We start from the raw sequence: 57,671 nt of genomic DNA on the forward strand, positions 1-57,671 counted from the left end.
GACCCGCACCCGGCGAGCCCAACAGCGTCACGGTGCGGATGTCGTTGGCCAGTCGGCCGTTCCGACCGGCGTAGCTCGCGGTGGTGGAACCGTACGAATGCGCGAAGATGTGGTTGCCGCGGAAATGGCTGCCGTCACCGGCCACGGTGTCGCGCGCCGCGTTGAACGCCCGTATGTCGCTGTACAGAATCTCGGCGCCCTGGCGTGCGAGCGTCGGCCTGGCGACCCGGGGGGTGGCCGAATCGTTCGGCGCGTCATAGCCGATCCAGGCGATCGACGTCGCCGCCAGCGTCGGATTCTCCTGGAGCGTCGACTGCAGGTGGTTCAGCGCATTGCGCATGTTCCCTTCGAGCTTGTCGATCGTCGTCGCGAACCCCGGCACCAGCCACGACACCGAATCCGCCTGATACGGGTCCGCGCCGAAGCTCACGACGGCCCGGCCGTCGCCGCCGAACGCAGGCGGATCGAATGCCAGCACCAGCGGAGCATCGAGGCCGGCCTCGGCTGCTTCGCGCCCCATCTGTTGCAACGCGGCATCCAGGCGGTTCATGCGCAGCAGGTGGTTCTTCTCCGGCTTGGTCAGCTTTTCGCCGCGATCGAGCTTCTGCTGCACGTGATCCCGGGCCATCTGCAGGGCGGTGCGGTTCGCCAGGTCGCGGGCGGCCGGCGGAATGCCCTCGGAATTGCCGATCCGCGTCGGGTATGTCTCGATCAACGCCTGTCGCTGTTCGTCGGTCAGGCCAGCCCACCACCGCACGTTGGCCTCGGCCCGGGTTCGGGCGTCCTCGGCCACCCCGAGTGGATTGACCACATCGCCGGCACTCACGGGGGGATCCCTCTGCGCCAGCGCATCATCCGCGATCTCGCGCGTGCTCTGGACAGCGGGCGCGACCGGCTCAAGAGCAGGAGTATCGGTCTCGGACGACGGTTCGAGTTGTGTGTGGGTTCCGCGATTGGCCCCGAAGGCTTCCGCCCACGGGTCGACCCCGAGGCTGAGTTCGGCGATCGGCGTTCGTCCGGCCAGCGCGGCCGGAACATCGCGCGACGTCGATGCCACGTAGACGTTGTCGGCCCCGATCCCGAACTCGGCGGCGCGGCGTACCGGTCCGGCTCCCGGCGAGTCTGTGAGGGTGACCGTGCGAATATCGTTGGCCAGCCGACCATCTCGGCCCGCATAGCTGACGGCGGTCGAACCGTAGCCGTGGGCGAAGATGTGGTTGTCGGTGAAGTGGCTGCCGTCGGCCGCCACGGTGTCGCGGCCCGCGTTGAACGCCCGGATATCGCTGTAGAGAACCGCGCCGCCCTCGCGCGCGGACCCGTGCCCCGCCACCCGCCACCCACTCCAACCGCTGGGTGCGTCGTAGCCGAGCCACGCGATCGAGGCCGCTGACTGCCCAGGGTTGGCCTGGAGGGTGGCCTGCAGGTGGCTGAGAGCGCCGTCCATGCAGGCGCCGATCCGGTCGATCGTGGTGCCCTGCCCCGGCACGTGCCACGACACCGAATCCGCTCGATACGGATCGGCACCGAAACTGACGACTGCTCGGCCGTGGCCGCCGAATTCCGACGCATCGAAGGCCAACAGCATCGGCGCGTCGACCCCGGCCTCCTGAGCGCGGGCTTGCGCGTCGGCGAACGAGCTCTGGATCCGGTCCAGCCGAGCCAGCATTCGGCTCTGACTGCGGGTCAACCGCTGGCCGCTGTCCCGCCAATCCTGCAATTGCCGGCGTTGTGCCTCCAGCAGTTGGGTGTTGGCCGCATGGCGGGCCGCCGGCGGGATGCCCTCCGCATTCCCGATGTGCTGCGGGTGCATGTCGATCAGGGCGCGCTGCTCGGCGCCCGTCAGCCCGGTCCACCAGGTCGCGTTGGCGCGGGCCCGGGCGTCCGCTGATTCCATCAGCCCCAGCGGGTTTCGCAGGTCACCGGCATCGACCGGGGGCACGCGTTTCGCGAGTGCCTGGTCGGCGATCTGGCTCTGGGGTATGACATGTCGCCACTGCTCACCCGGCGCTTGGTCCTGCGTGCCCTGTACGTCGCCCACCGCGATCGCCGCGGCGAGATCATCGGGTCGGGACCCGAGCTCGTTCACCGGATTACCCTGTGCGTCAAGGTAACCGACGGCGGTCACCGACACCGCACTCTCACCCCACGATGGCGGCCAGCCCTGCCGCTCCCCGCGGTGCAGCAGATATACGTCCCTACCGTCGAAGACCGCGACGTAGGCATGCCCGCCCTGGCGCTGCCCGTTGCCCGCCCATGCCGACGTGATGACCGCGGCCGAGCCGGGTTCCATGCCCCGCAGCGTGGCCTCGATCTCGCCGTAGGTGGCGAAGTCCGCTCCCGAGTCGGTGGCTTCGTACAACGCCCGCGCGGGCATTCCGGTGGACGACGGCTCCCCGGCAACCGGGTAGTCCCGGCCGAAGTGCGCCGACAGATCATCGGCAGCGTCGAGCACACAATTCTGGTCGCCACGCGTCGGAACCGAGACCTGCTCGCCGGTGTTCGGCGCGTTGTTCTGGTTCGTGTCCCGCGCGGTCTCCTGGATCCGCGCGGCCGGGACTCCCGCGGCCTGCGATTCCGGCCCAGCGGGCTGAGCTGTCGGAGGAGTCTGCTTCGGCTCGACGGGCTTCGAATCAGATTTCGTCGCAGCCGGTTTGGTCGCTTGCTCGGGTGTGTTGGTTGTGGTCGTGGGTGTGGTGGTCGTGGGTGTGGTGGTCGTGGTCGTCGGCGTTGAGGTGACCGGTGCCGGCGAGGTGGCGGGCGATACCGTGCTCGGCGACGACGGAGCTTCGGCAGGTGCCTGTGCGATGTCTGCGACCTCGGGAGCAGCTTGTGCGCCTTCGACGTGCTGCGCACCCTGGACGTCGGAAGTCGCATCGACCTGTCCCGCATCGACCGACACTGGTTCGGCAGCTACTGCGGCGTGTGGCACGTCCGTCGTCGAGACATTCGCCGCCGGGTCGGCGGCATCCTGGTCCGGGCTGAGCATGGCCGTGTGTGCGGGCTGATCCGCGGCGATGTCGGCCGAATCGCTGTTGTCGTGCTCCGACTTTGACGGCTCGTGCTGCTCATCCCGGTCGGCGGGCACATGTTGGCTTTCGGTGTCGGTATCGGCGTTGGTATCGGTATCGGCGTCGGCTTTGTCGGGTGCCTCGTCGGAGTCCTGATCCGTGGACTCGTCGAGCGCACCGTGACGTTCCCCGTTCTTGGAAGTCGCCTTCGAATCGGACTGCGGTGTCGTGTTGTTCGTCTGGCCACTGCTTCCGCGCCCGGTTCCCGCCTTGGCCGGTGCGGCCGACTGTCCGGTGGAATCGTTCTGCGGAGTTCGGTTGGCTGTGGTCTCACCGTCGTCGTCGGTGTCCTGCTGGCCGGTGTCCAGCCTCCCGTCCGGATTCTCACCACGCAGACCGACATTCGGAGCATCGGGCCGTGCCGGACCCGCCGGATTCGTCTGGTTGCCCTGCTGAGGTGCATGGCCTCCGCCGATGCCTTTCAGACCGCCGATGCTCGTGCTGGTGGAACTGGCGAGGATCGAGATCGTGTCGAACTCGCCACCGACCGACAACGTGCCGGCTACGTTGCCCGACACGCCGGCGGTGAACATGGTGGTCGCGCCCTTGGTCGCCGCCATGAACCGGTTGCGGGCAGGTCCGAGCCCGTGCGCGACCGGGACAGCGGTGGCTCCACCGGCTCCACCACCGACCGTCGAAGCGATCGCGGTCTGTTTGAACCGGTCCCACCGGTAGTCGGCGTGTCCGTTGTTGGCCTGGATGCCCTGGACGATCCCCTCTTGAAGCAGGCCCTGCCCGAGCTCCTCGAAGGATTCCTGGATGGTTTCGTGCAGGAGCCGTTTCATCATCGTCTTGGTCAGCAGTTCGGCCATCTTCTCGCCGATACGCCGGATCGCCCACGCGACGAGCGCACGTATCCACGCCATCGTGGTTGTCTCGATGACGGGAATCGCCGCTGTCGACGCTCCGAGCGTCGTGCTGGACATGGCCAGGCTGTAGGAGATTTCGGCGGCGGCGAGAGCCAGTCCGACGATGATCGACAGCTTGCTGTATTCGATCTCGGAGCTGAAGTTGGTGGCGCCCTCACCCATCCCCGAAATGCCTTGGGCGAGTTTCTCCACTGTGTAATCGCCGTCGAACAGCATGGCGAACTGCTTCTCCGCGGCATCGGCGGTGTCGCCGAACAGAACCGACATCGTCTCACCGCGGACCCTGCTCAGGTCCGGGATGAGGTCCTGAAGTGCCTCGGCCGCGGCTTGATAGTGCTCGCCGATGCGGCGGGTGCGGGTTTCACTGCCTTGCGGCCACTCACCGCCCGCGAGATATGACACCCATTGGAGCTCGGGTGGGATCTGGATGTCCACGCGGTGTGGTGACCGCTACGGCTGGTCTTGCTGTTCGAAGGAGTCCGCGGAGCCCTTCAAGCCGTCCGAGTAGTAATCGAGCAGGTCGGTCTTGACCGCCACGGACCCGTCGACCCAATCCTTTTGCGCCAGATACCCTCCGCCGCCTTTCGCGAACCCGTCACCCATCTTGTCGTCACCCCATGCGGCACCTTCGGCCGCCAGATTGGATTGCAGGGACGACAGCACGTTCTTCATCCTGACGCTGACGTCATTGAGGTCCTTCGAGGTGGCCCGCAGGTCAGAAGGTCCGACACCGAGTTCGTCAGCCATCGATTCAGCTCCTCACGGTGGGGAAGGCGGATTCGTCCCGGTCGTCGTCCTCTGGCTCGCCCGCTCGGACGACCGCGTCATCGTTGCCGTATACAGCTCTGGTCAGATCGCGCAGATCGGGCGCACTGTCGACGACGTCGGACAGCGACGGCATCATCCGCCGCCGTTCCTCGATCGGCATCATCAGGGCAGCCGACCGCTGCGCCACGAGTTGCGCGGCGGACTGCGCGGCCTCTGTCACGTGACCACCGAGTTCTTCGAGCTCGTACTCATCGAGATAGGTCTCGTCGATCACGGTTTCGACGACATGACCCCGGGCGTCGACGGTCACCTCGACCAGGCCATCGGCTGCCTGGGCGCTGGCGGTGAGCTGCGCCTGCTCGCGCTGCACCGCCGCAATATCGGCCATCTGCTCTTGGACCAAGGCAAGCACCTCGGTCATCTGATGCCGGAGGGCATCGTTACTCATTCCGATCAGTGTTCCAGATTCCCAAACCCGCCGCCACGTTCTTTGCCGAATTCGATTACGGCCGACCGTATTTGAGTGCACGAACAATTACGTCTGCGAAATTGCCATCGTCGCAATGCCACTCACGCCACAATTTGCCACCCGCGCGTAGATAACCGAGGTTTACTCGGCAGTCCGCGTCCCTCACCGATAGCTCTCACACCCTTGACTGATGGGCGCGTTCTTTGCCCCCCCACCGTGGGGGCGAGGCCGTCACCCGTACTGGGGTGCGGCGCGCAGCCTGGGAAACTTCTCCGCAACGGCCGCAGCCAATTCCAGATACGCCTGGAGCGTGGCCGGATCCAGCAGGTCGAAGTCGACGTCGGCACCCTCCGCCAGATGCGGATCGAACGGGATCATGTGCACCGAACGGCATCGGGCTTGGAAGTGCTCGTAGACCTTGTCCAGTTTGAGTTTCGCCGATCCTGGCCGCGAGGCACTGAGCACCACGTGCGCTTCGCGGACCAGCGCGGAGTGACCGTGCTGCATCAGCCAGTCCAGCGTCGCCGATGCGCTGCGGGCCGCATCGATCGCGGGTGAGCTGACCAGCACGATCGCGTGCGCCAGATCGAGCACGCCCGCCATCGCGGAATGCATGATGCCGGTGCCGCAATCGGTGAGGATGATGTTGTAGTAGCGACGCAGGATGCTGACGGTGCGGCGGTAGTCCGATTCGCCGAACACTTCCGAAACCGCTGGTTCCTGCTCGCTGGCCAGGACTTCCAGTCGGCTGCCCGCCATGCGGGTGTGGCTGCGGACATCGGCGTAGCGCTCGATGTCGGGATCCGACAGCAGGTCCCGCACGGTGGACTGGCTCGACGCATCCCGAACCCGTTCGGCCAGCGTCCCGCGATCCGGGTTGGCGTCGACCGCGATCACCCGGTCCTGCCTCATCATCGACAGCGCCGAGCCCAACCCCAGCGTTGTCGTGGTCTTGCCGACACCGCCCTTGATCGACAGCACCGCGATCCGGAAGTCGCCTGCGATCGGCTGACGGATCTGGGCCAGCAGGTCCTCCCGCTCACGCTCCCTGCGTGATTCACCGGGATTGACGTGACCCGCACTCGCCAGATGCACAGCCCGGCGCCATCCGGAGTGAGGTGCGTTGCGGGCGCGGTTGATGATTCCGGCGTCGTCGAGTGAAGGCGGCACCGGCGAGTACTGCGGTGGCGCAGCCGCGCCCGGCGGCGGCAGGAGCGGCGGCAACGGGGGCATGAACCCCGGCGGCGGCAACGGCGGCGGAGGCGGCGGCAACGGCGGTAGTGGTGGTGGCGGTGGCGCCGCCTCCGGCGGCAGCGATGGTCTAGCCGCCTCCGGCGGCAGGGCACGCCTTGCCGTCTCAGGCAACGGCGGAATCGGGATCAAACCGGTCGGCGGGTCCTGCTCCGGTTCCGGTTCAGGCTCGCGAGCGGGCTCGTCGACGTCGAATCGTTCGGCGAACTCGCGCGACCCGATCGAGCTGTGCATCTGCCACGGCGGCGGGGCAAGCCTGCGGGCAGGAGCCGGCGCAGGCGCCGCAGGAGGAGGAGACACCACAAAGGCGTCGGTCGTGTCGTCGGCAGGTGACGTGGCGGTATGGGCCTGCCGGGCCGACCGTTGCGCCGCAATCTGTTCCAGCAACGCAGCCGCCCGGGCCTCCACCGCGTCCAATTCGCCAGGCGCCAAGTCGTCGAGCGATGTGGGCTCGCCGATCGGCCGATTCTCGTCCGGCATCTTTCCCCTAACTCACCTGGTCCGCCGCCGGGCAGCAGCCACCGCCACCGCCGCCACCATCAACGCAACACACGCCGCGGTGACGGTGAAGACGATCCTGCGCGCCCGCACATTACCCGGGTCGGGTTGCGGCGGCCCGCTGATCGGTGAAGCGGCAGTGACATCGCGGCCGTCGGCCCCCGGCGGGAGCTGGTAGGTCAATGCCGCGACTGGGTCCACGACTCCATAACCCGTGGCCTGGTTGGGTCCATTCCCCGGGGTGCGGGCCGTCCGTTCGACCAGATCCTTGACCTCACCTGCGGTAAGGCCCGGGTAACGCGACCGGATCAGCGCCACCACACCCGAGACGAACGGCGCCGCGAAGCTGGTGCCGTTCAGCGGGGCCAGCCCCTGCTGGCCTAGTTGTGCGTTGCTCAGACCGGGACCGCCGGCGTCCAACGAGGTGACCCGCTCGCCCGGGGCGGCCACCGCCACCCATGGCCCGTGCAGGCTGAAGTCGGCCGGGGTGGCCGATGTGGTCACGGCACCGACGGTCAGCACGTAGTCGGAGAACCAGGCCGGGCTGGCGATGGTGCTGACGCTTTCCCAGCCGGTGTGCAGCGGCTGGTTCGGATCGTTCATGTTGTTCTGTGCCTTACACATGCTCTGGGAGTTGAAGTTGCCCGCCGCAGCCACCACCACGACATTGCGTTCGTAGGCGTAGCGCACCGCGAGACCGAGTTCCCGGTCGTCCATTCCGGCCGAAACAGGCGCGCAGGCCACCTCCGACAGGTTGATCACCGTGGCACCGAGGTCCACCGCCCGAGCTATCGCGAGCGCCAAAGTACGCGTATTGCCGTAACCGATCGATGTCGCGTTGGGATCGTCGTTCTGGCTGCTGCTCGTGCCCGCGACGCCGAAGGCGCCGCTGTTCTGCCGGATCGACAGGATCGAGGCCTCGGGGGCCACACCGGCGAAGCTGTCACCGTCGGCCGGGGACGCACCGATGATCCCGGCGACCAGGGTGCCGTGTGCGTCGCAGTCGACCAACCCGTCGCTGTTCGACACGTAGTCGCCGCCCGGCTCGAGCGCGGACAGTCGCGGATGACGATTGACGCCGGTGTCGATCACCGCCACCTTCTGCCCCGCGCCGCGCGAAAAGCGCCAGGCCTTGCGGTATTCGAGCATGGCCTCGGCACTGGTCTGCTTGGTGAAGTCGGTACCGGGCAGCACGCCGGTGGGGACGCCGCAGATCGACTTCTGCTCGGTCGGCTGCGTCGGTGCGACGGGGCCGATCGGCGGCGGACCGGGTTCGACGACGGGCGGCGTCACCGCACCGGCAGGCGGCACGCCGAAGCCGGCCAGCGCCACCGTCAGGACGACGGTCGCCACCGCCGAGTACCGCCGGGCGATCATCAGCCGCCCAGCCGTTCGTAGAGTCCGAGCGGCCACAACGCGAGCGGGATCACCGCGGCCACGGCCAGATACTCGAGATACACCGCGATGGTCCGGATCCGATGAAGGTACGAGGCGGCGACCCCGCCCACCACCAGCACCGCGAGTACGACGACCCCGGCAAGTTGCAACGGCCAGGCCCCGGTCTGGGCTTGTACACAGGCCACCAGCACCAGCGTCACGGCAGGCACGGCGAGCGCGGCGCGTTCCGGCCAGGTCGTCGCCCGGCGGCTGCGCAATGCCGGGACCGCAGCACAGACGAGGGCGAAAGCGAATGCCGCCCAACCCGTATCGACCCGCATCAACGCGGTGGCGCTGATCAACGCGGTAGTTGCCGCCCCCGCCAGCACGCCGGAGCGGGTCAGCACCGCTGACTGCACCCGGTCCCACACCTGTTCCGCGCTCGGCATCGGCGTACCGGGTTCGGCCGCGGCCGCGGCGGCGGACGCGGTGAAGGGATCGTCCCCGCGCGATTCGCCTGCGGAGGGCACCGGGTACTGGTCCAGGCGTGCCGTAAGCACCGGCACCGCCAGACACCCGAACACCGCCACCACGGCGGTGACCGCAGCCACCACCGTGACCGGCACGCCCAGCGTCCTGGCCGCGAACGCCGCAGCGCCGAAGCCCAACAGCACCGCCGCGGCGACATAGGTCCAGTGGCCGGCACCGATCACGCGGTGACATATCCCCGTGAGCACCAACAACACTGCGCACCCGACCGCCAGGCCGACCGCACCGTGCGGGGCCGCGAGCACCCAGCCGGCGGCGGCGCCCACGGCGATCACCGGCGGGCCGACCGCTGCGGCGATGTCGGCCCTGCCGAGCACTCGGCGCACGAGTGCGGCGGCGCCGACCAGCACCACCGTCATCAGGCCCGCGGAGACCAGAATCATCGGCCGGTGCGCCGACAGCCCGGGGGCGAGCAGGAGAACGACCCACACGGCCGCGCACAGCCACAACCCGGCGAAGGCCATCATCCGCGCCGCGGTGGCACTCCACGCCGCATAGGACGCGCGGTTCAGCCGGGCCGCCGCGTCCACCACGTCGTCGTACAACGTGGGCGGCGACAACGCCTGACGAGCCGAGAGGCGCAACAGCTCACCGTTTTTCACCCCGGCATCGCGCAGGGTCCGGTCGGGTTCCAGCACACCGGCGCCGGCCCGGCCCGCGCGGCTGAGCACCCAGAACGTCCGTCGCTCGTCGCGATCGGCCATGTCGTCACTGCGCTCGTCGTCCCGGGACTTGATCAACCGGGCCAGCTCCGGAAGGAACGCGGCCACCGGGACGTCGGCCGGCAGCGCGACATCGAGTTGGGTGCGCCCGCCGACCACGGACACCCGCATCGCCTCGGGTGCCGCGGACACCACGTGCACGGCGCGAAGCTCCTCGACGCCGGTCACAGGTCGGGCATCCGGGACAGTTGGACCACGCCGCTACGAGTGGTCCGCGAGACCAGCATGCCGCGGCCTGGAGGCATGGCGCTGGCCTTGTATCCGCCGAACAGCCCGCCCTCGTCTCTGCTTCCGCTCATCACCAAGCCGTTGCAGGACAGGTCTTTCAGACGTCCGACGATCGGGTCCATCATCGCCCGCCCGGCCCCCCCGCTGCGGCGGGTGACCACGACGCGCAGCCCGATGTCGCGGGCCTGCGGCAGGTATTCGACCAGCGGTCCGAGCGGATGGCTCAGCGAACCACCGGGGATCAGGTCGTAGTCGTCGATCATCACGAACAGGTCCGGGCCCGACCACCAGGACCGTTCCTTGAGTTGTTGCTGGGTGATGTCGTTGGGCGGCAGGCGATCTTTCAGGGCACCGGCCAGTGCCGTCATCAGATCCGTGCACGACTGCGGGGCCGTGGCGTACCCGCCGAGGTATTCGTCGGGCACGACACCCAGCATCGAGCGACGGAAGTCGACCAGGATGATCTTGGCTTCCAGCGGAGTGGCGTTCTCCATCACGCCCGCGGCGATGTTGCGCAGCAGACCGGTTTTTCCGCATTCGGTGTCGGCGAAGGCCACCAGGTGTGGTTGCGAATCGAAATCCAGGATGACGGGCGCGAGCTCTTCTTCGTTGATGCCGATCGCGATCCGGGCCTTGCTGAGTTGGCCGGCATCGCGGGCGACGCGGACGACGTCGTCGCGGTTCACGTCGTGCGGCAGCATCCGCACCTTCGGCGCCTCCCGATCCTGGTAGTGGGCGCGCACCGCCTCGACGGCGCCTGCCACCCCGGCCGGCAGATCCTCGACCCCGGAACTGGAGTCCAGCCGCGGCAATGCGATCAGGATGTGCAGGCGCTCGGAGTTGATGCCACGACCGGGCCGCCCGATCGGGACCAGTTCGGCAGAGCGGCGTGCCACCTCGCTGTCGATCGGGTCACCGAGGCGCAGCTCGACACGAGTGCCGAGCATGTCCTTGACCGCCGGCCGGATCTCCATCCACCGCGATGCGGTGATCGCCACGTGAACGCCGTAGGACAGGCCCTGGATGGCCAGCGACTGGATCACCGGGTCGAGCTGCTCGAAGTCGCTCTTGATCGATGCCCAGCCGTCGACGACCAGCACCACGTCGCCGAATTTGTCCTGGCTCACCTCGCCTTTGGCCTTGCGCTGGCGGAAGTCGCGCATGGATTCGATGCCGAGTTCACGGAACAGCTGCTCGCGGCTCCGTAGCACCCCGGCCACCTCGGCCACTGTGCGCCGGATGGCGTCGGCGTCCATCCGGCCCGCCACCCCGCCGACGTGCGGCAGCTTGGCCAGGCTGGTCAGGGTGCCGCCGCCGAAGTCCAGGCAGTAGAACTGCAACTGCTCAGGGGTGTGGGTAGCGGCCGCGGCCATGATCAGGGTGCGCAGCGTAGTGGACTTGCCCGACTGCGGCCCACCGACCACGGCCACGTTGCCCTGGGCGCCGGACAGGTCGACCATGAGCACATCGCGACGCTGATCGTAAGGCCGGTCCACCACACCCATCGGCATCCACAGGCGGCCGTTGAGATTCTGTGGTGCCGACCAATCCGATTCGGGCAGAAGCTCGTTCACCGCGGGACTGTCGTCGAGCGGCGGCAGCCACACCTCGTGGGCGGGCCTGCCGTGGCCGCGCAGCCGGCTGACCACCATGTCGAGCAGCGTGGTCTTGGTGGGACCAACCGGAGCGGAATCCGCCTCGACCGGCGGCAGCGCCGAAGGCGCCGGGCCGCGGTCGGGCACCACGTCCTTCTTGACCGGTGTGGCGGTGAACAGCTTGGGCGCCAGCGCGCCCAACTGGGCCACCCGACCGGTGCGGGCCGATATCCGTGGCTTGACGTATTCCCCCGAGACGTAGCACGCGTTGAACCGGATCGGTTCGGAGGCATCGCATTTCAGGAATGCCGACCCGGGAACGCTGGGCAGGTGGTAGGCGTCGGGCACACCGAGCACGCTGCGCGACTCGCCTGCCGAGAACGTCTTGAGGCCGATCCGGTAGGACAGGTGCGAGTCCAGGCCGCGCAGCTTGCCCTCCTCCAGACGCTGCGAGGCCAGCAGCAGGTGCATGTGCAGCGAGCGTCCCAGCCGGCCGATCATCACGAACAGCTCGGCGAAATCAGGCTTCTGGGACAGCAGTTCGGAGAATTCGTCGACCACGATGAACAGTGCGGGAAGCGGTTCGAGGTCGGTGCCCGCCGCGCGGGCCCGCTCGTATTCGGTGACGTTGGGGAAATTTCCGGCGGCGCGCAGCAGCTCCTGGCGGCGGTTCATCTCACCGGCCAGTGCGTCCCGCATGCGGTCCACCATGGTCAGCTCGTCTTCGAGGTTGGTGATGATCGCCGCGATGTGGGCGATCCCGTCCAGACCGAGGAACGTCGCGCCGCCCTTGAAGTCAACAAGCACCAGGTTGAGCTGCTCGGGTGAGTGCGACGTGATCATCGACAGCACCAGCGTGCGCAGGAATTCCGACTTGCCCGACCCGGTGGCACCGATGCACAGCCCGTGCGGGCCCATGCCGCCCTCGGCGGCCTCCTTGATGTCGAGTTCGATGGGCTGCCCGTTGGGGGTGATACCGATCGGCACCCGCAGCCGCTCCCGCGGAGACCGCTGCCGCCAGATCTGTTCTGGCACGATGCCTGCGGCGTCGGGAATCTTCAGCAGTGCCATCAGGCCTGGGTCGACGGCCCTCGAATCGGCCTCCAGGCTGACGATGTGCGCGGCGTTCGCCGGCCGGTAGCGACCGATCCGCCGTGCCGTGGTCTCGGCCTCGGGAATGGTGATGGTGTCCGGGGTGGCGAACCGTTCGACACCGACGGCGGTCCGCGCGGCCACGTCGTCACCCTCGACGACCAGTTGGAGGCTGCGCCGCGCAGACGCCCCGGCCCGCAGGCCGTTCAGGTCGAGCAGCGTCACGCTGTCCAGCCCGGCATCGGTGATCAACTGCTCGTCGCCGGTGACGAAACCGTCGTCCAGCACGACGACCAGCTGCTTGAGCCCCTGCGTCGGCTGCGAGTTACGCGTGAACCGGCCGCGTTCCGCCAACTCCGAAGACAGTGCCGTCTCCATCAGCTCGAGCGTGGGGAACAGCAACCGCATCGAACCCATGCCGTCGCGGGTCACCGCGTGCTGCGCATGCGGCAGCCATTTGACCCAGCTCCAGTTCTCACCGTCCGGGTTGGCGGTGACGATCGCCACCTGCACGTGGTCGGGCCCGTGAAAGGTGCACAGTTCCAACACCATCGACCGCACGAGCTGCTGCGCGAGCTTGCGCTCGCCTTCGAAGGTGATGGTGGGGAACGCGCGCAGCGACACCGCGGTCGGCAGCGCATGCACCACCGAATGGGTCTTGACGAACCGGCGCAGCGCCACCGTCGACACCGGTTCCAGGTCCTCGGGCGGACCGGTCTCGGGAGCCATCAACCGCGTCGCCAGCCGGTGGGTCCCGATACCGACCCGGATGTGGCAGTAATCCGCATCGCTGGGCCGCCGCTCCCACATGCGCCGGGTACCGACCACATCGGCCAGCGCCCGCGGATCGGGATGGCTCCATTCCAGCGCGGTGCGTTGTTCGGCTCCGGTGGTGTCGGCTTCCTCGCGAAGATTGGCGAGATAACTGAAGTAGTCCTTGCGTTCCTCGTTGAGCTCGGCGGCGGCTTTGCCATTGCGGTTCCCGCCGCCCATGAACATGCCGACCATCGACATGATCATCATCATCGGGAAGAGCAGGAACATCGGGCTTCTGGCCATGTCGCGGCCACCGACCGTGATCATCAGCGCGATCATGCCGATCACCGCGACCAGCATCACGAACGGCATCAGCCGCATCATCAGGTTGCCCGGGATTGCCCGCGGCACCTCGGGCGGTGGCGCCAGGTTGACCTCGCCGCCGGGCATCCGCGGCGGTGCCACCCGAAGGCGGCGGACGAACCCCTGCGTACTCAACCTTCCCTCCCCGGAAGCTGCTGGAGCCGGATGCTGGGTATTGTTCGTGTCGAGCAATCCCATTGCGCAGGAGGCCGACTGGATTGTGACCCTACTTGAGCCAGACCTCGAAGCCGAACCGGAACTGAGCCGACTGACCCTGGTGGTCGGCGAACTGAACATCGACGTCGGGCTGCCTGCACACGTCAGCATCGCCCAATACATCCCCGATGTCATCGATATCGCGAATGAACAGATCACCGCGAATGACGCGATCGTCGAGTTCGCCGCTGCTGACGGGCAGTGGACATTGGCCCCGCTCGGCGGCGAACCGATCGCCCCGCACCTGTCGCTCGGCGAAGCAGGGGTCTACGACGGCGACCTGTTGATGATCTGCGCGGCGGGCCAGCCGGTCAGCCCGTTGCTGTTCGACGACGTCGACGACACCCAAAGCCCAGAGGCCGGGGCCGGCACCGTGCGGAGCTGGTTCACGGACAACGCCAACGTGTTGGCCGGCTTCGGTGTCACCGCGGCCGCCGCCGTCACGCTGGCGGGCGTGCTGGCACATTGGGCCGCCCAACCCGCGGTGTCCGCGGCGGTGCTGGCCCTCGGCGCGATGGGGGTGCTGCTGGCCTGCCTGGTGGCGCACCGGCCGCCCGCCACCGGCACGTCGGCCTGGATCGCCGCGGTGTCGATGCCGCTGGTCTTCGCCGGCTCGCTGTATTTGGTGCCCGACGGATCCGGCGCCACCTCCCTGCCGATGTCGTTCGCCCTGACCGCGTTCGGCGCACTGCTCGTGCTCCTGGTCTCGGGAAGCGGATCCGCCGTGTACACCGCGATCATCGCGGCGTGCACTTTCGGTGGCGTCAGTTCCACGGCAATGTTGCTGTGGCAGCCGCCCATCCGAACGGTGGGGGCTTTGCTCGCGACCGCGGCCGTTATCGTCGTCTACCTCGCTCCGCGGGTGACGATCGGACTCTCGAAACTGCCGATCCCCCGGGTGCCGACGGCAGGCGAACCGCTCGATGACATCGAGACCCAGGGCGGCACAACTGTCGAAGGCGTCAATGCCATCGGCAAACAGATCATCCCGACCGAGGAAGATCTGATCAGCCGCGTCCGGCGGGCCAATCAGCACCTGACCGGCATTCTCGTCGCGGCCGCTCTCGCGGCGTTGGTCGGCTGCTATCTGGCGGTGGACGTCAGCAACGGGTTCTACTGGCAGGGCACCGTTTTCGCCATCATGGTGGCGACCGTGCTGTGCCTGCGCGGTCGTGGCCACCATGATCTGGTGCAATCCGCGACACTGATCGGCAGCGGGCTGACCATCGCCGTCGCCGTGATCCTCAAGACCGCGGTGAACGTCGAGGGCTGGCAGGCCCGCGCCGTGGTCGTACTGCTTGCCCTGATGGTGCTGATCCTGGCGTGCGGGCTGGTCGCACCGCTGCGCGAGTTCTCCCCGGTGATGCGGCGTCAGGTCGAGATACTCGAATACATCGCCGTGGGATCGCTTTTCCCGCTGTGCTTCTGGATCATCCGCGTCTACGCGTTCTTCCGCGAGATGAGCCTCTAGCGCTGGATCAGCGGCTCGCCGCTAGCCCGTCGACACCTTGCTGCTGTCCGGGTCGGCGGCCATGCCGTCATGGGCGACCAGGGCCGCCTCCTGGGACAGCTCCGGCCCGGCCGGCAACAACGACAACACCGGCCACGGCGCCCACTGCGGCGCGTTGGCCGGCCCGTCGGGAATCTTGACGCCGCTGACCCCGAGCACCTCGGCGGTCGGCAAATCCTTGATGTGGTACCGCACTCCGGTATCCGAGACGTAGAACAGCTGTCCCGTCGAGCGGCTGTCCGGATCGCTGCCGGTGGCCTGCACATATTCACCGGCACCCGGGGTCAGGTACACCGAGTCCGCCCCGGGCCCGCTGCCGTCGGCACTGGCCAGCCGAACCATCTGCGCGCCCTCGGCGGTGGGCAGCCGGTGACCGACCAGCAGCCTCACATTCGCACCGGCGTCGGTGTTGGACCGCTGCCAGCCCATACACACCACCCGGTCCGGATTCGGCGGCACGATCCGGGGTGACACCAGTGGGTAGTGGTCGATCGCCAACCGGTGCACGGTGGGCACCTCGGCCAGCGTCGCGGGCGCGATGTCGGCGATCTGTCCGGTGGCCACCTCGCCGGACGCGCTGTAGCGGATGATGTCGGCGGTGGCCTGCGAGACGGGTTGCAGACCTTCGCGCAACACGACGTAGAGCTGTTCACCACGGGAGTCGACGGATTTGACGATGGCGCCGACCGGGTGGTCCGGCCCCAACGGACCGGGCTCCCCCGACCCCTGGATCTGCACCGGAGTGATCGGGTCGACCAACGGGAAGGTGTTGAGCAGGGCCAACGACATCGGCCGGGTGGCCGCACCCTGCAGGTGAAGTCCGTTGACCAGAACCGGATCTGACACATCGATCGGGGCGCGTACGCCCCGGTAAACCAGGTACGTCGTCCCGCCGGTCTCGGTGAGGACAGCCTCGGCGGAATCGACCGGGCGGATACCGCCGTCGAGCACCGGATCGTTGGCCAGCACCGTGGTCTGCAGGCTGGGCGTGCCGGTGGTTTCGGTGACGGCCGGCATCAGCAGGTTGTCGCAGACGGTCCACGACGACAACGCCAAGTCATCACCGCGGTTGATACTCGCCGGTGCGCCGACGATGCCGACCATGGGTCCGCGCGGTACGACGTCGAGGAACTTGTCGTCGACCTGCTTGGGGCTGTCGTTCTTGCCGACGATCAGCCGGGCCGAGGCCAGATTCAGCACAGGATGGATCTGGTCCCCGATCCGGACGAACGGCGCACCGCTGGACTTGCTCAGCACGATCTGCGCGTCGCCGATGTTGGGTGCGGGCTTGAAGAACGCCATGACAGCCGAGGCGCCCGTGATCAGGACGGCGATCACCGCCCCCACGATCAGGGCCCGCATCTGGCCGCGCATCGGATCGTGGATCATCCGCGAATCGCCCCGGATGAGCGCGTGCTCAAGGCGGCGGATCAGGAAACGGTAGCCGTTCACCTGTGCGCGAGTGGTAACTTGCGCTGGCATGCGTAGTGTTTAGCACGTCCGCACCACCTCGAGATGAAGTCCGAGCGCCTATCCGAAAAGCGATGCGTCCATTGACTTTCGCAGCAAAGCTCGTCACCGCCGGCGATACCGGCCCGCAGCGGCTCTTCCCATTGGTCGACCTGATCGTCCTGCAAATTGTCGTCGTCGTCGGCATCGTCGGCGCGCAGCTACTGGACCGGCCCGGCTGGCAGGGTGCGGCCGTGGGTCTGGTGCTGGCGTTGCTGCTGGTTGCTCCGGTCGTCAAGGGCACGACGGCACCGCGGGCGCTGGCGCTGCGCGGGAGGTTTCTGCGCAATCGACGACGACGCACAGGCAAGTCCGCGCCGGCTTCCCTGCCGACCGAGCCGTTCGACGTTCCGACACCCGACGGACTGCAGATCGGATTCCGTTGGAACGGTTCGACTTTGCTGTCATTGCTCAAGATCGACGAAAACCCCAGGGCTTTGACCGTTTTGGAGCCGGGCGTCACCGTTTCCGGCGAGATGGTTCCCGTGCAGGCCCTGCTGGACTGCCTGCGCCAGTTCGACATCACGCTCGAATCCATCGACATCATCAGCCAGGGCTCCCGCTCGGCCGGTCACACCGACGTCGCCGCGGTCTACGACGCCGTGCTGGGGCCACTGCCCGCGATCGCCCAGCGCACCGTGTGGATTGCCGTGCGGTTCAACCCGTCGCGCTGTGCGGAGGCGGTCCGGCGCCGTGGCGGCGACCGCGACGGCATCCTGCGCGCCGCCACCACCGCGACCCGGCGCGTCGCCAACCGCCTGGCCGAGGCGGGCCTGCAGCCCCAGTTCCTGTCGGCCAGCGGCATCGCGGCGGCCACCAACCAGCTCAGCGACGGGGTCAACCTCGGCACCGTCGAGGAGACGTGGGAGGACTGCCGGGAGGGCCACTTCCGGCTGTCCAGCTTCGCCGTGCAACCGAACATGCTGACCACTGCCGGACTCGGGCTGTTGTGGACCGTACCCAGCTACTCCACGACGGTGTGCCTGTCGCTGCGCGAGGCCCCCGATCACGGCACCGAGGAGGATCTGGTCCAGGTCCGTGGACTCGTCCGCTTCGACAGCGACGTGCGCGTCCCCACCGAGTTGCGCGGGCTCATCCCGCTGCACGGTCAGCAGTTTTCCGCGCTCGCGGCGACCCTTCCGATCCCGGACGTCCCCGGGGCCCGCCACATCGAGCACTGGGCGTCCGGCCTTCGCGGCGACGCACTGAGTGATCTGGCCCTGCCCGCGTCGGGTTGCGGTCAGGTGATCGGCGCCGACCAGGAGGGCCGCGCGGTGGCGCTGCCGGTGTTCGGGCCGCAGATCAGCCGGGTCGACATCGTGGGCACCCTGCATCTCGCCCAGCAGGTGGTGCTGCGCTCGCTGGCCCTGGGTGCCCGGGTGCTGGTGCACAGCCGGCGTCCGGCGTTCTGGCGCGACATGGTCGAGGTCGTCGGACGCCATGACCTGCTGTGGGTAGCCGACTTCAACCGGCGCGCCATCCAGGCCGGTGCGGAGCGCAACTACACCGTCGAGATGTTCGACGGTGTACCGGAGCAATCGGTTCGGATCGGGGTGACGACCATGGTGCTCGCTCCGCCGAATACCCGGCCGTCCGATCAGGCCGACGTGGTCCTCGACCTGATCTCGCTGGAACACGACACGGTCAAGGTGAGCACTCAGGCCGGCTCGGCGGTGGTCACGATGGTCGCCACCGATGACGAGATGCGTTACCTGAGAGCATCCGCGAACAGCATCGACTGATGTGAAGGAGTGATCGTGGTCAATTCACCGAGCCGCAACCTGTCGATCGCGGTGGTGGTGCTGGGTCTGGCCGGCTACTGCGTGAGTTTCGGGCCGGCGGCCCACGGCGGAGGCAACGACTGGCACGTCAGGTTCGCCGTACTGGCCGGCCTGGCGGCCGCAATCGGCCTGCTGCCCAAGCAGGCTGCCATCCCATGGCTCACCGCCGTCCTGGCCGCGGCGGGTTTTCTCGATGCCTTGTCGAACGTCCTGACCTCCTCGGGGTGGGTGCTGACCACGATCGTGGTGCTCAACGGATTGCAGACAGTGGCGGCGGTCGCGGCGCTGTGGCTGGCACCGGAGCCGACGGCCGCTGCCGCAGGTGGGTACGAGGCCTACCTCGACTACTACAACCAGGCGGTCCAGCAGTACTACCAGCAGGGCGCGGTGGCACAACCGGATGCGTCGCAGCGCAGCGGTTACGGCCAGGCCTATGCCCGGGGCTACACCCAGTCCCAGGCCCAGTCTCGGGCCCAGTCCCAGGCCACCCCCCAAGCACCCCAGTACGGCGATTACGCCGATCTGCTGTCGCCACAACAGGATTACGGCCGGACCGCTGCCACGGCACCCGCTCAGCCCGGCGGGTCGGTGGCCCCACCCGGTCGGGCTGGGGCAGGCCCCGCCACTAACCGCGCGGCCGAGTCAGCCGATGGAGCAGCCACGCCGCAGGCACCGTGGCCACCAACGTCACGATGAACAGGACGGTGGCCGAACCGGTGTAAACGTGCCAGCCCAGCACGAACTCCATCACCAGATCCATCGCGACCACGTGCAATAGGAAGACCTCGTAGGAGATCTCGCCCAGCCACACCATCGGCCTGCTGCCCATCAGCCGCGCGTAGAGGCCGTCCCCATCGAGCGCCAGCGGGGCCACCACAAGGGCCGCGATGATCGCGTAGAACATCGTCTTGGCCAGGTCCTCGGTCAGATCGAGGGCTACCGCGGTGGTGATCCCGGCGATCGGGGTCGAGACCACCAGATAGCAGGCCAGCGCCAGGGGCAACGCCGCCATCGCGTAGCAGCGCACGCGCATCGTGCTCAGCACGGCGAGCATCATCCCGCCGACGAACCAGACCAGATAGTGCGGCAGCCAGGCCCCGCCGCCGACCGGCATCCATTCGGTGTTGTGCAGCAGTACCAACCACAGCGGGCTGACCACGGCCAGGCCAGTCAGCCCGGCCAGCAGCAGCGCGGGTCGAAAATGCCTGCGACACAACACCACCAGCAGCAGGTAGGCCATGAGCGGCAGCACCGCGTAGAACGCGACCTCCACCGCCAGGCTCCACATCTGGCTCAACCCCTGGTGCAGGTACTCCGTGAAGTAGTTGTCGCTGTAGATCTGGGTCAGCGTCAGGTTGCGGAGCAGGCCCACCCACGTGTGCCCGGGATTCGGCTGTACGGGCCGCAGTTCGTAGATGCCGTAGACGATGAGGACCGTGACGACATAGGCGGGCATGATGCGGCGGAACCGGTTTCGCGCATAGCGCAGAGTGCTCGGTGCGTCGGCACCCGAGGCAGCCGCCTGCACCCAGGGCCGGAACAGCAACAGCCCGGAGAGCACGAAGAAGATCGCCACCCCCACCTCGAGGCGGGCGCTCATCAAACCCAGGTACCCCTGGGAGAGCAGGCCGGTGCCGTACGCCGCGTGGGTTCCCATCACCGTCAGCGCGGCCACCGCGCGCACTCCGGTGAGCGACGCGATGCGGTCGGCGTGCGAAACCTGCTCGAGCCCGCCTTGGTCTTCCTCAACCGGTGAGGTCATTTGGCCATTCTGCTGCGCGCGCGGCCGTTCGCGTTGTTGCATCGCGGTGTGGGTGAAGAGGTCAAGAACACCGAGTTCAGCCGCGCGCACCGGCAGGAGTACCGGCGCAAGGTGCAGCTGTGCCTCGACGTGTTCGAAACCATGCTGGCCCGGTCGAGTTTCGAGTTCGAGCGCCCGCTCACCGGCATGGAGATCGAGTGCAACCTCGTCGACAACGAATACCAGCCCGCGATGACCAACCAAGAGGTGCTGGCCTCGATAGCCGATCCGGCCTATCAGACCGAATTGGGCGCCTACAACATCGAATTCAACGTCCCGCCACGACCACTGCCCGGCCGGGCCGCGCTGGAGCTGGAGGACGAGGTGCGGCGCAGCCTCAATGCCGCCGAGCTCAAGGCCAGCGAGGACGGCGCGCACATCGTGATGGTGGGCATCCTTCCGACGCTGATGCCCGAGCATCTGTCGGACGGTTGGATGAGCCAGTCGACGCGCTACCAGGCGCTCAACGATTCGATCTTCACCGCCCGCGGCGAGGACATGCCCATCGACATCTCCGGGCCCGAACGGCTCAGCCTGCAGTCGGCGTCCATCGCGCCGGAATCCGCGTGCACCAGCATGCAGCTGCATCTGCAGGTCTCCCCCGCCGATTTCGCCCGGAACTGGAACGCCGCCCAGGTGCTGGCCGGACCTCAGCTGGCGGTCGGAGCCAACTCGCCGTACTTCTTCGGCCATCAACTGTGGGCCGAGACCCGCATCGAGCTGTTCACGCAGTCCACCGACACCCGTCCCGATGAGCTCAAGGCTCAGGGGGTGCGGCCACGGGTCTGGTTCGGCGAGCGCTGGATCACCTCGATCTTCGATCTGTTCGAGGAGAACGTGCGGTACTTCCCGTCGTTGCTGCCCGAGCTGACTGACGAGGATCCGGCCGCCGAGCTCGCGGCAGGCCGGGCACCTCAGCTCGCCGAGCTGCGGCTGCATAACGGGACCATCTACCGGTGGAACCGCCCGGTGTACGACGTGGTGGACGGTGTTCCCCATCTGCGGGTGGAGAACCGTGTGCTGCCTGCCGGCCCGACCGTGGTGGACATGCTGGCCAACGCGGCGTTCTATTACGGCCTGCTGCGGACGCTGTCCGAAGAGGACCGGCCGCTGTGGACCAAGATGAGCTTCGCCGCGGCCCACCACAACTTCGTCGAGGGCGCGCAGCACGGTCTGGACGCCCGGCTGTACTGGCCCGGTCTGGGCGAGGTGACGCCCGATGAGTTGGTGCTGCGCAGGCTGCTCCCGATGGCGCACGACGGGCTGCGCCGCTGGGGTGTGGCAGGGGAAGTATGCGACCGCTATCTGGGGGTCATCGAAGGTCGCGCCAAGACCGGGCAGACCGGATCGACCTGGCAGGTCGCGACGGTGAAGAAACTGCAATCACAGGGGTTGACCAGGCCCAAAGCGCTGGCCGAAATGTTGCGGGAGTATGTCCAGCGGATGCACAGTAATGAGCCCGTCCATACCTGGGATTGAGGCGCGTACGTTGGAGCCATGACTTCTGGACAGGTCTTGGACTGGGATGGCGCATACAAAGGGGAAGCAGGTTTCGAGGGCCAGCCGCCGTGGAATATCGGTGAGCCACAGCCCGAGCTTGCCGCGCTGCACCGGGCCGGGAAGTTCGAAAGCGACGTGCTCGACGCCGGCTGCGGACATGCCGAATTGTCACTGGCGCTGGCGTCGGACGGCTACACCGTCGTGGGGCTGGATCTGAGTCCGACGGCGATCGCCGCGGCCAATAATGCCGCGCAGGTTCGCGGGCTGTCGACGGCGAGCTTCGCCCAAGCCGACATCACCTCGTTCACGGGTTACGACGGCCGGTTCAACACCGTCATCGACTCGACCCTGTTCCACTCCCTGCCGGTCGAAGGTCGCGACGGCTACCTGAAATCCATCCACCGGGCCTCGGCACCGGGTGCGCACTATGTCGTGCTGGTGTTCGCCAAGGGCGCCTTCCCCGCCGAGTTGGAGACCAAGCCCAACGAGGTGTCCGAAGACGAGCTGCGGGCGGCAGTGTCCAAGTACTGGGAGGTCGACGACATCCGGCCGGCGTTCATCCATGCGAATGCCGCTGGATTGCCTGTGGATGCCCCCGTCGAGCTGCCGCAGCACGGGCTCGATGACAAGGGCCGCATCAAGTTCCCGGCGTTCCTGCTGACCGCGCACAAGGCCTGACCCACCGGCTCAGAACCGTACCCGGGGTGCCGAATCGATTTGGCACCCCGCAGGCCGGCCCGTATCCTGGTTTGCGTTCTCGCACCCACAGGAGAAGGGGCCGGTGTGACGATTCCGATCACTCTCGCACCAGACGCGGAACCGTTCTCCCCGGAGGCGATCGATTCTCAGGTGTCCTCCGTAGCCGCCGGCCTCAGGGCTCGGGTGTCGGAGCGCATCGCGAGTATCCCGCTCCCAGTTGATGATTCATCGATCGTCATCGACGCTCTCTCCGGTGGGAAGCACCTGCGCGCGCGGACTCTGTTCCTAGTTGCCCAATCGTTCGGTACACCTGATCCGCGATTCGCCACGGATGCCGCCGTCGCACTCGAGTTGCTGCACACTGCTTCGCTCGTCCACGACGACATCATCGACGGCTCTCGATTCCGCCGCGGGCAGCCGGCGCTCCATTGCGCAGCAGACGAGGCCACCGCAATTCTCATCGCAGATCTGCTCGTCGCCGTCTCGTTCGAAACCGCAGCAGCACTCGGCGCTGGTGCCGTCGCCTCGCTCGCCTGTGCCTTCGGGCAGCTCTGCAAGGGACAGCTTCTCGAACCGACGCTCAGATGGGGCGATGACGCTCAATCTGAAATCGAGGACTACGCGACGCTGAAGACCGGCGCCCTCTTCGGAGCCGCCTTCGAGCTCGGCGCCATGGCAGCTTCGTGCGACCACGCGTTCCAAGATCATTTCCGCGAGTCGGGCCAACGGCTCGGCCTCGCATTTCAGCTCACCGACGACCTCCTCGATGTCAGGGACGACGCTCTGAACCTTGGCAAGGATCACGGCGCCGACCTTCGCAATGGAGTTCCGACGCTGCCGCTGTGGAGCGCCTATCGGCGCCTCGTCGATCTCGGTGAGAGCCGTTCGGCCTCAGACCCGTCGCTGCGCGACATCCTGGCCGACGAAGCAGGTTCGGATCGCACGCTGCGTTATACGAGGAAGCGAATCGGCGCCCTGGTCGAGGAATCGCGGGGGTTGCTGCCCCACGCGAAGCAACCCCGGGGACTCGACCTCACGGTGGACACCGTCCTGGCCAATCTTGACCAATTCGCCGGCGCGGATTGCGGGTTCGAGGTTCCGTGAAACCCCGCCGCATCACCATCAAGGACGTCGCAAACGAAGCCGGCGTTTCCATCGCCACGGCGTCGGAGTCACTGAATGGAAAAGGACGGGTCGCAGCGGCCACACGTCAGAACGTGATCGATGTCGCGAATCGCCTGGGGTACACGGCGAACCGGATCGCCAAGAGTCTGAATGCGGGCAGAACCGGCTCGCTCGTGCTGACCGTCTCCCCGATGGCCGTACAGTCGTCAACCGCAGATCTGCAGCCCGAATGGGACATCGAGTACTACTTCAGAGTCCTCAACGGGGCGAGCGCTGAAGCCTTCCGCCGAGGGTTCCTTCTGTCCATGCTCCCCTCCCAGTTGTCCTCACAGTCGTTTCTGTCCGCGGCCGACGGCCTCATCGTTGTCGACCCGAGCGATGACGACGAGCTGCTCGCACAAGTCGCGCACACCGGCTTGGCCTGCGCCACCATAGGCCGGAACTCTGGCGAGTTCAGCTGGGTGGACAACGACTTCTCCACGGGCACAACGACGGCTCTCGCCCATCTGAATGCGGTCCGCAGTTCACGCACAGCGCTGTTCCTGAGCGAGACGAGTTCCTCCTATGTGCGAGACGAGCTTTCCGCGTATCTCGATTGGTGCTCGACCGTGTCGCTCGACCCGATCATCATCCGCTCTCCCGGCCCGCGCGTAGATGAGGCCGAACCGGTGATCCGGGCCGCGCTCGCCTCTCCTGACCGCCGTTTCGACGCGATACTGGCCACTCTCGACACCCTTGCATTCGCCACCGAGCGCAGCGCGCACATGCTGGGGCTGTCCGTCCCCGAGGATCTTCAAGTGGTCAGTCTCACGGATAGCCGTTACCTCGACTACGGCCTGCAGAAACCCATCACCGCGCTCGATCTTCACCCCGTTCGGCTGGGCGAGGTCGCTGTCGAGCTACTTGTTGCCGCGCTCGACGGGGAGACCGCTCGCCGACGCGAACTCGTGAGTGCATCGCTGACCGTTCGGGAATCCACGCTCGCAGACTGAGATGCGCCCGGTCCGCCAAGCTCGGGCCGGCGCTCCGTTTCGTCGTCAGCAGACTCGTCGCGCTCGAAGATCACGATCGTCTGCCCCGTCGAAGCCGCGCGAAGCCTCCTTCGATGCACCCAGTGCTCCACCACCACGCCAAGCACTCCGACCGCCAGAGCCCCGATGATCGTCGACCAGTCGCTGGCCCAGCCACCGCCGGTCTCCCGCGGCCAGGCGACATTGACTATCTGAAACACGAGCCAGACAAGCGCAATCCACCCGATCACGCGTCCCGCGCGCCCCATGAAGAGGCCCGGCTCCTCACTCCACCGGCCGCGAACGCGCGCGAAGGCCATGCCGAGAATCGGAAACAGGAAGGAAATGAAGAAGCCCACCGAGGAGAAGGAGATCAGCGCCATCTGGATGCCGTCGCTCTGGAAGGGGATGAAGAGCAACACCGCGATGAGCGCGGTGACTACCACGGCCTTCCTCGGCAGCCCGGTCTCTCCCGAAAGGCTCGTCAGGGTCCGGGCGAACGGCAGCTCTCCATTCCGCGCTGTTGCCCAGACGATTCGAGAGACCGTGATCTGAATCGTCATGAGGCTTGCGGCGAATGCGATGACGAAAAGGGCGAGGATGCCGCGAAACATCGGCTCGGGAAGCGCGCCGGCCATGATGGCGACGGCCGGATCCGCGGCGTTCTCGGGGTTTCGCAGGAAGTCCTCGCTCGGCACCGCGAGCGTGAATGCGAGCGTGCTGAACACGACGATGCTCATGATGGCGAAGAACGAGACCACCATCGCACGGGGCACGGCCTGCTTTGGACGCTTGACTTCCTCCGCGATCGAGCTCGCGCTCTCGAAGCCGATCGCGAAGTAACTCGAGAATGCGATGGCCATCACCAAAGGAGCCGAGAAAAGTACCCCACTGTGGTCGGGGAGTGCGGTCGGCGACAGATACTCGAGGGTCTGATGGCGCTCGAACGTGAGCAGCCAGATCGCAACTCCGACGGAGCCCACCGCCTCGGCGCCGATCACCGCGACCATGAGAACCTTGATGAACACTCGCCCAGCAAGATTCACCAGCGTGCTGAACGCGAGAATGGCGACCGCCAACCACGTGACGATCCCGTGGTCGACTCCCGACAGACCGAAGATGGGCGGGATCAGCACGGCCCCGGCGTATGCGACAGCGGGCAGCGTGATCAGGAGCGTCCAGATGTATGTCCACGACGCAAACCATCCGTAACGAGATCCCACGAGCCGACGGGACCACTGGTAGATACCACCCGAATCCGCCCACTTCGAAGCGAGCACACCCAGCGTGAGCACCACGACGAACTGGCCGGCGAAGAGGATGAGCCCGCCCCAGATGAACGCAGGTCCCGAGGTCGCCAGTCCGACCCCCAGAACGCTGTAGACCGCCACGATCGGTGAGACGAACGCGAACGCGACTGATAGAGCGGAAAAGGTGGTGAATTCTCTCTTCATCACCATCGGCGCCTCGGCCATGGGGCTCCCTTGATTCACAGGTGAAGGCATGTAACGGCGCTCACACTACGGTCGCCGAAACGTTTTAGCAACCCGAGTTAAACTGCTGGTGAAGATCTGATTATTGATCGAAACGGTTCGGACGCTGCCCGCCGCGCCCGCGCCTGAGACATACTGGGAGTACTATGACGCCGCCAAACACTTTGCGCCTCACTGTGATCCAGGAGGCTCCCCGGGCAAGAGACCTCGAACGCAATATTTCGCGTGTCAGAGAGGACATAGCCGCGCGGAACGGCACGGACCTGGTCGTCTTCCCTGAGCTCTTCCTCTCGGGATACCAAACGACCGGCCTCGACGAGATCGCGCTGACACTTGACGATCCCCGGATCACCGGGCTCGCAGACTGCTGTCGCTCCACAGGCACAGCCCTGCTGACCGGATTCGTCGAACGAGGTCCAGGTGGCTATTTCGATGCCTACCTCGCCATCGACCGAGATGGCACGATCAAGAATTCGATTCGCAAAACGCACCTGTTCGGGACCGAACGCGAGGCATTCCTCAGCGGCGACGTGCTCGAACCGGTCACCCTCTGCGACACCAAGATTGGCGTCCTGAATTGCTTCGAGCTCGAGTTCCCCGAAGTGACGCGCACACTCGTCCTCCGCGGTGCGGCCCTGCTCGTCGCGGGATCGGCCAACATGCACCCCTACGAGCGCGATCATCTCATCGCCAGCAGCTCGCGCGTGCTGGAGAACCGCGTGCCGCTGGCATACGCGAACCGGGTCGGAAACGAGTCGGGGCACAGCTTCTGCGGATCAAGCCGGATCATCGACCGGGATGGCTCGGTGCGTGCCGCGCTCAACTCTGTTGAGACTGGCGACCTGACTGTCGATCTAGAGGTCGGTTTGCGCGGCGAAGGAGCGCTTGACATGCTCGGCCAGCGCCGCCCTGAGCTCTACGAATACTAGTAACAACCAACGCGAACACCCACATGTGTGCGGGTTCGGGCCCGATCTGCCCGAACCCGCACACGTTTACGCGAGTCAGCCGACATGTACCGGGGTGCGGGGTGACCCCGCGTGGAATGCGAGCGCCTCTAGCGCGACACGCGCGGCGATCAGCTGAGTCCGGGTCGAATGGTCGTGCGCCGGAAGTGCTTCCGCGACGTCGACGCCGATCAACCCTGCCGGCGAGATGCCCCGAATTATCTCCAGCGCCTCCCGCATGGTCATTCCGCCCGGCGTCGGAGCACAGGTTCCCGGCGCGTAGGCGGCGTCGAGCGAATCGACGTCGAACGTCAGGTAGAACCCATCCTCACCGACCCGTTCGAGAATCTGGTCGACAACCCAAGCAGCGCCGTGCTCCCAGATATCCTCCAGCCAGATCACCCGGATGCCGTGGTCCCGGCAGTACTTCAACTCCGTCTTCGGGTTCATCCATCCGCTGATGCCGACGAGCACGATCTTCGACGGGTCGTAGCCGTTGTCGACCGCGCGGGTAATGGTGCAGCAATGATTCAGCTCCTCACCCCCAACATGCGGCGCGGCGTCGAGGTGGGTGTCGAACTGCACCCATCCCGGACTCGTTCCGGGTCGCTTCGCAGCTTTGCCGACCGGAATGCTCACCGAATGGTCACCGCCGAAGACCACTGGAATCGCTCCGCCCGCGACGATCTCAGCGATATCAGCTTCTACCCGCTCGAAGGTCTTCACCGTGTTGCCGAGGGCGACTTTGCAGTCACCACCGTCGGCGAGCCGGAGCTTCGCGAACAGGTCGAAGTCGTAGGTGGCCTGGAAGTTCGTGAACTGCACCGAAGTCTCCCGGATCGCGCGAGGGCCGTAGTTCGCGCCACTCCGGCTGATCGTCGTCGCATCGAACGGAAATCCGTAAACGACCGCTTTCGTTCCCGACGCCCTGATCACATCGCGGTCGAGTTCGATGTTCGGCACACCCATGAAGGTTCCGCCATGGCCACCATGCAGGAGCCCGCTCCACATCGTCTCGTCGAATGAGCCGGCAGTCACGTCAGTCATGGTTTCCTCACTTTTCATCACGCGAGCAGACGCCCGCACGTCCATTGGCAAACCGTCTCCGACCTCCATCGCCCACCGGGCAACGTGTGCCGAAACGATTCGGCACGACCGTAGCATTCGACTCCTGCGACGTCTAGGGAACGCTCCGCCCCCAGCATCGAGCCGCACAGGGCAGACACAGTTCGCCGTTCAGTTCAGAACGGTGGATCCTCCGGGCCCGGCGGCGGTGGTGGAGGCGGTGCCCAGTCCGGGCGCAGTTCCTCGGGTTCGAATGGGTCGTTGATCCAGGTGCAGTACGGACTGGTGCTGGGCTCATCGCCTTTGAAGAATTTCAGGGTGGCCCGCATGCGGTTGCGGTTGCGACGCCGCTCCAATTCCCGCCGGCGGGCCGCTTCGGTGCGGCGGTAGGCCTTGTTGACCGGACGGAGTCGCCGGTTCTTGGCGCGGACCTGTTCGATACGCGCTGCGCGAGTGACGGTCCGCGGCCGCTGCGGGCTGGGTTGGCCGCACGGCGCGAGGCTGAAGCTGTTGAACAGATCCGCTCCGCCCGGCGTGGTCCGATATGTCCTGCCGCTCGGCGACGTCCACACCACCGTGCCGTCCGGGTACTGCTCATCGCTCCACCCGCCAAAAGTCTTGAGCCGGTGATGGAAACGGCAGAGGCATTTCAAGTTCGACGGGACTGTCAGCGCGCCGCGGGCCGGATCGTGGTGATCGAACGGCACCGTGTGATCGATGTCGCAGGACTCGGCCGGGTGCTCACATCCAGGGAACCGACACGTCAGGTCGCGGCAACGGACCCAGCGCTGGACCGACACCGTCGGCTGATAACGCAGCGCGGCCGCAGCATCCACGTCCGGCTCGGTCACCAACCTCGTTGTGGCGTCGGCAGCGAGCTCCCGAACCTGCTCGGCGTCGACCACCCCGAAACCACACACGTACCCAGCCGTCGCGCCGGTTCCGAGGACGGTGTCACGTTCGGCGATCACGTTGACCACCACCTGGACCGGCTCTGACGGCTTGGCGGTTTCTGAAGATTCGGCCGTCGAACGGACCGGACACTCGGCGCGGCCACATTCACATGACAGCTCTCGCCATTCGGCCATGGCCTCCACCGCATCGGAGCGCAGCTGATCGGTGCTGCGCGGATCTTTCGAGCACACGCGGGCCGCCATCTCCGAAAGGCGGGTATCGAAGGTCAACCCGGCACGAGTAGTGACGATGCCGTCGATCTTCGCGGTGCCATCTCCACGCGCGCGCACCTTGACCCGGCGACGCTTGGTCGCATGTTCACGTTCACAGATCGCGGCTGGGTCCAGGGTGCGCACCTTGGCATCCACGGTGGTGGTGATGCGCCCGTCGGACCAGCACTGCCACCCGGTGATGCGTTGCGCCAGCTCCTCGTCGATCTGCTCCATCACCGTCGGCGACACGAACCGGGTGCGCGCGATCACGATTTCGACAGTGCGCCAATCGGTCTCGCCGTCGCTCAATAGCGCTGCCAGTCTGGGCAGCCGGTCGCGCAATGCCTCGGCCTGCTCGACGAGCCGGCTGGCGGCGCCCGAGGTCAGGTTCAACGCCGCCCCCACCTCGGCGCTCGCGCGGGCGAACCCGGTGAGGATCATGTAGTTCGGGTGCACGCCCTCGACATTCAGTTCAGCGGTCCGCTGCGCCAACAAATCCGCCACCGCCGCCATCCGAGTCGCGATCAACCGCGCCTCCGCGCGCGCACTATCGCCCAGCGCATCCACGAGCCGACCCGGTGCCACCGGATCGAACTCGATATCGAACATGTGTTCGAGTGTAGTCGGTGCCACCGACAATTGGTCGAAAACGTAGGAGCTTGGCCCGGCTACGGCACGTCGTGCAACACCGAGGCGAACTGTTCCAGGTCTTCGGCAGTCGTGTCGACATGCGGTGAAACCCGCAGCACCGGCTTGGCCATCTCGAACGGAGCCCGCGCGAGTTCGCATGCGGTGGTGACGATTCCGCGCTCGGCGATCAGCCAGGCCCGCACCGCAACCGGATCGGCGCCATCGGTCGGTTCGAGCGTGGTGATCGCGGTGGGTTCACCGACGGCCTCTACCACCCGCCAGCCGGGCACCCCGGCCAAGACCTCCCGGGCCACGCCGCCCACCTCGGCAAGCCGACCCCGAACGCTATCCGGTCCGGCAGCCAGGTGTTCACCGAGAGCAACGGAGTATCCGACGCGGGTCGCGGCATTGTGCTCACCGTGCTCGAAGCTCTGCAACACCGTCACCGGCACGTCCCACGACGCCGGCGGCAGCCGACGTTGCAGCCGCCCAACAAGTTCCGCCCGCACGGCCAGGAAACCGACCCCACGCGGCCCGGCCAGCCATTTGCGCGACGACGAGTAGATCGCGTCGGCGCCGACGTTGCAATCCAGATGCCCGAATGCCTGCGCGGCGTCCACCACGATCGGGACCCCGGCCTCGCGGCACACCGCGACCATCTCGGCCAAGGGCTGGGCCACCCCGCGGTGGCTGGCCAGCGCCGTGAAATGCACCAGTGCCGGCGGGTCGGAGGCCAGCACGCGGGCCGCCTCGTCGATCACGACCCGGCCTTCCCCGTCAACGGGTAGAGCGCGCACCTGAAAACCATTGGCGGCCATGACCGCCAGGTTCGGTCCGAACTCGCCGGGCAGGCAGGCCAGCGTGCGCTCCCCCGCCCAGCTGCCGAGCAGCAGGTCCAACGAGTGGTTGGAGCCCGACGTGTAGACCACTTCGGCGGCATCGAGTCCGGTCAGTGCCGCGACCGCGGCCCGGCCCGCCGCGAGCACAGGCGCTGCCGCCTCCGCGGCCACGTAACCGCCGACTTCGGCCTCATGCCGGGCATGTGCGGCGACGGCATCGATCACGGCGAGGCTCTGCCGTGAGCAGGCGCCGCTGTCGAGGTGCAGCCCGGCGACTTTGGGGCGGGCGTCAGCCCACTGCTGCGCGAGGCTCATTTCACCGCCAGCGACAGGCCGAAGTCACCGGCTTCGTCAGTCCACCAATGGGTCTGCCGGAGACCGGCTTTCGCCAGTTCGTCGGCCACCCCGTCGGCCCGGAACTTGCAGGACACCTCGGTCAGCATCTCCTCACCGGCACCGAAGGCAACGTCGAGCCCCAGATCGGCGATCCTGACCTGCTGCGGCGCGTCCGCCTTCAGCCACATCTCGATCCGCTCCTCGTCGGCATTCCATTTCGCCACATGCTCGAAGGCGTCGAGGTCGAAATCGGCGTCGAGCTCACGGTTCACCACCGACAGCACATTGCGGTTGAACGCCGCGGTGACGCCGGCACTGTCGTCGTACGCGCGGACCAACCGGTCGGTGTCCTTGACCAGGTCGGTGCCCAGCAGCACGCTGTCGCCGGGCTGCAGGGTCTCGGCCAGGGACGTCAGGAAATCCGCTCGCGGACCGGGTGTCAGATTGCCGATCGTCGAACCGAGGAACGCGACCAGGCGGCGCCCCACCGACGGGATCTTGCCCAGGTGTTCTTCGAAATCACCACATACCGCGTCGATTTCGATGCCGGGATACTCCTGGCCGATGGCATCTCCGGCAGCCCGCAGCACACTGGCGTCGACGTCGAACGGGATGAACCGGCGCAACTGCCCGCCGTCGCGCATCGCGTCCAGCAGCATCCTGGTCTTCTCGGAAGTGCCGCTACCCAGCTCGACGAGGGTGTCGGCACCGGCGGCCTCGGTGATCTCCGGCGAGCGGTCCCGCAGGATCTGGGCCTCGGTGCGCGTCGGGTAGTACTCGGGCAGCCGGGTGATCTGGTCGAACAGATCGCTGCCAACCGAATCGTAGAACCACTTGGGCGGCAGCATCTTCGGCGACTGGGTCAGCCCTTCGCGCACATCGCGACGAAGCGCGGTGGCAGCGGAGTCGGCCGCCAGATAGTTGGACAGGGTGAGCGTCATACCGAACCTTTCAGTGGGGTGAGCTCGACATGCGAGTCAGAGACGTGCACCAGATGGCGGTCCGGGATGTCGGACCAGCCGGGATCGTCGTCGTAGGGTTCACTGGCGAGCACGACGCCATCCGGCAGCCGCAGCATCGACAAGGTGTCGCCCCAGGTGGTGGCGACCATACGAGAACCGTTGGCAGCCAGGATGTTCAGCCGGGCATTCGGATCCAGCGCGCCGACTTCGGCAATCGTCTGCCCCAGCGCGTCCAGACCCCGCTGGAAGATCAGCGCGGCCAGCACCGCACTGTCCACGACGGATTCGGCTGCTCCGGTCAACGGCAGCACCGCCCGGTCGACCACCCCGTTGTGCGACAGCAGCCACTGACCGTCGGTGAAAGGCGCCGAGGCCGAGGGTTCGATCGGCATGCCGATGGTCGCCGAGCGCACAGCCGCGACCACGCAGCCGCTGCTCAACGCCGGCGCGACCGACGCGAACGAGGCGTCGCCCCACAGCGGCTTGTCGCTGCGCCACCGCCGGGGCACGCCCTCATCGAAAAACCCTGCACCCCAACCATCGGCATTCATCAGCCCGTGCTTCTGGCGACGCGGCGCATACGACTGAACCAACAGGCCCTGCGGCGGGTCCAGCACCAGTGAGGCCACCGATCGCGGTGCACCCAGCCATCCGATATGCCGGCACATCAGACGTCCCAGGCCAGCCGCACGCCGGAGAAGATCTGGCGCCGGATCGGATGGTCCCAGTTGCGGAAGCTCGGCCGCAGGATGTCGGCGGACACGGCCCACGATCCGCCGCGCAGGATCCGGTAGTCGCCGTCGAAGAAGGGCTCGGTGTAGCGGTCGTACACCATGGGCGTGAAGCCGGGCCACGGCCGCAGCGGGGACGTGGTCCATTCCCAGACGTCACCCAGCATCTGCTCGACGCCGTAGGCCGATGCACCGGCCGGATACGCCCCTACCGGGGCGGGCCGGCGCGCGTCGCCACCGAGGTTGGCCAGCGCCTCGGTCGGTTCGGATGTGCCCCAGGGGTATCGGCGTCGGCTCCCGGCCACCGGGTCCCAGGCGCAGGCCTTCTCCCATTCGATTTCGGTGGGCAGCCGGGCTCCGGCCCAGGCGGCATACGCCTCGGCCTCGAAGAACGTGACGTGCTGGACCGGTTCGTCGGCCGGGATCGTCTCGATATGGCCGAACCGGGTGCGGGTGCCGTCGTGCCCCCAGAACTCGGGTGCCGTCAGCCCCGCCTCCTGACGATGCGCCCAACCGGGCTCGGACCACCAACGCTGCTGGTGATAGCCGCCGTCGTCGATGAACTCGCGCCACTCGGCATTGGTGACCGGCACCCGTCCGATAGCGAAAGGAGGCAGCTCGACGGTATGCGGCGGACGCTCGTTGTCCAGTGAGTGCGGTTCGGTGAGTTCGTCGACCCCGAGCACGAACGGGCCACCCGGGATCAGCACGGAAGTGCCTGCCACTCCGGCACGACCGGCCGGCAGTGCGCTGCCTGCGTCGAACAACGGCGGACCGGCCCGCAGGTTCAGAGCCTGCAGCATGGTCTCGTCGTGCTGATTCTCGTGGCTGATCACCAACCCGAAGTTGAACCCGGAGTCGTCGGCGTCAAGCGAGTCGAGGGCATCGAGGGCGCGGGACCGCACCGTCGCGCAGTACGCGCGCGCATCGGTGGGCGGCAGCAGAGGAAGGTCGACGCGGCTGGCCCGTGAGTGCACGAAGGCGTCGTAGAGCCGGTCCACGTCCGGGGAAAGCATGCCCGGGCGGTCCGGATTGCCGCCGCGCAGCAGCCACAGCTCCTCCTGCTGGCCGATGTGGGCGAGATCCCAGACCAGCGGGCTCATCAACGGGCTGTACTGGCGATGCAGTTCGGCATCGTCGAAGTCGACCAGACGCAGGGTGCGTTCCCGCGCCCTGGTGAGCTGCTGTGCCAGCGTCTCGCGTGTGGTCAAAGCTCGCCCTTCACCAGTTGGCTCATCGCAGAAGCGATTCCGTGAGTCACCACCTGGTCGGCGAAATCGTCGGCCGGGCAGCGTCCCTCCTGGACCGAACGCGTCAACTGCGCCATCGATTCCGTCAACTCCGCCGGGGCCCGCTCCGCCACGGCCGAGACGCATGCGACGGCCGCTTCCTGCAGGCGACGATCGGCCAGCCCGATCCGGGCGGCCCGGTCCCAAGCGGTGGCCACCGGCGCGGTCGCCTCGGTGGCGATGGCGGCGGCCCCCGGATCATCCAGGAGAGTCGTCGTCATAAACACCACGGCAGGCCACAGGGCGTCCGGAACGCTGTCGAGATAGCGGATCTCCAGCCAGCGCCGCGGCCGCACCGGCGGGAACAGTGTGGTCAGGTGGTACTCGAGATCGGCTTCGGTGGGGCGGCGTCCGCCGAGTACCGCGCGTCCGTCGGCCCAGTCGGCGAACGGGACCCAGTTGGTCACCGGAACAGCATCCGGGGTGTTGACCAGCATCACCGGCGCCCGCAGCGCATAGCGCGCCCAGTCACTGGCCGGATCATCGCCGTCGGCGCCCAGGATCGGGCCGCAGCGCGCGGAATCCAGCTGCCCCCACACCCGCTGCCGTGAGGACTGCCAGCCGGTGAACTGTCCGCCGAGCATCGGCGAATTCGCGGTGATGGCGATCATCGTCGGGCCGAGCGCGTGGGCCAGCCGTACCCGCTGCGCCCAGCCGTCCCGCGGGCCGGCGTCGAGATTGACCTGAACCGAGGCGGTCGACGTCATCATGGCTGCGCCGGGTTCGGCTGATCCGCTGGCCGCGAAGAACTGCTCCATGGCCTGATAGCGCGGGCCCGGGTTGATCCGTTGGGTGGGCCGGACCGGATCGGCGCCCAGCAGCACCAGCCCCAGACCGCGGCGTTCGAACTCAGCGCGCAGCACGGCCCGATCAGCGAGTAGTGCGGCGATCGCGGCCGAGGGGCCGTCGGCCGGCGGCCCGGACAGTTCGACCGCGCCCCCGGGCTCGACGGTGATGCGGCTGCCACCGGGCAGCGCGGGCACCGAGGCGATGGCCTCGGAGAGTTCATCCCAGCCCGGGCGCCGCAGCGGATCGTCGAGATCGAAACAGTGCGCCTCGATCTCCAGACCGACCTGCCCGACCGGCCCGTCATCCAGGCAGTGCGCTCCGATGAAGGCCGCGGCGTGTTCGGCGCTGGTGAACTCGACGGGAGTCAGACGGGCCGCATCAGCCCTGACGGGTACTGCCATGGCAACCACCCCTCCCGGTCCTCACCGGATTCAAACGGCTCGGTTCTGTTCCATCATCCAGATCTGACCGACACGTTCTACTGCCCCAGCGTGTTCTGCATGGCGCCGGCCAGCACGTTGACCGCGGGGCCTGCGTTGCCGGACTGGCACACCTTGGCTTGTAGCAGTACGTTTTCCCGTTTGCGGGTGGTGTTGAAACAGCGGCGGTCCGTGCCGGCCTCCTGCTTCACCCAATCCGCGTCGGTGGCGCTCGCCGGGCCGCCGGTGAACGTCCACACCTGGGTCACGAAGTTGTCCAGGTGCATCGCGGTGGTCTGGCCCGAGCAGCCGTTGGTGCGGTCCACCACCCGGTGGAAGGCCCGGTCGGCGGCCTCCGGCGTCGCGAACACCCCGATCGCCTGCTTGACGTAATGGTTGTCGTCACCGGCCGACGTCTGGGTGGTGGCGCCGTTGAACGAGGCGAGGTCCGGGTCGTTGAACACCTCGGGCAGGCCGATGTCGGCCCAGTTGTTGCACACCGGGTTCTCCACCGAGAAGGCCTGGAACGGGACGGTGAACTGGGACTCCCACGTCATCGGCGCACCGATGATGTTGCCCACCGAGCCTTTGGGCATGACGGCGTAGGACACGACACCAGGATCCGAGGGACGCGCACCAGCAGGTGCAGCCAATGCCAGCGCGAGACCGGCCAGCCCGAAACCGACAGTCAGGGCACGCATGGCCTCGATCATGCCAGTTAGTGAACCGTCCGCGTGCAATAGGTTCGCGCCGGCGACGGGTAAGGCCAGGCGTAGTGCCCGGTTTCGGCGGGGCAGGCCGACCCGTCCCGTACGTCCAGCCGTTGGGTCACCTGAACCATCACGCCCGGGCCGCGTTCAGTGCGCGCGGTGCAGTCGGTCAGCTCCACCATGCCCGCGGGCATGCCGAGTTCGTAGCAGTGATTGGCGACCAGATTGGGAACCAGGCACAGGCGCGCGGTCGACGGATCGGCGAGTTCGGCGGGCAGGTGCTGGTATTCGGAGCTCGGGCAGTTCCCGGCACCGTCGGCGATGGCCCCGACGGTGTAGCTCGGGTCGACGTTGCAGGACACCTTGCCGGCGCGGGTCACTTCGGGGGCAGCGGGTGTGGTGGCCGGGACGCTCACACAATCGCCTACGGCGAAGACCATGGCCGCGCCGCGCTCGGGTTCGGCCCCCGCGCCGCAGCCGGCGGCCAGCAGCGGCACTGCGATCAGTGCCGCGGCCAGGAGCCGATTGCGCGTCATGGTTAGCGAGAATCTCACGATTCCCCGGACCCCACCCAGTGCTTGGGTGAAAAGACAGGCGCCCCGGCCACCAAGGGGAAGTGGCCGGGGCGTCCGTTGGGCTGCAGAGTGGTCTAGTTGGGTGCGGGCGTCTGGCAATCCGCGCAGACTCCCCAGAACACGACCTCGGCTTCGTCAACCGCGAATCCGGCCAGTTCAGAGGGCTCCAGGCACGGGGTCTGCCCGACCGCGCAATCGACGTCGGCAACCGCACCGCACACCCGGCAGACCAGGTGGTGGTGGTTGTCGCCGGCGCGGGTCTCGTAGCGCGCCGAGGAGCCGGCCGGTTCGATACGACGGACCAGGCCCGCATTGACGCAGGCCCGCAGGACGTCGTAAACCGCCTGGGTCGACACCGAGCCGAGGTTTTCGCGGGCCAGACCGGCCACATCGTCTGCAGTCGAATGCGGATGGTCGGCCAGCGCCTGGAGAACCGCGACCCGCGGTGCGGTCACACGCAGCCCGGCAGCCCGCAACAGGGCTTTGGGGTCGTGGTCATGCACCGTGGTCACGGCTCCAGTATGCGCGCTCTTTGGAGTCAGTCCAAAAAAGCGGACTGTGATTATGGTCGCGCAGGCTGTGCGGGTGTCGGCGGCGTCTCAGGACGTTCCGGTCCGCTGCCCGGACCGCCGGGGCCACCGGGTCCCCAACCGGGACCACCCGGGCCGAATGAGCCGGGACCACCGGGACCCCACGGCGGCATCATGCCGTGGGGTCCCATCCGCCCCGGCCCGCCGTCCGGTCCACCGCGATGGAACATCATCATGCCGCCGCGGTCGTGGCCGCCGCGGTGGTGGCCGTCGCCGCCACCGGAATGCGCACCGAGGAAGAACCCGGTGCCGAAGACCACGGCGACGATGAAGACGGTGCCGGCCGCGATACCCACCCAGGCGAGCGCCTGCAGCAGACGACTCGGCTTGTTCTCGGCAGGCGGGGCGGTAACGGGCGGTGCTGCTGGCGCGGCTACCGGCTCCGTCGCGGGGTCGGACGTGGGAGGTGTTTCAGTCATGACACGAGCATGCGAGGGCTGGTGAGGTGCTGATCAAGAATTGGCTGTGAATCAGCTTTGAAAGACCCGGGACTATTGCTCCCATGGCTTGATCGGGTTCACCGCGTATTGGATCACGCGGTACGGTGTGCCACCGCGGGCCATGGTGTTCCACTGGCTGATGAAAACCCGGACCTGATCCAGCGTCGATCCCGGCGAGATGTAGCCGCCGTAGGGCTGGGCCAACTGGTTGACCTCCGGCGGGGGCAACGAGTCGACCGGGTCGGGCCAGGCACTCGCGAACACCACCGTGGTCACGGGTGCCGTACCGAGACCGGTGGGGTCGTAGGCGACGCGCATCTCCATGTTTCCGTTGGTGGCGTTGAAGTACGACAGCACCGGCTTGCCGTCGATCTGCCGGATGCTCATCTCCCCCGTACGGTCGGCGAACAACGGCGTCGGCGGCTTGCCCCATCCACCCGACGACGACCAGCCCTGCCAGCCGGCCCGGTCGGTGAAGGTCTTCGGGTTCGCCCGGTACAGGAACGGCGGGCTGCTGCGGTCGAAATTGTTGGCCAGGATGTAGACCCACCCACTCGGTGAATCCGGTGCCGGGACCGGGTCGTAGTAGCCCGTGATCTGCGACTGGGCACCACCCTGGTACTTGGCGTCGCGCACCGAGCCGGGCACCGTCGGCCAATTCGGCCGGGCCGCATCGGCTTTCACCAACCGGGAACTGTACGGCTTGAGGTTGTAGGTGGTGGTCACCATCATGTAGTTCTCACGGTTGATCGCCACCACACCGGCCGGCAACTGGGAGCCCCCCGGCGGCGTCGGGTCGGCCAGCAAGGGCTTGTCCACCCCGGTGACACCCCGGTAGCGCACACCGCCCGCGTCCTCGATCGAGTCGGCATCGACGTGCAGGGCCACCGGCGAGTGCCAGCCGCCGAAGCCCACGGCCTGCCCCGCGAAGCTGTCACCACAGACCTGGAGCACCCGGCTGGGAAACTCCATGAACTCACAGAGGTCCGTCGCGCCGATGCCGTAATCAGCTGTGGGCGTACCGGTTCCGGCACTCGGCCCGATTCGCAACACCTGACCGGGGGCCAGTGGAGGCACCACCGGATCACCGAAGCCCGGATTGGCCCGGGCGAAAGGGGCCTGCCACACCGCCGCAGCAAGCATCGCGACAAGGGCGAACCTGCGGGCCGGGTTCACCCGCGGATCAGAGCTCGGCGGCCAGCAGTTCGGCGATTTGAATCGTGTTCAGCGCGGCACCTTTTCGCAGGTTGTCGCCGGACACGAACAGAGCGAGACCACGTCCGTCGGGCACACCCGGATCCTGGCGGATCCGGCCGACGAGGGACTCGTCGACGCCGGCGGCGGCCAGTGGGGTCGGCACGTCGACCAGTTTCACGCCCGCGGCACCAGCCAGCAGTTCCTTCGCCCGCTCAACCGAAAGCGGCTGGGCGAACTCGGCATTGATCGACAGCGAGTGCCCGGTGAACACCGGAACGCGAACACAGGTGCCCGAGACGAGAAGGTCCGGGATACCGAGGATCTTGCGGCTCTCGTTGCGCAGCTTCTGGTCCTCGTCGGTCTCACCGGAGCCGTCGTCGACCAGTGAGCCGGCCAGCGGGATCACGTTGAAGGCGATGGGCGCAACGTATTTCACCGGCGCCGGGAACGTCAGGGCCGAGCCGTCGTGCACCAGCTGCTCGGCCCCGTCGACCACCGCGCGCGTCTGCGATGCGAGCTCCTCGACACCGGCCAGGCCGCTGCCCGACACCGCCTGGTAGCTCGACACGACCAAGCGGGTCAGCCCGGCTTCCTCGTGCAGCGGCTTGAGCACCGGCATGGCGGCCATGGTGGTGCAGTTCGGGTTGGCGATGATGCCCTTGGGGCGAACTCCGCCGTCGCGCTTGAAGTTGACCTCACTGACGACGAGAGGTACGTCCGGGTCCTTGCGCCAGGCCGACGAGTTGTCGACGACGACCGCGCCTGCCGCGGCAAACCGCGGGGCCTGCACGCGTGACATCGTCGCACCGGCGGAGAACAACGCGATGTCCAGACCGGACGGATCCGCTGTCTGGCTGTTCTCGACCTCGATCTCCTGGCCGCGGAACGTCAGCTTCTTGCCTTCGGACCGCGCCGAGGCGAAGAACCGGACCGAGCTGGCCGGGAAGTTCCGCTGTTCCAGCAGGGTGCGCATGACCTGGCCGACCTGGCCGGTCGCACCGACTACACCGATCGAGACCATCTCAGCGCCCCGTTCCGCCGTAGACGACGGCCTCGTCTTCGCCGCCGAGGTCGAACGCCTCGTGCAGCGCGCGGACCGCCGTGTCCAACTCGGTGTCCTTGACCAGAACCGAGATCCGGATCTCGGAGGTGGAGATCAGGTCGATGTTGACGCCGACCTCGGCCAGCGCCTCGCAGAACTTGGCGGTGACGCCGGGATGGCTGCGCATACCCGCACCGACCAGGGACACCTTGCCGATGTGGTCGTCGTAGAGCACCTGGCTGAACCCGATCTCATCCTTGAGCGCGGTCAGCTTCTCCACGGCCGTCGGGCCGTTGTCCATCGGACAGGTGAAGGTGATGTCGGTCTTGCCGTCCTCGACCTTCGAGATGTTCTGCAACACCATGTCGATGTTCACGTCGGCGTCGGCGACCGCGCGGAACACCTGGGCGGCGTAACCCGGCACGTCGGGCAGACCGACGACGGTGACCTTGGCCTCCCCGCGGTCGTGGGCTACTCCGGTCAGAAGGGCGTCTTCCATGGGGATGTCCTCGATCGATCCTTTGACGATGGTGCCGGGCTTGTCCGTGTACGACGAACGAACGTGAATCGGCACGTTGTAACGGCGGGCGTATTCGACGCAGCGCAGCATCAGCACCTTGGCGCCGCACGCGGCCATCTCGAGCATCTCCTCGAAGGAGACGGTGTCGAGGTGGCGGGCGTTGGGCACGATGCGCGGGTCGGCGGTGAAGATGCCGTCGACGTCGGTGTAGATCTCGCAGACGTCAGCCTTGAGCGCGGCGGCCAGGGCGACGGCGGTGGTGTCCGAGCCGCCGCGGCCCATCGTGGTGACGTCCTTGCTGTCCTGGCTGACGCCCTGGAACCCGGCGACCAGCACGATGACGCCCTCGTCCAGCGCATCGCGCAGGCGACCAGGGGTGACGTCGATGATCTTGGCGTTGCCGTGGGTACCGGTGGTGACGATGCCGGCCTGCGAGCCGGTGAACGAGCGGGCCTGTGCACCCAGGGACTCGATGGCCATCGCGACCAGGGCGTTGGAGATGCGCTCACCGGCGGTCAGCAGCATGTCCATCTCGCGCGCAGGCGGGGCCGGGGAAACCTGACGGGCCAGGTCAAGCAGGTCGTCGGTGGTATCGCCCATCGCCGAGACCACGACGACGACGTCGTTGCCGGCCTTCTTCGTCTCGACGATGCGCTCGGCCACCCGACGGATCCGATCGGCATCCGATACCGAGGATCCGCCGTACTTCTGTACGACGAGCGCCACTATCTAACCCTTCGAGCTTCGGGAATGAGTCCCAAACAGGATAAGGGAGACGCGCACGCGATTTTTTCCGCCGGTAGCTTGGCTGACGTGCCTGACACGCCGAGCGGTCGGCTGGCCGCCACCACTGTGCCGATCCATCCCGATCTCGCGGCCCGCTGGAGCCCCCGGGCGTTCGATCCCGATGCCGCCATTACCGCTGACCAGGTCACCGCGCTGCTGGAGGCGGCGCGCTGGGCCGCCAGTTGGGGTCACCGGCAGCCGGTGCGGTTTGTCGTGGGCCGGCGAGGGGATGAGACCTTCGTTACATTGGCCGGCCTTCTCAAACGCGGCAACAGCTACGCGCATGCGGCCTCCGCGCTGATCCTGGTGTGTGCCGACCAGGGAGAAGATGAGAGGACGGCCTTGTACTCGGCGGTCGACGCCGGAGCGGCGATCGCGCAGCTGACCGTCGAGGCGGTGTCCCGCGGGTTGATCGTCCATCCGATGGCGGGCTTCGACGTCGACGGTGCCCGGGCAGCGTTCGAGATTCCCGACGGCGTGCGGCCGTTGGCCGTCGTCGGCATCGGCACGCTCGGCGACTACGCGCACGTCGACGAGGCCATCGCCGAACGCGACGGCCGGCCCCGCGAGCGGTTACCCCTGGAGCAGATTGCCTTCGGTGGGCGCTGGGGAATTCCGCTCGGCTGACAGGCGCACCGGCTAGTTTTGGTGAAGCACCGGGAGAGGAACACATGGCACGACAGGCCATCCGCAAAGCCGTCATCCCCGCCGCCGGGATCGGTTCGCGCCTCCTGCCGCTGACCAAGGCCATCCCCAAGGAAATGCTGCCGGTAGGCGACAAGCCTGTCATCGAACACACGGTGCGCGAGCTGGTCAATTCTGGGATCACGGACATCACGATCGTGGTTTCCGGCGGAAAGAACTTGATAGAGGAGCATTTTCGGCCGAACACGACGCTAGTCGATCAGCTTCGCGCGGACGGCAAGGACGCTTACGCCGACGCGGTCGAGGAGGTCGGCGAGCTCTCCGCGCGTGGCCACATCACCTACCTCCATCAGCACGGTCCGTACGGCAACGGCACTCCGGTGCTCAATGCCTCGCGCTCGTTCGGTGACGAGCCGGTCCTGGTGCTGTGGCCCGACGACGTCTTCGTCGCCGAGGTGCCGCGCGCCCAACAACTGATCCGGGCCTACGAACAGACATCGTCCCCGGTGCTGGCGTTGATGCCGATGGCTCCTGAGAACTCCCGCCGGTACGGCGTGCCGATCATCGACGAGGATCTGGACGGCGGGCTGCTGCGGATCACGGGAATCGTCGAGAAGCCACAACCCCACGAGGCGCGCTCCGAGTACGCCGCGATCGGTGGCTATGTCGTAACACCGGGCATCATCGACGAGCTTCGCGAGCAGACAAAGCGCTGGTACACCCAAACCCAGCCCGGCGAGATCTACCTGACCGACGCGATCAATGCCCATGCCAGGGACCATGCCGTCTACGGACAGGTGATCCAGGGGCACTGGTATGACACCGGCAATCCGGCCGACTATCTGGTCGCACAGTTCGCCTTCGCGTTGGCCCATCCCGAATATGGCCCCGCGCTACGACAGTTGGCCGACCAGCCAGACCTGCTGCTGCACAAGCTTTCACGGGAGATCGGAGAGGGCCCACCCACATGAACTTGTCCCTGACCGGCGGTCTGATCCCGATAACGCTGCAACTGCTGGCATTGATCGCCGTCGTGGTCGCGATCGGCCGCGGCCGGTCTCGGGAGTGGATGAGGCGCTGGCTGCTCGCCGCAGTGCTCGTCGGCGTCGGCCTGGCGGCGGCCGCACGACTGTTCGTCCGGGAACAGGGCTGGTCTGCCGACGCCATCTCGTTCGGCACGATCTTCTGGACGGCGATGTTCGGATTCGCCGTCACGGTTCTCATCGGCGGCTGGCATGGCACTGCGTGGTGGCGCCGGTTGGTATCCGTGCTGTCCGCGGTGTTGATGGTGGTGTGCGGTCTTGCCGCGCTCAACACCGCGACCGGCTACTTCCCCACGGTTCGGGCTGCCTGGCTACGGCTGACCCACACCGAGCCGGAGCAGTGGATCGATGAATCCCAGCTCGCCGCGCTTCAGCAGTCCGGTGAGATACCGACGCGCGGCACGGTGGTGCGGGTCAACATTCCTGCCGACGCATCGGGTTTCGAGCACCGGACCGAGGTGGTCTACCTTCCGCCGGCCTGGTTCGCCAGCACCCCGCCGCCGCAACTCCCCGCGGTCATCTTGATGGGCGGCGAGTTCAACCACCCCAACGACTGGCTGCAATCGACAGGTGCCCTGCAGACGCTCGACGACTTCGCCGCACTGCATCACGGCAATGCGCCGGTCATCGTGTTCCCCGACATCGCAGGCAAGTTCAGCAATGACACCGAATGCGTCGACGGCACCCGCGGCAACGCGGCCTCCCACCTGACCAAAGACCTGGTGCCCTACCTGATTTCACGTTTCGGGGTCAGCCCGAAAGCAGAGAACTGGGGACTGGCCGGGTGGTCTTCGGGTGCGACGTGCGCCCTGAACACCGCCGTTCGCAATCCCGAGATGTTCAGCGCCTTCGTCTGGCTGGACGGCACCCTCGGCCCCAATGCGGGCACCAAAGACCAGACCATCGCACGACTTTTCGGTGGCGACCAGGCGGCCTGGGAAGCATTCGACCCCAAGACCGTGATCACCCGGCACGGCCCGTACGACACCATGGCGGCGTGGCTCGGCGTCGGTGAAAGCACACCGACCGTCCACCGTGACCCCACTACCACTCCGCCATCCGAGGAGGCGATCGCCGGGTGGGACACGTTCTCCGAGGAGCATGCCTCCAACGCCAACAAGTTGTGCGCCCTGCTGAGCGGTTACAACGTCGAATGCTCCGTGGTGGGCTACAAGGGCGGGCACGATTTCCAGGCGGCCAGTACGGCATTCGATGCAGCGCTGCCCTGGCTGGCCTGGCGCCTCGGCACCCCTAATGTGCGGGAACGAGCCCTGCCCGGATCGGACGGGAACTAGCCGACCGCTACTTCCAGAGTGCCTCCAGCGAGGTGACGGACTGGCCGAGCGCTCGGGCGCTCAGCGCTCGCAGTGCACGCCGCTCCACCACGTCGAAACTCGCACCGACATGCTCATGCAAGGCGGTGCGGCCGGCGTCGAGCTGATCATCGAGCAGGAGGTCGACGATCTGGAGGTGCTCGCCGATGGTGGCGATCACCCGTTCCTCGGTGACGAAGTCGTACATCCGGATCAGCCGGATCCGCCGGTTGAGGTTGTCGAGCGTGGCCACCATCGCCTTGTTCCCGGATGCCGCACACAACTCGAGGTGGAATGACTCGTCGCGCAGCACCATGTCACCGTCCGGTGGGGGCGGGCTGGCCTTCAGGTCCAGCCACTCCGCGCGCAATGCCGAGAGCCGGTCCTTGTCGTAGTGCAGCTCATCGGTTTCCAGGATCCGGGTGATGCCGCGCAGTTCGATTGTGATGCGCAACTCGTAGAGGTCGCGGACGCCCGGGATATCCAGCGCGACCGGGTAGTACCCGTCGGGCCTGCGTTCGAGCATGCCGTCGGCGTGCAGCCGGACCAGCGCCTCTCTCAGCGGGGTCCGGCTGACGTTGAGCGTCTCGCACAGCTGGGACTCGACCAGCCGGGTGCGATGGTCGATCTCGCCGACCATGAGCAACTTGCCGAGGTCGAGGTAGACGCGGTCGCGCAGGGAGACCGGTTCCTCCACTTGAGTCGTGGTCATTGCAGTTCCTTGAGCGCGGCCACCACATCGGAGCTGGCGGCATGCGCCCCGAACACCCCGCCCTGCATGGTGATCATGTTCAGCGCCGCGACGTGGTTGGCATAGTCGGTGGCGCCGGTGGCGTCGGAGACGACGAGGCATTCGTATCCGCGGTCGTTGGCGTCACGCATGGTGGTGTGCACGCAGACGTCGGTGGTGATCCCGGTGAAGATGATGTGCGTGATGCCACGGCTGCGCAGCACCAGGTCCAGATCCGTCGCGTAGAAACTTCCCTTGCCCGGCTTGTCGATGACGGGTTCGCCTGGCAGAGCAGCCATCTCGGGTACCAACTGCCAGCCCGGCTCGCCCTGGGTGAGGATCCGTCCGCACGGGCCGGCCGAGCCGATCTCGGCACCGATCTGGGCCGAGCGCCAGCGCTTGTTGGCCGGCAGGTCCGACAGGTCGGGCCGGTGGCCCTCACGGGTGTGGACGATGAACAGTCCGGCGGCGCGGGCCGCGGCGAGCACCTCCTGCGCGGGGCCGAGCGGGGTACGCACCAGGGACAGGTCGTAGCCCATGGTGTCGACGTATCCGCCCTCGCCGCAGAAGTCGACCTGCCAGTCGATGTTGATCAACGCCGTTCGCCCGGTGGGGATATCCCCGTCGTAGGGCCACACATAGGGGTTGGCGGCAATGGTGACGGTCATGCGGTCTCTCCCACGAGAACCGGTTGCTCGGTGCGCACCGGCAGGTACGCCAGAGCGGTGAAGGCCAGGCCGCCGACGACCATCGCCACTACCGCATCGGACAGCTGGGGCGCGTAGTAGTGCGTCAGCAGCGCTCCCCCGGCCCCGATCGCCCACGCGGCGAACGGCTTCCAGTAGAGCCCGGCGGTCGATGACGTGCGCCTGGCGGAGAACACCAGCTGGTCGAGGATGAGAACGATGCCGATCGGGGGCACCAGTACCCCGAGGATGTTCAGCCAGGTTGCGAAGTACGACCAGATCCCGGCCACCGCGGCGACGGTTCCGACGATGCCGAGCACGATCGTCAACTGGCGCATGGTCTTTCCGGTGATGTTGCCGAATCCGACGGCACCGTTGTACAGGCAGTGCGCACACACGCTGCCCAGGTTGACGAAGACGAACACGATCGCCAGCGGCACCAGGACTCCCCCGGCGCTGACCAGGACATGCAGGAAGTCGCCGCCTGCGGTGTCGGCCGCGGCGGCGGCGCCGAGTGCGACCACGAGCGCGCCGACCAGCTGAGCGATGAAGTAGGCGACCGGGAATGCGGCGAACGCCGCCAGCGCACCTTCCCTGCCGTTGCGGGCCCACCGCGTGAAATCGGCAGTCATGGTGCCCGAGTCGGCGAAGCACGCGAAGACCATCGTCACGGCGACACCGAAACTGAACGCACTCGCCCCGGCTCCGCCGCCGTAGGACAGGGCCGAGCCGATTCCGTCATCGGCCGCCGCCAACACCACGGCGACCACACCGAGCGGGATGAACAGGACCGAAGCCACCACCCCGATCCACGAGATCGCCCAGATCCCGACGAAGGTCAGCGCCACGAACAGCACCCCGGCCAGCAGCGTGATCCACGGTGCGCTCCACCCCATGGACAGGTTGAGCGTCGAGCCCACCATGCCGGTCTGGAACGCGAACCAGCCGATCACCAGCGCGGACAGGAATGCCGACACGATGCGAAAACCTTTGGCTCCGAAGGTGTCCGCCGCGGTGAGCGCGAAGTTCTTGCCGGAGCGCCCGGCCAGGTAGCTCAGCGTGCCCACATAACCCATCAGGATGAGGTCACCGACGAGGATCGCCGCCATTCCGGCGACGAAGCCGAGGTTGTAGACGACGATGCCGGCGAACACCGCCGACGTCATGATCATCGGGAATCCGACCCACACCGCCGACACCGCGAACAGCGATTTACGGGCGGACGCCGGGACAGGCTGGTTCTCGTACTCCTCACCAAGCGCCGAATGATGTTCGGCGTGCGCTGTATCCATGGCTGTATACGGTGCGGTATACGGATTTCCCGAGCGTTTCTGTCGATGAACGTTCCGTAACGGGGTCCTCACCGCCGTGCGGCGCCGAGGTTTACGTCACCGCAACACAACGAGCCGGTCCACGTAACAGAAACGTCGTCAACTCCCAGTGATCGGCCCGTCCGGGCCGCCACCCCCAGGAGATGTTGATGGATACAGGAACCACGGCATTCATGCTGTGTTGCATCATCGGCCTCACGCTGATGATCCCGGGCCTCGCCCTGTTCTACGGCGGCATGGTCTCGGTCAAGAGCTCGACGAACATGATGATGATGACGTTCGGCGCGGTCGCCCTGGTGGGCGTGCTGTGGGTGCTGTTCGGCTTCTCGATGGCGTTCGGGACGTCCTACGGCGACCTCGGACTGCTCGGCAGCATCACCGAGTTCGCAGGCATGAAGAATCTGGTCGAGCCGATGACGTCCGTCAATGGCCTACCAGTCAGCCTATTCTCCCTTTTCCAAGCGCTTTTCGCGGCCATCACCGTGGCACTGATCTCCGGCGCGGTCGCCGACCGGATGAAGTTCGGCGCCTGGATGATCTTCGCCGGCGTCTGGGCCGTTCTGGTGTACTTCCCGGTCGCACACTGGGTATTCGCCTTTGACGGGACGTTCTCGGAGGACTCCGTCGGTGGCTGGATCGCCAACAAGCTGCACGCGGTCGACTTCGCCGGTGGCACCGCGGTGCACATCAACGCCGGCGCCGCCGCTCTGGCGCTGGCCATCGTGCTGGGCAAGTCCGCACTGTTCGGCCAGCTGCGCAAACCGCACAACGTCCCGCTGACCCTGTTGGGCGCGGGAATGCTGTGGGCCGGCTGGTACGCGTTCAACGGCGGATCCGCCCTGGCCGCAGGCAATTCCGCGGCGATCGTCATGGTCACCACGTTTGTCGCCACCTGTGCCGCCACCCTGGCCTGGATCGCGGTCGAGAAGCTCAAGACCGGCCACGTCACCGGTGTGGGCGCGGCGTCGGGTGCCATTGCCGGCCTGGTCGCCATCACCCCGGCCTGCGGCGCCGTCACCCCCGTCGGCGCCATCGCCCTGGGCGCCATCGCCGGCGCGGTCTGCGTGCTCGCCGTCGGCCTCAAGGAGAAGCTCGGCTACGACGATTCCCTCGACGTGGTGGGCGTCCACCTGGTCGGCGGTGTGATCGGCACGCTGCTGATCGGCCTGCTGGCCTCCGAGGCCATGCCCAGCAAGGTCAGCGGCCTGTTCTACGGCGGGGGCCTGGACCAGCTGTGGAAGCAGGCGATCGCCGCGGGCGCGGTGGCCGTCTACTCGTTCGCGGTCGCCTTCGCCATCGCCTACGTCCTCAAGAAGACGATGGGTATCCGCATCTCTTCTGATGAGGAGGAGAAGGGGATCGACACCAAGTTCCACCGGGATTCGGCCTACGAGCTCGAATTCGCCTGACAGTCAGTCTGATTCCCCGGCCCGGCTGCCGTGGACCGCTCTCACGGCAGCCGGTGACCGGGGTTTCCTCGGCTTGCTGAAGTTTCCTACCGTGATACCCTGATTCATAACAAGAGACGAAAGTGCTGGTGCTATGCCCTCCGATCTCGCCGCCCTCGCCGAACAATCCGGCACCAAATTCATCCTCGCGCTGTTCGTCGACCTGCGCGGGAAGCCTTGCGCCAAACTGGTTCCCGTCGAATCGGTCGAGCTACTGGCCACCGAGGGCGTCGGGTTCGCCGGCTACGCCGTCGGCGCCATGGGCCAGGAGCCCAAAGACCCCGACCTGATCGCCATCCCCGATCCGGCTTCGTTCACTCCGATACCGTTCATCAAAGAGGGCCTGGCCCTGGTGCACTGCGACCCCCACGTCGGGGGCGCGCCGTGGCCGTACGCGCCGCGGGTCATCCTCAGGGGTCTGATCCAGCGCGCCGCCGACGCCGGATTCGAACCCTGGGTAGGCGCCGAGGTCGAGTACTTCCTGCTACGCCGCGGCGCCGACGGCACCCTGGCCACCGCCGACGCGGCGGACACGGCCGCCCAACCCTGTTACGACGCCCGCGGTGTCACCCGGATGTATGACCACCTCACCGCGATCTCCACCGCGATGAACTCACTCGGCTGGTCCAACTACGCCAACGACCACGAGGACGGCAACGGGCAGTTCGAGCAGAACTTCGAGTTCTCCGACGCACTGACCACCGCCGACCGGGTGATCACCCTGCGCTACCTGCTGTCGATGATCGCCGCCGAACGGGACATGGTGGCCACCTTCATGCCCAAGCCGTTCTCCGACCGCACCGGCAGCGGCCTGCACCTGCACCTGTCCTTGACCAGCGCCGGGACGCCGGTCTTCCCGGCCGACGCCGACGATCGGGGCCTGGGCCTGTCCGAGACGGCGTACGCGTTCATCGGCGGCATCCTCGACCACGCCTGCGCGCTGCAGTCCGTCGTCGCGCCAACCGTCAACTCCTACAAGCGAACCGGTGCCACCTCGACCGCATCGGGCGCCTCGTGGGCCCCTCGCAAGCCCAGCTACGGCGGCAACGACCGCACCCACTACATCCGGGTGCCGGACAGTCAACGCGTCGAGTTGCGCGGCGGCGACGGCTCGGCCAATCCGTATCTCGCGATCGCCGCGGCTCTGGGCGCCGGCCTCGACGGTGTCAAACGCAGCCTCGACCCGGGAGCCGTGGGCGCCCAGGGACCGGCGGCCCTGCCGCCCACGCTCCTGCACGCGATCGAATGCCTGGAGACCGATCCGATCGTCACGGGCGTGCTCGACGTCGCGGGCGACGGCGTCGCCTCCTACTTCGCCGACGTCAAACGCGAGGAATTCTTCGCCTACCACGGCACCGTCACGCCGTGGGAAATCGACCAATACCTGACGGCTTTCTGAGAGGAGAAAACGTGTGTGGAATCATCGGGCTGCACCTGCGTAGCCCCGAGCTGTACCCGCGCCTCGGCGAACTGCTCGCCGCGATGCTGGGCGAGATGTCCGATCGCGGTGCCGACTCGGCGGGGATCGCGGTCTACGGAGACCCGGAGTGGTCGCCGTACGGGCAGGGCTGCGTCTCGATCACGGATGTCGCGGAGACACCCGAACTGGGGCCGGATGTGGATGTGGTGCAGGTGGATTCGACCTACCTGCTGTCGGCCGACATGGACTCCGAGGAGCTGCTGAGCCTGGCACGGGCGGCCTACCCGACCGCTTTGATCTCCGGGTTCGGCCCTGATCTGGCGGTGCTCAAAGGGGTCGGTCATCCGCGCGCCCTCACCGAAGCTTGGGGCCTGGCCAAGGCCCAGGGCTGGCAGGGCGTCGGGCATACCCGGATGGCCACCGAGTCCGCGGTGACGCCGTCGGGCTGCCATCCGTACACCGTCGGCCCCGGACAGTGCCTGGTGCACAACGGGTCTTTCGCCAACCACGCCACCATCCGCCGCGAGCTGCGCCGGGCCGGTGTGGCGTTCGACAGCGAGAACGACACCGAGGTGGGCGCCCGGTTCGTGGCCGAACAGCTGGCCGCCGGCCGCGATGTGGCGACCGCATTGAAAGACCTCCTCGCAGTCTTTGATGGCTTCTACACACTTCTGGTCTCCGATCACGACTCGTTCGCGGTGGTGCGTGACGCCATCGCCTGCAAGCCCGCGGTGATCGCCGAAACCCCCGACTGGGTGGCGATGGCCAGTGAGTACCGCGCCCTGGCCGGGCTACCCGGGGTCGAACAGGCACGCATTTGGGAACCGGAACCGGAGGTGGTCTACGCATGGACACGCTGATTGGATACGACTTGCGCACAACGCCTCTGCGTGAGGTCAACGCGGCGCTGCATCAGCCGGGCGTGGAGGGTGACTACGTCATCGCGCACCCCGACGGTGCGCACAATGTGGCCGTCGGCCTCAACGCGCCGGTGCGCGTGACGGTCGAAGGCCACGTCGGCTACTACGCGGCCGGGATGAACCAGTTCGCCGAGGTGACCATCAACGGCAATGCCGGCACCGGGGTGGCCGAGAACATGATGAGCGGCACGGTGCGGGTCACCGGAAACGCCTCGCAGTCAGCGGGTGCCACCGCGCACGGCGGACTGCTGGTCATCGAAGGGGACGCCGCCGCACGCTGCGGCATCTCGATGAAGGGCGTGGACATCGTGGTGGGCGGCAGCATCGGCCACATGAGCGCGTTCATGGCCCAGGCCGGACGGCTGGTGGTGCGCGGCGACGCCGGCGAGGCGCTGGGCGATTCGATCTATGAGGCCCGCATCTATGTGCGCGGCGAGGTGACTTCGCTGGGTGCGGACTGCATCGCCAAGCCGATGCGCGCCGAGCACCGCGCCGAACTCGCGGAGTTGTTGACAGCCAGTGGTTTCTGCGACGACGACACCTCCGATTACACCCGCTACGGCTCGGCCCGAAACCTCTACCACTTCCACGTCGACAACGCGAGTGAGTACTGATGCGCGAATCCGCCACCTTCGATCGATCCACGATCGCCGACATCCAGCGCGCCGCCGAGACCGGCATCTACGACATCCGCGGTTGGGGGGCCAAACGCCGACTACCGCATTTTGACGACCTGCTGTTCCTGGGTGCGTCGATGTCGCGCTACCCCTTGGAGGGCTACCGGGAACGCTGCGGCACCGATGTCATCCTCGGTGACCGGCACGCCAAACATCCTCTGCACCTGGATATCCCGGTCACCATCGCAGGCATGAGCTTCGGCGCGCTGTCCGGGCCGGCCAAGGAGGCCCTGGGCCGCGGGGCCAGCGAGGCCGGCACGTCGACCACCACCGGAGACGGGGGCATGACGCCCGAGGAGCGCGGGCAGAGCAAGCACCTGGTGTACCAGTACCTGCCCTCGCGCTACGGGATGAACCCCGACGACCTGCGCAAGGCCGACGCCATCGAGGTGGTGCTCGGCCAGGGCGCCAAGCCCGGCGGCGGCGGAATGCTGTTGGGACAGAAGATCTCCCCGCGGGTCGCCCAGATGCGCACGCTGCCCGAGGGCATCGACCAGCGCAGCGCGTGCCGTCACCCGGACTGGACCGGCCCGGACGATCTGACCATCAAGATCAACGAGCTGCGGGAGATCACCGACTGGGAGAAACCCATCTACGTCAAGGTCGGGGCCACCCGCACCTATTACGACGTGAAGCTGGCCGTGCACGCCGGGGCCGACGTGGTGGTGGTCGACGGCATGCAGGGCGGCACGGCCGCCACCCAGGAGGTGTTCATCGAGCACGTCGGCATCCCGACCCTGGCCGCGGTGCCGCAGGCGGTGCAGGCCCTGCAGGAACTGGACGTACACCGGAAAGTTCAGTTGATCGTGAGCGGCGGCATCCGCTCGGGCGCCGACGTGGCCAAGGCGCTGGCGCTGGGCGCCGACGCGGTCGCGATCGGCACCGCCGCACTGATCGCGCTGGGCGACAACCACCCCCGCTACGCCGCCGAGTACGAGAAGCTCGGCAGCGCAGCCGGTTTCTACGACGACTTCCAGGACGGACGCGATCCGGCCGGCATCACCACCCAGGACCCTGAGCTGGCCGCCCGGTTCGACCCGGTCGAGGGCGGCCGACGCTTGGCCAACTACCTGCGCGTGCTGACCATGGAAGCCCAGACCATCGCCCGGGCCTGCGGCAAGGCCCATGTCTGCCACCTGGAGCCCGAGGACCTGGTGGCAGTGACCATCGAGGCCGCGGCGATGGCGCGGGTTCCGCTGGCCGGCACGAACTGGATTCCAGGCGCATGAGCGAAACAGCGGATGTCGTCATCGTCGGCGGCGGCCTGGAGGGCGCGGCGGCGGCCTGGTCCCTGAGCCAACGCGGCGTCACCGATGTGACTGTCCTGGAGCGCAACACCGTCGGCTCCGGGATGACCGGGAAATCCAGCGGGATCGTGCGCTGCCACTACGGGGTCAGCTCGCTGGCCGCCATGGCCACGGTCGGCCTCGAGGTGTTCGAGAAAGCCGAGCAGTATTTCGGGACCGACATCGGTTTCCGGCAGACCGGCTATGTCGTCGGCGTCGGCGAGCCCAACGTCGACAACCTGCGCAAGAGCCTGGCCGCCCAGCGCGAGGTCGGGGTGCAGACCGAGGAGATCGACGCCTCCGAGGTGGCCAAGCTGTGGCCGTGGGCCGATCTGGAACCGTTCGCGGCCTTCGGCTGGGAGGCGCGCGGCGGGTACGGCGACGCCTACCAGACCGCGCAGGCGTTCGCGGTGTCGGCGAGGTCCGCCGGAGTGCGAATCCGCCAAGGCGCCAACGTGACCGGACTGGTGCTCGATGGAGACCGGGCAACCGGCGTCGAGCTGGCCGACGGCACAAGGGTTTCGGCGGGCACCGTTGTCTTGGCCACCGGCGCGTGGACCCGGCCGTTCCTGACCCCCTACGGCGTCGACGTGCCGATCAGGGTGGTTCGGGAGCAGATCGTCACCATCTCCCCAGGGGTGCCGATCGGAGCGGTCCCGGTGTTCTCCGACCTGGTGTCGCTGCAGTACGTGCGCCCCGAGCTGGGCGGGGAGATCCTGTTCGGCAACAGCGACCTGGCGCACTGCGAGCCTGCCGACCCGGACGACTACCTGAACCGGGCCACCGACGGCTTCATCGACCTGACCGTCGACAAGGTCGGTACCCGATTTCCCGGCTTCCCCGACGCGGCGATCACCGGCAGCTACGCCGGTTGCTACGACGTCACGCCGGACTGGAACCCCGTCATCTCCGCGACCGGGATCGACGGCCTGGTGGTGGCGGCCGGATTCAGCGGGCACGGCTTCAAGATCGCGCCGGCGGTCGGCAAGCTGGTCGCCGACCTGGTGACAGAGGGCCGCAGCTCCGACCCCCGGATACCCGAGACGGATTTCCGATTGGCCCGGTTCGCAGAGGACAATTTGCTCAAGAGCCGGTACCCGTACGTCGGGGCCGGGGAGATGCGATAGACGGGAGTGCCGTGAGCGACCTGCCGCTGCTCCGCAACACCGGCACAGCTCGCGACCGTGATCCGAACGAACCGGTCGAGGAACTGGAATTCGAGGCGGCGATCGGGCGCAATGTGCGTCAACTGCGTCAGCAGCACGGGCTGACCGTGGCCGAGATGGCCGCCCGGGTGGGCATCTCCAAGGCGATGCTGTCCAAGATCGAGAACGCCCAGACCTCGTGCAGCCTGTCGACCCTGGCCCTGCTCGCGAAGGGCCTCGATGTTCCGGTCACCAGTCTGTTCCGCGGGGCCGACGTCGAGCGTCCGGCGGCATTCGTCAAGGCGGGCACAGGTCCGGAGATCGTGCGCAACGGCACCAAACAGGGCCATGAGTATCAATTGCTCAGCTCCCTGCGCGGGGAGCACAAGCGGCTGGAATGCCTGCACGTCACGCTGACCGAGAAGAGCCAGACGTACCCGCTGTTCCAGCATCCGGGCACCGAGTTCATCTACATGCTCGAGGGCGTCATGGACTACAGCCACAGCCGTTCGGTGTATCGGCTGCAACCTGGCGACTCGCTGCAGATAGACGGGGAAGGCGCCCACGGACCGGTCGACCTGATCGAACTGCCGATCCGGTTCCTGTCGGTGATCGCCTTCCCCGATTCGCAGGTGTGAGTCACCACTTCGATCACTCGTAGATGCTGGTGATCCGCTGCGGGCCGTGGTGGTTGTGCCAGCCGGGCTTCATGCCGGGGGCCGGTGTGGCGTAGGTATCAGGGCTGTAGAGGTTGCCCGATCCCTGCGGAGTCTGCGCGGCGGCCGTGCCGGCCAGGCCGAGCGCGACGGCGCCGAAGACGCCTGCGGACAGGATGGGCAGTGCCAGGGCCTTGGTGAACTTGGTCATGATCGTGAATCCTTCTGTCTCAGTTGGCTTTTCGTTTTCCTTGGCGGCTTGTTCGGCCACTGAGACAAGAATGCGGCCTGGGCGGCCGCAGGTCTGTCGGGCGATCAGGCGATGAGCCTGATGAATATGCGTTCCCCCGATCGGGGGAAGTGCACGTCAACCTCAGGTTTTGGCCTGGGAATGACGCGGAGTACAGTTGACCGCGTGCAGCGGGTGCTCCTTCTCGGACGCCGCGACGGGGTCTGATCAGACCGGCTTCCTGTCGCGGGTTTTTGCGATGCGCCGGTCGGGTCCCCCTTCAAACCCCGGAGCAAAAACATGACCACCCCCGACATCTCTGCAGATGCCTTCAGTTCGGTTCGCGCGATCAATACGCCGGCCGGCACCCCCAACCCCGGACAGCCCGTCTGGAACACCCAGCGCGGCTCATCCATGCCGGTCAGCCGCTATCGCAGCTTCGCCGACGAGGTCCCCGGCGGCAGCCCGGCCTTCGGCACCGGCGTCCCGTTCGACCGCACCTGGCCGGACCGCGTCATCGACAAAGCGCCCATGTGGTGTGCGGTCGACCTGCGCGACGGTAACCAGGCCCTGATCGACCCCATGAGCCCCGCGCGCAAGCGCCGCATGTTCGACCTGCTGGTACGGATGGGTTACAAGGAGATCGAGGTCGGCTTCCCGTCTGCGAGCCAGACCGACTACGACTTCGTCCGCGAGATCATCGAGGACGGCGCGATTCCGGACGACGTCACCATCCAGGTGCTGACGCAGTGCCGGCCCGAGCTGATCGAACGCACCTTCGAGGCGTGCGCGGGAGCCCCGCAGGCGATCGTGCACTTCTACAACTCGACGTCGATCCTGCAGCGCCGCGTCGTGTTCCGGGCCGACCGCGACGCTGTCAAGAAGATCGCCACCGACGGCGCCCAGATGTGTGTCGAGGAGGCCAAGAAGTACCCGCAGACCCGGTGGCGCTTCGAGTACTCCCCCGAGTCCTACACGGGCACCGAGCTGGAGTACGCCGTCGAGGTGTGCAACGCGGTTGCCGACATCGTCAAGCCCACGCCCGAGTGGCCGCTGATCGTCAACCTGCCCGCCACGGTCGAGATGGCCACCCCGAACGTCTACGCCGATTCGATCGAGTGGATGAGCAGGCACCTGACCCCGCGCGATTCGATCATCCTGAGCCTGCACCCGCACAACGACCGCGGAACCGGCGTTGCCGCAGCGGAATTGGGCTACCAGGCCGGCGCCGACCGGATCGAGGGCTGCCTGTTCGGTAACGGCGAGCGCACGGGCAATGTCTGTCTGGTGACGCTGGGCCTGAACATGTTCAGCCGCGGCGTCGATCCGCAGATCGACTTCTCCAACATCGACGAGATCCGGCGCACCGTCGAGTACTGCAACCAGCTGCCCGTGCACGAGCGCCACCCCTACGGCGGCGACCTGGTCTACACCGCGTTCTCCGGCAGCCACCAGGACGCCATCAACAAGGGCCTGGACCAGATGAAAATTGACGCGGACGACATGGACTCGGACGTTGATGAGATCCTTTGGCAAGTCCCCTACCTGCCGATCGACCCCAAGGACGTCGGCCGCACCTACGAGGCCGTGATCCGGGTGAACTCGCAGTCCGGCAAGGGCGGCGTGGCCTACATCATGAAGGCCGACCACGGTCTGGTGCTGCCGCGCCGGCTGCAGATCGAGTTCAGCCAGGCGATTCAGCAGATCACCGACGGGGAGGGCGGCGAGGTATCGCCCAAGGAGATCTGGGACGCGTTCTCCGAGGAGTACCTGGCCCCGATCATCCCCTTGGAGCGGATTCGCCAGAAGGTGGTGGCCTCCGAGGTGGACGGTGGCACGGACACCATCACCGCGATCGTGAAGATCGACGGCGTCGAACGCGAGATCGTCGGTGCCGGCAACGGCCCGCTGGCAGCCTTCGTCGACGCCCTGGGAGCCATCGGCTACGACATCAACGTGCTGGATTACTCCGAGCACGCCATGTCCTCGGGTGAAGAGGCGCAGGCCGCGGCCTACGTCGAGGCGTCGATCGGCGGCAGAACCGTCTGGGGCGTCGGTATCGCGACTTCGATCACAACTGCATCACTTCGCGCGGTCGTATCTGCCGTCAACCGCGCGGCACGTGATTAGCTGACGCTGGCGTAGATCACTACGCGAAGGCCAACGGCAAGGAGCGGTCCATGGACTGGGGTTCGACATGGGATTTCCTCTGGCATTTCCTGATCATCTTCGCCTGGATCGCATACCTGCTGGTCCTGTTCCAGATCCTCACCGACCTGTTCTGGCGTGACCACAAGACCTCCGGCTGGGTCAAGGCGGTGTGGGTGGTCTTCCTGATCGTGTTCCCCTGGCTCACCGCGCTGGTGTACCTGATCGCACGGGGTAAGGGCATGTCCGAGCGCGCGCAGGCAGCCGCACTGGCCGCCAAGCAGGACACCGACGCCTACATCCGCGAGGCGGCCGGCCGGTCCCCGGCTCAGGAGATCGCCGATGCCAAGGCGCTGCTGGATTCAGGCACGATCAGCCAGGCCGAGTTCGACGGGTTGAAGGCGAAGGCGCTCAGCTAGAAGACCGCGGCGAGCCGCGCATCAGAACAGCGTGTACTGATCGCTTTCGGCAGGGATGTCGCAGAACTGCTCGATGTCGGCACCACCGACGACATGGGCGAGCAGGCCCATGAAGGTCTCGTCATCGAGCAGCGGCACCCCCACCTCGACGGCCTGGTAGCCCTTGCCCTGGTCGGGTGCCGGTTCGTTGCAGATCACCAACGAGGTCTGCTGGTCCACCAGGTCGGTGTAGGCCAGCCCGGCGTGCAGGATGCGCTCGACGAGCTCCTCATGGGTGCGCGCCACCTCGGCCG

General features: G+C 67.1%; 47 protein-coding genes and 2 pseudogenes (2 of these 49 running past the window's edge). 20 read left to right on the top strand and 29 right to left on the bottom strand.

The annotated features are described in order from the left end of the window. From EH231_RS34725 to eccCa, 7 genes and pseudogenes are all read right to left on the bottom strand, one after another. A protein-coding gene (locus EH231_RS34725; protein ID WP_124713220.1) for an alpha/beta hydrolase crosses the window boundary here: on the bottom strand, positions 1–4,372 show its 5' end (the start). Its footprint begins 16,436 nt before the window's first position; 4,372 of the gene's 20,808 nt are visible here — the first part of the coding sequence; it begins with the start codon at positions 4,370–4,372; its stop codon lies beyond the left edge, outside the window. Between the two features lie 15 nt (positions 4,373–4,387). Continuing rightward, positions 4,388–4,684 carry a WXG100 family type VII secretion target gene (locus EH231_RS20785; protein WP_090430208.1) on the bottom strand — a complete coding sequence of 99 codons (297 nt, stop codon included), beginning with the start codon at positions 4,682–4,684 and terminating at the stop codon, positions 4,388–4,390. A gap of 4 nt (positions 4,685–4,688) precedes the next feature. Then, entirely contained in the window at positions 4,689–5,153 is a 465-nt protein-coding gene (locus tag EH231_RS20790; RefSeq protein WP_090430206.1) for a YbaB/EbfC family nucleoid-associated protein, read from the bottom strand. Between the two features lie 252 nt (positions 5,154–5,405). Next, positions 5,406–6,836, bottom strand: a pseudogene (locus EH231_RS34390) (MinD/ParA family ATP-binding protein); the annotation flags it as partial. 81 nt (positions 6,837–6,917) lie between these two features. Beyond that, the gene (gene mycP / locus EH231_RS20800; protein WP_090430203.1) at positions 6,918–8,300 is read right to left on the bottom strand and encodes a type VII secretion-associated serine protease mycosin; all 1,383 of its coding nucleotides are present in this window, start codon (positions 8,298–8,300) and stop codon (positions 6,918–6,920) included. After that, the gene (gene eccD, locus EH231_RS20805) at positions 8,300–9,739 is read right to left on the bottom strand and encodes a type VII secretion integral membrane protein EccD (RefSeq protein ID WP_124713222.1); all 1,440 of its coding nucleotides are present in this window, start codon (positions 9,737–9,739) and stop codon (positions 8,300–8,302) included. The genes mycP and eccD (EH231_RS20805) overlap by 1 nt, the downstream gene beginning before the upstream one ends. Then, a complete protein-coding gene (gene eccCa / locus EH231_RS20810; protein WP_164480968.1) occupies positions 9,736–13,740 on the bottom strand; it encodes a type VII secretion protein EccCa in 4,005 nt (1,334 codons plus the stop codon). The genes eccD (EH231_RS20805) and eccCa overlap by 4 nt, the downstream gene beginning before the upstream one ends. 85 nt (positions 13,741–13,825) lie before the next feature. Between eccCa and eccD (EH231_RS20815) the strand changes: the two genes are divergently transcribed. Continuing rightward, positions 13,826–15,292: a type VII secretion integral membrane protein EccD gene (gene eccD, locus EH231_RS20815; RefSeq protein WP_241177782.1), complete on the top strand. Its 1,467-nt coding sequence runs from the start codon at positions 13,826–13,828 to the stop codon at positions 15,290–15,292. 21 nt (positions 15,293–15,313) lie between these two features. Here the strand turns inward: eccD (EH231_RS20815) and eccB are convergent, their stop codons facing one another. Next, entirely contained in the window at positions 15,314–16,813 is a 1,500-nt protein-coding gene (gene eccB, locus EH231_RS20820; RefSeq protein WP_090430195.1) for a type VII secretion protein EccB, read from the bottom strand. Between the two features lie 62 nt (positions 16,814–16,875). Here eccB and eccE point away from each other — a divergent pair, with 62 nt between their 5' ends. Further along, positions 16,876–18,582 (top strand): type VII secretion protein EccE, encoded by a 1,707-nt coding sequence (eccE, locus tag EH231_RS20825; protein WP_124713223.1) that lies wholly within the window; start codon positions 16,876–16,878, stop codon positions 18,580–18,582. A gap of 15 nt (positions 18,583–18,597) precedes the next feature. Continuing rightward, a complete protein-coding gene (locus tag EH231_RS20830) occupies positions 18,598–19,317 on the top strand; it encodes a DUF5336 domain-containing protein (protein ID WP_124713224.1) in 720 nt (239 codons plus the stop codon). On the opposite strand, the gene EH231_RS20835 is transcribed toward EH231_RS20830, so the two are convergent. Then, entirely contained in the window at positions 19,247–20,383 is a 1,137-nt protein-coding gene (locus EH231_RS20835; RefSeq protein WP_124713225.1) for an acyltransferase family protein, read from the bottom strand. The genes EH231_RS20830 and EH231_RS20835 overlap by 71 nt on opposite strands. Before the next feature lie 48 nt (positions 20,384–20,431). Between EH231_RS20835 and EH231_RS20840 the strand changes: the two genes are divergently transcribed. The 4 genes from EH231_RS20840 (at position 20,432) to EH231_RS20855 (ending at position 24,738) form a co-directional block, all read left to right on the top strand. Beyond that, positions 20,432–21,901, top strand: coding sequence for a glutamate-cysteine ligase family protein (locus tag EH231_RS20840; protein WP_090430820.1), 1,470 nt, complete (start codon positions 20,432–20,434; stop codon positions 21,899–21,901). 18 nt (positions 21,902–21,919) lie between these two features. After that, entirely contained in the window at positions 21,920–22,600 is a 681-nt protein-coding gene (locus tag EH231_RS20845; RefSeq protein ID WP_124713226.1) for a class I SAM-dependent methyltransferase, read from the top strand. 105 nt (positions 22,601–22,705) lie between these two features. After that, on the top strand, positions 22,706–23,725 hold the full coding sequence (locus EH231_RS20850) for a polyprenyl synthetase family protein (protein ID WP_164480969.1): 1,020 nt from the start codon (positions 22,706–22,708) through the stop codon (positions 23,723–23,725). After that, positions 23,722–24,738 (top strand): LacI family DNA-binding transcriptional regulator, encoded by a 1,017-nt coding sequence (locus EH231_RS20855; RefSeq protein WP_124713227.1) that lies wholly within the window; start codon positions 23,722–23,724, stop codon positions 24,736–24,738. Before EH231_RS20850 ends, EH231_RS20855 begins: the two co-directional genes overlap by 4 nt. A 113-nt stretch (positions 24,739–24,851) precedes the next feature. On the opposite strand, the pseudogene EH231_RS34395 reads toward EH231_RS20855, so the two are convergent. Then, a pseudogene (locus tag EH231_RS34395) lies at positions 24,852–26,261 on the bottom strand (APC family permease); the annotation flags it as partial. Positions 26,262–26,395: 134 nt separating this feature from the next. Here EH231_RS34395 and EH231_RS20865 point away from each other — a divergent pair. Then, positions 26,396–27,178, top strand: coding sequence for a nitrilase-related carbon-nitrogen hydrolase (locus tag EH231_RS20865; RefSeq protein ID WP_124713229.1), 783 nt, complete (start codon positions 26,396–26,398; stop codon positions 27,176–27,178). A 75-nt stretch (positions 27,179–27,253) separates the two neighbouring features. On the opposite strand, the gene speB is transcribed toward EH231_RS20865, so the two are convergent. The 14 genes from speB to EH231_RS20935 all read right to left on the bottom strand — a co-directional run bounded on the left by speB (position 27,254) and on the right by EH231_RS20935 (position 41,222). Next, entirely contained in the window at positions 27,254–28,243 is a 990-nt protein-coding gene (gene speB, locus EH231_RS20870; protein WP_124713230.1) for an agmatinase, read from the bottom strand. Between the two features lie 194 nt (positions 28,244–28,437). Beyond that, positions 28,438–30,036: an HNH endonuclease signature motif containing protein gene (locus EH231_RS20875; RefSeq protein ID WP_124713231.1), complete on the bottom strand. Its 1,599-nt coding sequence runs from the start codon at positions 30,034–30,036 to the stop codon at positions 28,438–28,440. Between the two features lie 59 nt (positions 30,037–30,095). Beyond that, entirely contained in the window at positions 30,096–31,211 is a 1,116-nt protein-coding gene (gene egtE / locus EH231_RS20880) for an ergothioneine biosynthesis PLP-dependent enzyme EgtE (protein ID WP_090430174.1), read from the bottom strand. Further along, positions 31,208–32,173, bottom strand: coding sequence for an L-histidine N(alpha)-methyltransferase (gene egtD / locus EH231_RS20885; RefSeq protein WP_124713232.1), 966 nt, complete (start codon positions 32,171–32,173; stop codon positions 31,208–31,210). The genes egtE and egtD overlap by 4 nt, the downstream gene beginning before the upstream one ends. Further along, a complete protein-coding gene (gene egtC, locus EH231_RS20890; protein ID WP_090430170.1) occupies positions 32,170–32,862 on the bottom strand; it encodes an ergothioneine biosynthesis protein EgtC in 693 nt (230 codons plus the stop codon). The genes egtD and egtC overlap by 4 nt, the downstream gene beginning before the upstream one ends. Further along, the gene (gene egtB / locus EH231_RS20895) at positions 32,862–34,136 is read right to left on the bottom strand and encodes an ergothioneine biosynthesis protein EgtB (RefSeq protein WP_124713233.1); all 1,275 of its coding nucleotides are present in this window, start codon (positions 34,134–34,136) and stop codon (positions 32,862–32,864) included. Before egtB ends, egtC begins: the two co-directional genes overlap by 1 nt. Then, entirely contained in the window at positions 34,133–35,404 is a 1,272-nt protein-coding gene (gene egtA / locus EH231_RS20900) for an ergothioneine biosynthesis glutamate--cysteine ligase EgtA (protein ID WP_124713234.1), read from the bottom strand. The genes egtB and egtA overlap by 4 nt, the downstream gene beginning before the upstream one ends. Before the next feature lie 77 nt (positions 35,405–35,481). Then, positions 35,482–36,123 carry a sensor domain-containing protein gene (locus EH231_RS20905; RefSeq protein ID WP_044522055.1) on the bottom strand — a complete coding sequence of 214 codons (642 nt, stop codon included), beginning with the start codon at positions 36,121–36,123 and terminating at the stop codon, positions 35,482–35,484. 17 nt (positions 36,124–36,140) lie between these two features. Then, entirely contained in the window at positions 36,141–36,668 is a 528-nt protein-coding gene (locus tag EH231_RS20910; protein WP_124713235.1) for a hypothetical protein, read from the bottom strand. Positions 36,669–36,781: 113 nt separating this feature from the next. Next, the gene (locus EH231_RS20915) at positions 36,782–37,219 is read right to left on the bottom strand and encodes a Fur family transcriptional regulator (protein ID WP_124713236.1); all 438 of its coding nucleotides are present in this window, start codon (positions 37,217–37,219) and stop codon (positions 36,782–36,784) included. Positions 37,220–37,269: 50 nt separating this feature from the next. Then, positions 37,270–37,716, bottom strand: coding sequence for a hypothetical protein (locus EH231_RS20920; protein WP_124713237.1), 447 nt, complete (start codon positions 37,714–37,716; stop codon positions 37,270–37,272). Between the two features lie 72 nt (positions 37,717–37,788). Continuing rightward, a complete protein-coding gene (locus EH231_RS20925; RefSeq protein WP_205266123.1) occupies positions 37,789–38,880 on the bottom strand; it encodes a DUF4185 domain-containing protein in 1,092 nt (363 codons plus the stop codon). Positions 38,881–38,920: 40 nt separating this feature from the next. Beyond that, the gene (locus tag EH231_RS20930) at positions 38,921–39,955 is read right to left on the bottom strand and encodes an aspartate-semialdehyde dehydrogenase (RefSeq protein ID WP_124713239.1); all 1,035 of its coding nucleotides are present in this window, start codon (positions 39,953–39,955) and stop codon (positions 38,921–38,923) included. A 1-nt stretch (position 39,956) separates the two neighbouring features. Beyond that, positions 39,957–41,222, bottom strand: coding sequence for an aspartate kinase (locus EH231_RS20935; RefSeq protein WP_044521271.1), 1,266 nt, complete (start codon positions 41,220–41,222; stop codon positions 39,957–39,959). Between the two features lie 87 nt (positions 41,223–41,309). On the opposite strand from EH231_RS20935, the gene EH231_RS20940 reads away from it, so the two are divergent. Genes EH231_RS20940 through EH231_RS20950 form a run of 3 tightly spaced genes read left to right on the top strand, consistent with a single transcriptional unit; the run spans position 41,310 to position 44,265 of the window. Next, the gene (locus EH231_RS20940) at positions 41,310–41,909 is read left to right on the top strand and encodes a nitroreductase family protein (RefSeq protein ID WP_124713240.1); all 600 of its coding nucleotides are present in this window, start codon (positions 41,310–41,312) and stop codon (positions 41,907–41,909) included. A 44-nt stretch (positions 41,910–41,953) separates the two neighbouring features. Next, positions 41,954–42,898 (top strand): UTP--glucose-1-phosphate uridylyltransferase, encoded by a 945-nt coding sequence (locus EH231_RS20945; protein WP_090430149.1) that lies wholly within the window; start codon positions 41,954–41,956, stop codon positions 42,896–42,898. Next, the gene (locus tag EH231_RS20950) at positions 42,895–44,265 is read left to right on the top strand and encodes an alpha/beta hydrolase (RefSeq protein WP_124713241.1); all 1,371 of its coding nucleotides are present in this window, start codon (positions 42,895–42,897) and stop codon (positions 44,263–44,265) included. The genes EH231_RS20945 and EH231_RS20950 overlap by 4 nt, the downstream gene beginning before the upstream one ends. 7 nt (positions 44,266–44,272) lie before the next feature. Here the strand turns inward: EH231_RS20950 and EH231_RS20955 are convergent, their stop codons facing one another. Genes EH231_RS20955 through EH231_RS20965 form a run of 3 tightly spaced genes read right to left on the bottom strand, consistent with a single transcriptional unit; the run spans position 44,273 to position 46,991 of the window. Next, positions 44,273–44,995, bottom strand: coding sequence for a GntR family transcriptional regulator (locus EH231_RS20955; protein WP_124713242.1), 723 nt, complete (start codon positions 44,993–44,995; stop codon positions 44,273–44,275). Further along, the gene (gene biuH, locus EH231_RS20960; RefSeq protein WP_124713243.1) at positions 44,992–45,681 is read right to left on the bottom strand and encodes a biuret amidohydrolase; all 690 of its coding nucleotides are present in this window, start codon (positions 45,679–45,681) and stop codon (positions 44,992–44,994) included. The genes EH231_RS20955 and biuH overlap by 4 nt, the downstream gene beginning before the upstream one ends. After that, complete coding sequence (locus EH231_RS20965) at positions 45,678–46,991, bottom strand: cytosine permease (protein WP_124713244.1); 1,314 nt, start codon at positions 46,989–46,991, stop codon at positions 45,678–45,680. The genes biuH and EH231_RS20965 overlap by 4 nt, the downstream gene beginning before the upstream one ends. A 188-nt stretch (positions 46,992–47,179) precedes the next feature. Between EH231_RS20965 and EH231_RS20970 the strand changes: the two genes are divergently transcribed. From EH231_RS20970 to EH231_RS21000, 7 genes are all read left to right on the top strand, one after another. Next, positions 47,180–48,439: an ammonium transporter gene (locus tag EH231_RS20970; protein WP_090430817.1), complete on the top strand. Its 1,260-nt coding sequence runs from the start codon at positions 47,180–47,182 to the stop codon at positions 48,437–48,439. A 133-nt stretch (positions 48,440–48,572) separates the two neighbouring features. Beyond that, on the top strand, positions 48,573–49,877 hold the full coding sequence (glnT, locus tag EH231_RS20975; protein WP_124713245.1) for a type III glutamate--ammonia ligase: 1,305 nt from the start codon (positions 48,573–48,575) through the stop codon (positions 49,875–49,877). Between the two features lie 11 nt (positions 49,878–49,888). Beyond that, positions 49,889–50,758, top strand: coding sequence for a class II glutamine amidotransferase domain-containing protein (locus tag EH231_RS20980; RefSeq protein ID WP_090430138.1), 870 nt, complete (start codon positions 49,889–49,891; stop codon positions 50,756–50,758). Then, entirely contained in the window at positions 50,746–51,432 is a 687-nt protein-coding gene (locus EH231_RS20985) for a GltB/FmdC/FwdC-like GXGXG domain-containing protein (RefSeq protein ID WP_124713246.1), read from the top strand. Before EH231_RS20980 ends, EH231_RS20985 begins: the two co-directional genes overlap by 13 nt. Continuing rightward, positions 51,432–52,724 (top strand): FMN-binding glutamate synthase family protein, encoded by a 1,293-nt coding sequence (locus EH231_RS20990; protein WP_090430133.1) that lies wholly within the window; start codon positions 51,432–51,434, stop codon positions 52,722–52,724. Before EH231_RS20985 ends, EH231_RS20990 begins: the two co-directional genes overlap by 1 nt. Beyond that, positions 52,721–53,908 (top strand): NAD(P)/FAD-dependent oxidoreductase, encoded by a 1,188-nt coding sequence (locus EH231_RS20995; RefSeq protein WP_124713247.1) that lies wholly within the window; start codon positions 52,721–52,723, stop codon positions 53,906–53,908. The genes EH231_RS20990 and EH231_RS20995 overlap by 4 nt, the downstream gene beginning before the upstream one ends. An 11-nt stretch (positions 53,909–53,919) precedes the next feature. Beyond that, positions 53,920–54,564 (top strand): type II toxin-antitoxin system RelB family anti-toxin, encoded by a 645-nt coding sequence (locus EH231_RS21000; RefSeq protein ID WP_090430127.1) that lies wholly within the window; start codon positions 53,920–53,922, stop codon positions 54,562–54,564. 13 nt (positions 54,565–54,577) lie between these two features. Here the strand turns inward: EH231_RS21000 and EH231_RS21005 are convergent, their stop codons facing one another. Beyond that, positions 54,578–54,793, bottom strand: a complete 216-nt coding sequence (locus EH231_RS21005; RefSeq protein ID WP_064878783.1) for a hypothetical protein — start codon at positions 54,791–54,793, stop codon at positions 54,578–54,580. A gap of 318 nt (positions 54,794–55,111) precedes the next feature. On the opposite strand from EH231_RS21005, the gene leuA reads away from it, so the two are divergent. Both leuA and EH231_RS21015 read left to right on the top strand, forming a co-directional pair. After that, complete coding sequence (leuA, locus tag EH231_RS21010) at positions 55,112–56,941, top strand: 2-isopropylmalate synthase (protein WP_124713248.1); 1,830 nt, start codon at positions 55,112–55,114, stop codon at positions 56,939–56,941. A 50-nt stretch (positions 56,942–56,991) separates the two neighbouring features. After that, on the top strand, positions 56,992–57,378 hold the full coding sequence (locus tag EH231_RS21015) for an SHOCT domain-containing protein (protein ID WP_090430123.1): 387 nt from the start codon (positions 56,992–56,994) through the stop codon (positions 57,376–57,378). A 21-nt stretch (positions 57,379–57,399) separates the two neighbouring features. On the opposite strand, the gene EH231_RS21020 is transcribed toward EH231_RS21015, so the two are convergent. Further along, on the bottom strand, positions 57,400–57,671 hold the end of the coding sequence (locus tag EH231_RS21020; protein WP_090430121.1) for a DEDDh family exonuclease. The gene runs 718 nt beyond the window's last position; 272 of the gene's 990 nt are visible here — the last part of the coding sequence; the start codon falls outside the window, past its right edge — the gene reads right to left on this strand; its stop codon occupies positions 57,400–57,402.

The sequence above is a fragment of the Mycolicibacterium nivoides genome, from assembly GCF_003855255.1.
Classification (GTDB): Bacteria; Actinomycetota; Actinomycetes; order Mycobacteriales; family Mycobacteriaceae; genus Mycobacterium; species Mycobacterium nivoides.

Bases quoted from the DNA above. Each gene is read 5' to 3' on its own strand.
- EH231_RS20925 (WP_205266123.1), bottom strand. From the start codon at position 38,880: ATGCTTGCTGCGGCGGTGTGGCAGGCCCCTTTCGCCCGGGCCAATCCG.
- egtA (WP_124713234.1), bottom strand. From the start codon at position 35,404: ATGGCAGTACCCGTCAGGGCTGATGCGGCCCGTCTGACTCCCGTCGAG.
- EH231_RS20995 (WP_124713247.1), top strand. From the start codon at position 52,721: ATGAGCGAAACAGCGGATGTCGTCATCGTCGGCGGCGGCCTGGAGGGC.
- EH231_RS20920 (WP_124713237.1), bottom strand. From the start codon at position 37,716: ATGACTGAAACACCTCCCACGTCCGACCCCGCGACGGAGCCGGTAGCC.
- egtC (WP_090430170.1), bottom strand. From the start codon at position 32,862: ATGTGCCGGCATATCGGATGGCTGGGTGCACCGCGATCGGTGGCCTCA.
- eccE (WP_124713223.1), top strand. From the start codon at position 16,876: ATGCGTCCATTGACTTTCGCAGCAAAGCTCGTCACCGCCGGCGATACC.
- EH231_RS20910 (WP_124713235.1), bottom strand. From the start codon at position 36,668: ATGACGCGCAATCGGCTCCTGGCCGCGGCACTGATCGCAGTGCCGCTG.
- egtE (WP_090430174.1), bottom strand. From the start codon at position 31,211: ATGAGCCTCGCGCAGCAGTGGGCTGACGCCCGCCCCAAAGTCGCCGGG.
- EH231_RS20945 (WP_090430149.1), top strand. From the start codon at position 41,954: ATGGCACGACAGGCCATCCGCAAAGCCGTCATCCCCGCCGCCGGGATC.
- EH231_RS21015 (WP_090430123.1), top strand. From the start codon at position 56,992: ATGGACTGGGGTTCGACATGGGATTTCCTCTGGCATTTCCTGATCATC.
- glnT (WP_124713245.1), top strand. From the start codon at position 48,573: ATGCCCTCCGATCTCGCCGCCCTCGCCGAACAATCCGGCACCAAATTC.
- EH231_RS20930 (WP_124713239.1), bottom strand. From the start codon at position 39,955: ATGGTCTCGATCGGTGTAGTCGGTGCGACCGGCCAGGTCGGCCAGGTC.
- EH231_RS20865 (WP_124713229.1), top strand. From the start codon at position 26,396: ATGACGCCGCCAAACACTTTGCGCCTCACTGTGATCCAGGAGGCTCCC.
- EH231_RS20845 (WP_124713226.1), top strand. From the start codon at position 21,920: ATGACTTCTGGACAGGTCTTGGACTGGGATGGCGCATACAAAGGGGAA.
- leuA (WP_124713248.1), top strand. From the start codon at position 55,112: ATGACCACCCCCGACATCTCTGCAGATGCCTTCAGTTCGGTTCGCGCG.
- EH231_RS20970 (WP_090430817.1), top strand. From the start codon at position 47,180: ATGGATACAGGAACCACGGCATTCATGCTGTGTTGCATCATCGGCCTC.
- EH231_RS21005 (WP_064878783.1), bottom strand. From the start codon at position 54,793: ATGACCAAGTTCACCAAGGCCCTGGCACTGCCCATCCTGTCCGCAGGC.
- EH231_RS20835 (WP_124713225.1), bottom strand. From the start codon at position 20,383: ATGACCTCACCGGTTGAGGAAGACCAAGGCGGGCTCGAGCAGGTTTCG.
- EH231_RS20785 (WP_090430208.1), bottom strand. From the start codon at position 4,684: ATGGCTGACGAACTCGGTGTCGGACCTTCTGACCTGCGGGCCACCTCG.
- mycP (WP_090430203.1), bottom strand. From the start codon at position 8,300: ATGATCGCCCGGCGGTACTCGGCGGTGGCGACCGTCGTCCTGACGGTG.
- EH231_RS20990 (WP_090430133.1), top strand. From the start codon at position 51,432: ATGCGCGAATCCGCCACCTTCGATCGATCCACGATCGCCGACATCCAG.
- EH231_RS20790 (WP_090430206.1), bottom strand. From the start codon at position 5,153: ATGAGTAACGATGCCCTCCGGCATCAGATGACCGAGGTGCTTGCCTTG.
- speB (WP_124713230.1), bottom strand. From the start codon at position 28,243: ATGACTGACGTGACTGCCGGCTCATTCGACGAGACGATGTGGAGCGGG.
- EH231_RS20955 (WP_124713242.1), bottom strand. From the start codon at position 44,995: ATGACCACGACTCAAGTGGAGGAACCGGTCTCCCTGCGCGACCGCGTC.
- eccB (WP_090430195.1), bottom strand. From the start codon at position 16,813: ATGCCAGCGCAAGTTACCACTCGCGCACAGGTGAACGGCTACCGTTTC.
- EH231_RS20875 (WP_124713231.1), bottom strand. From the start codon at position 30,036: ATGTTCGATATCGAGTTCGATCCGGTGGCACCGGGTCGGCTCGTGGAT.
- biuH (WP_124713243.1), bottom strand. From the start codon at position 45,681: ATGACCGTCACCATTGCCGCCAACCCCTATGTGTGGCCCTACGACGGG.
- egtD (WP_124713232.1), bottom strand. From the start codon at position 32,173: ATGACGCTCACCCTGTCCAACTATCTGGCGGCCGACTCCGCTGCCACC.
- EH231_RS20985 (WP_124713246.1), top strand. From the start codon at position 50,746: ATGGACACGCTGATTGGATACGACTTGCGCACAACGCCTCTGCGTGAG.
- EH231_RS20950 (WP_124713241.1), top strand. From the start codon at position 42,895: ATGAACTTGTCCCTGACCGGCGGTCTGATCCCGATAACGCTGCAACTG.
- EH231_RS20905 (WP_044522055.1), bottom strand. From the start codon at position 36,123: ATGCGTGCCCTGACTGTCGGTTTCGGGCTGGCCGGTCTCGCGCTGGCA.
- EH231_RS20965 (WP_124713244.1), bottom strand. From the start codon at position 46,991: ATGGATACAGCGCACGCCGAACATCATTCGGCGCTTGGTGAGGAGTAC.